Source organism: Gordonia sesuvii (genome assembly GCF_036350415.1).
GTDB classification, from domain to species: Bacteria; Actinomycetota; Actinomycetes; order Mycobacteriales; family Mycobacteriaceae; genus Gordonia; species Gordonia sesuvii.
Genome location: NZ_JAZDUF010000007.1, coordinates 1 through 57,121, shown reverse-complemented (window position 1 = coordinate 57,121; position 57,121 = coordinate 1). Strand labels below are relative to the sequence as shown.

At 67.5% G+C, this 57,121-nt stretch carries 54 protein-coding genes and 2 tRNA genes (1 of these 56 cut by a window edge); 36 read left to right on the top strand and 20 right to left on the bottom strand.

Translation table 11 applies throughout. The annotated features are described in order from the left end of the window. A protein-coding gene (locus VZC37_RS20165) for a hypothetical protein (protein ID WP_330435083.1) crosses the window boundary here: on the bottom strand, nt 1–626 show its 5' portion. 31 nt of this gene lie to the left of the window's left edge; only the first 626 of its 657 coding nucleotides appear in the window; its start codon is at nt 624–626; the stop codon falls past the left edge of the window. 178 nt (nt 627–804) lie between these two features. On the opposite strand from VZC37_RS20165, the gene VZC37_RS20160 reads away from it, so the two are divergent. The 3 genes from VZC37_RS20160 to VZC37_RS20150 all read left to right on the top strand — a co-directional run bounded on the left by VZC37_RS20160 (nt 805) and on the right by VZC37_RS20150 (nt 3,901). Continuing rightward, nucleotides 805–2,070 carry a sensor histidine kinase gene (locus VZC37_RS20160; RefSeq protein WP_330435082.1) on the top strand — a complete coding sequence of 422 codons (1,266 nt, stop codon included), beginning with the start codon at nt 805–807 and terminating at the stop codon, nt 2,068–2,070. A gap of 9 nt (nt 2,071–2,079) precedes the next feature. Continuing rightward, nucleotides 2,080–2,736, top strand: coding sequence for a response regulator transcription factor (locus tag VZC37_RS20155; RefSeq protein WP_330435080.1), 657 nt, complete (start codon nt 2,080–2,082; stop codon nt 2,734–2,736). 130 nt (nt 2,737–2,866) lie between these two features. Beyond that, entirely contained in the window at nt 2,867–3,901 is a 1,035-nt protein-coding gene (locus VZC37_RS20150) for a 6-phosphofructokinase (protein ID WP_330435078.1), read from the top strand. A gap of 9 nt (nt 3,902–3,910) precedes the next feature. Here VZC37_RS20150 and VZC37_RS20145 read toward each other — a convergent pair whose 3' ends face one another. Next, nucleotides 3,911–4,165 carry a PspC domain-containing protein gene (locus tag VZC37_RS20145; RefSeq protein ID WP_330435076.1) on the bottom strand — a complete coding sequence of 85 codons (255 nt, stop codon included), beginning with the start codon at nt 4,163–4,165 and terminating at the stop codon, nt 3,911–3,913. Nucleotides 4,166–4,311: 146 nt separating this feature from the next. Here VZC37_RS20145 and gatB point away from each other — a divergent pair, with 146 nt between their 5' ends. After that, nucleotides 4,312–5,814: an Asp-tRNA(Asn)/Glu-tRNA(Gln) amidotransferase subunit GatB gene (gatB, locus tag VZC37_RS20140; protein ID WP_330435074.1), complete on the top strand. Its 1,503-nt coding sequence runs from the start codon at nt 4,312–4,314 to the stop codon at nt 5,812–5,814. 17 nt (nt 5,815–5,831) lie between these two features. Here the strand turns inward: gatB and VZC37_RS20135 are convergent, their stop codons facing one another. After that, nucleotides 5,832–6,932: a PQQ-dependent sugar dehydrogenase gene (locus tag VZC37_RS20135; RefSeq protein WP_330435518.1), complete on the bottom strand. Its 1,101-nt coding sequence runs from the start codon at nt 6,930–6,932 to the stop codon at nt 5,832–5,834. A gap of 160 nt (nt 6,933–7,092) precedes the next feature. On the opposite strand from VZC37_RS20135, the gene VZC37_RS20130 reads away from it, so the two are divergent. Then, nucleotides 7,093–8,310 (top strand): DoxX family membrane protein, encoded by a 1,218-nt coding sequence (locus tag VZC37_RS20130; RefSeq protein WP_330435073.1) that lies wholly within the window; start codon nt 7,093–7,095, stop codon nt 8,308–8,310. A 24-nt stretch (nt 8,311–8,334) separates the two neighbouring features. Here VZC37_RS20130 and ilvD read toward each other — a convergent pair whose 3' ends face one another. From ilvD to VZC37_RS20115, 3 genes are all read right to left on the bottom strand, one after another. Then, nucleotides 8,335–10,179, bottom strand: a complete 1,845-nt coding sequence (gene ilvD / locus VZC37_RS20125; RefSeq protein ID WP_330435072.1) for a dihydroxy-acid dehydratase — start codon at nt 10,177–10,179, stop codon at nt 8,335–8,337. A 155-nt stretch (nt 10,180–10,334) separates the two neighbouring features. Next, nucleotides 10,335–11,672, bottom strand: coding sequence for a magnesium transporter (gene mgtE, locus VZC37_RS20120; protein WP_330435070.1), 1,338 nt, complete (start codon nt 11,670–11,672; stop codon nt 10,335–10,337). A 97-nt stretch (nt 11,673–11,769) separates the two neighbouring features. Then, nucleotides 11,770–12,288, bottom strand: coding sequence for a PH domain-containing protein (locus VZC37_RS20115; RefSeq protein ID WP_330435067.1), 519 nt, complete (start codon nt 12,286–12,288; stop codon nt 11,770–11,772). Between the two features lie 312 nt (nt 12,289–12,600). Between VZC37_RS20115 and VZC37_RS20110 the strand changes: the two genes are divergently transcribed. The 3 genes from VZC37_RS20110 to ilvC all read left to right on the top strand — a co-directional run bounded on the left by VZC37_RS20110 (nt 12,601) and on the right by ilvC (nt 16,130). Continuing rightward, on the top strand, nt 12,601–14,544 hold the full coding sequence (locus VZC37_RS20110; protein ID WP_330435065.1) for an acetolactate synthase large subunit: 1,944 nt from the start codon (nt 12,601–12,603) through the stop codon (nt 14,542–14,544). Then, nucleotides 14,541–15,044, top strand: a complete 504-nt coding sequence (gene ilvN / locus VZC37_RS20105; RefSeq protein ID WP_235722582.1) for an acetolactate synthase small subunit — start codon at nt 14,541–14,543, stop codon at nt 15,042–15,044. The genes VZC37_RS20110 and ilvN overlap by 4 nt, the downstream gene beginning before the upstream one ends. Before the next feature lie 72 nt (nt 15,045–15,116). Continuing rightward, nucleotides 15,117–16,130 (top strand): ketol-acid reductoisomerase, encoded by a 1,014-nt coding sequence (gene ilvC, locus VZC37_RS20100; RefSeq protein ID WP_330435060.1) that lies wholly within the window; start codon nt 15,117–15,119, stop codon nt 16,128–16,130. A gap of 33 nt (nt 16,131–16,163) precedes the next feature. Here ilvC and VZC37_RS20095 read toward each other — a convergent pair whose 3' ends face one another. Both VZC37_RS20095 and VZC37_RS20090 read right to left on the bottom strand, forming a co-directional pair. Further along, entirely contained in the window at nt 16,164–16,853 is a 690-nt protein-coding gene (locus tag VZC37_RS20095; RefSeq protein ID WP_330435058.1) for a Pr6Pr family membrane protein, read from the bottom strand. 92 nt (nt 16,854–16,945) lie between these two features. Then, nucleotides 16,946–17,611, bottom strand: a complete 666-nt coding sequence (locus VZC37_RS20090; RefSeq protein WP_330435517.1) for a chymotrypsin family serine protease — start codon at nt 17,609–17,611, stop codon at nt 16,946–16,948. Between the two features lie 308 nt (nt 17,612–17,919). Between VZC37_RS20090 and serA the strand changes: the two genes are divergently transcribed. The 4 genes from serA (at nt 17,920) to VZC37_RS20070 (ending at nt 22,016) form a co-directional block, all read left to right on the top strand. Further along, complete coding sequence (serA, locus tag VZC37_RS20085) at nt 17,920–19,515, top strand: phosphoglycerate dehydrogenase (RefSeq protein WP_330435056.1); 1,596 nt, start codon at nt 17,920–17,922, stop codon at nt 19,513–19,515. Beyond that, complete coding sequence (locus VZC37_RS20080; protein WP_330435054.1) at nt 19,512–20,522, top strand: 3-isopropylmalate dehydrogenase; 1,011 nt, start codon at nt 19,512–19,514, stop codon at nt 20,520–20,522. Before serA ends, VZC37_RS20080 begins: the two co-directional genes overlap by 4 nt. Before the next feature lie 118 nt (nt 20,523–20,640). Then, nucleotides 20,641–20,994 carry a GntR family transcriptional regulator gene (locus VZC37_RS20075; RefSeq protein WP_330435051.1) on the top strand — a complete coding sequence of 118 codons (354 nt, stop codon included), beginning with the start codon at nt 20,641–20,643 and terminating at the stop codon, nt 20,992–20,994. Beyond that, complete coding sequence (locus VZC37_RS20070) at nt 20,991–22,016, top strand: DUF1648 domain-containing protein (RefSeq protein WP_330435049.1); 1,026 nt, start codon at nt 20,991–20,993, stop codon at nt 22,014–22,016. Before VZC37_RS20075 ends, VZC37_RS20070 begins: the two co-directional genes overlap by 4 nt. Here VZC37_RS20070 and VZC37_RS20065 read toward each other — a convergent pair. Continuing rightward, on the bottom strand, nt 21,973–23,130 hold the full coding sequence (locus VZC37_RS20065; RefSeq protein ID WP_431309469.1) for an MFS transporter: 1,158 nt from the start codon (nt 23,128–23,130) through the stop codon (nt 21,973–21,975). The genes VZC37_RS20070 and VZC37_RS20065 overlap by 44 nt on opposite strands. 152 nt (nt 23,131–23,282) lie before the next feature. On the opposite strand from VZC37_RS20065, the gene VZC37_RS20060 reads away from it, so the two are divergent. From VZC37_RS20060 to VZC37_RS20040, 5 genes are all read left to right on the top strand, one after another. Further along, nucleotides 23,283–24,056, top strand: coding sequence for a fumarylacetoacetate hydrolase family protein (locus VZC37_RS20060; RefSeq protein WP_330435045.1), 774 nt, complete (start codon nt 23,283–23,285; stop codon nt 24,054–24,056). Then, nucleotides 24,053–24,874 carry an alpha/beta fold hydrolase gene (locus tag VZC37_RS20055; protein ID WP_330435044.1) on the top strand — a complete coding sequence of 274 codons (822 nt, stop codon included), beginning with the start codon at nt 24,053–24,055 and terminating at the stop codon, nt 24,872–24,874. The genes VZC37_RS20060 and VZC37_RS20055 overlap by 4 nt, the downstream gene beginning before the upstream one ends. A 48-nt stretch (nt 24,875–24,922) precedes the next feature. Beyond that, nucleotides 24,923–26,398, top strand: a complete 1,476-nt coding sequence (gene gltX, locus VZC37_RS20050; RefSeq protein ID WP_330435042.1) for a glutamate--tRNA ligase — start codon at nt 24,923–24,925, stop codon at nt 26,396–26,398. A 98-nt stretch (nt 26,399–26,496) separates the two neighbouring features. After that, nucleotides 26,497–26,568, top strand: a tRNA-Gln gene (locus tag VZC37_RS20045). A gap of 68 nt (nt 26,569–26,636) precedes the next feature. Next, nucleotides 26,637–26,709 (top strand) — tRNA-Glu (locus VZC37_RS20040). Nucleotides 26,710–26,772: 63 nt separating this feature from the next. Here the strand turns inward: VZC37_RS20040 and VZC37_RS20035 are convergent. Together VZC37_RS20035 and VZC37_RS20030 are read right to left on the bottom strand one after the other, a co-directional pair. After that, nucleotides 26,773–27,276, bottom strand: a complete 504-nt coding sequence (locus VZC37_RS20035) for a pyridoxamine 5'-phosphate oxidase family protein (protein WP_330435040.1) — start codon at nt 27,274–27,276, stop codon at nt 26,773–26,775. A 46-nt stretch (nt 27,277–27,322) separates the two neighbouring features. Further along, complete coding sequence (locus tag VZC37_RS20030; RefSeq protein WP_330435038.1) at nt 27,323–28,057, bottom strand: IclR family transcriptional regulator; 735 nt, start codon at nt 28,055–28,057, stop codon at nt 27,323–27,325. A gap of 74 nt (nt 28,058–28,131) precedes the next feature. Between VZC37_RS20030 and leuC the strand changes: the two genes are divergently transcribed. From leuC to VZC37_RS20015, 3 genes are all read left to right on the top strand, one after another. Next, the gene (gene leuC, locus VZC37_RS20025) at nt 28,132–29,568 is read left to right on the top strand and encodes a 3-isopropylmalate dehydratase large subunit (protein WP_330435036.1); all 1,437 of its coding nucleotides are present in this window, start codon (nt 28,132–28,134) and stop codon (nt 29,566–29,568) included. 43 nt (nt 29,569–29,611) lie between these two features. Then, nucleotides 29,612–30,205 (top strand): 3-isopropylmalate dehydratase small subunit, encoded by a 594-nt coding sequence (leuD, locus tag VZC37_RS20020; RefSeq protein WP_330435034.1) that lies wholly within the window; start codon nt 29,612–29,614, stop codon nt 30,203–30,205. 173 nt (nt 30,206–30,378) lie between these two features. Beyond that, nucleotides 30,379–30,990 carry an HU family DNA-binding protein gene (locus VZC37_RS20015; protein ID WP_330435033.1) on the top strand — a complete coding sequence of 204 codons (612 nt, stop codon included), beginning with the start codon at nt 30,379–30,381 and terminating at the stop codon, nt 30,988–30,990. A 94-nt stretch (nt 30,991–31,084) separates the two neighbouring features. On the opposite strand, the gene VZC37_RS20010 is transcribed toward VZC37_RS20015, so the two are convergent. The 3 genes from VZC37_RS20010 to cofC are packed head-to-tail and all read right to left on the bottom strand — an operon-like array spanning nt 31,085 to nt 35,007. Then, nucleotides 31,085–31,999, bottom strand: coding sequence for an NUDIX hydrolase (locus tag VZC37_RS20010; RefSeq protein ID WP_330435032.1), 915 nt, complete (start codon nt 31,997–31,999; stop codon nt 31,085–31,087). 37 nt (nt 32,000–32,036) lie between these two features. After that, complete coding sequence (locus tag VZC37_RS20005; RefSeq protein WP_330435031.1) at nt 32,037–34,220, bottom strand: RNA degradosome polyphosphate kinase; 2,184 nt, start codon at nt 34,218–34,220, stop codon at nt 32,037–32,039. A 7-nt stretch (nt 34,221–34,227) separates the two neighbouring features. Next, nucleotides 34,228–35,007 (bottom strand): 2-phospho-L-lactate guanylyltransferase, encoded by a 780-nt coding sequence (gene cofC, locus VZC37_RS20000; RefSeq protein WP_330435029.1) that lies wholly within the window; start codon nt 35,005–35,007, stop codon nt 34,228–34,230. Between the two features lie 116 nt (nt 35,008–35,123). On the opposite strand from cofC, the gene VZC37_RS19995 reads away from it, so the two are divergent. Then, nucleotides 35,124–36,128, top strand: a complete 1,005-nt coding sequence (locus VZC37_RS19995; protein WP_330435027.1) for an NAD(P)H-dependent glycerol-3-phosphate dehydrogenase — start codon at nt 35,124–35,126, stop codon at nt 36,126–36,128. Between the two features lie 24 nt (nt 36,129–36,152). Here VZC37_RS19995 and VZC37_RS19990 read toward each other — a convergent pair whose 3' ends face one another. Continuing rightward, nucleotides 36,153–36,695 carry a DUF3515 domain-containing protein gene (locus tag VZC37_RS19990; protein WP_431309468.1) on the bottom strand — a complete coding sequence of 181 codons (543 nt, stop codon included), beginning with the start codon at nt 36,693–36,695 and terminating at the stop codon, nt 36,153–36,155. A gap of 181 nt (nt 36,696–36,876) precedes the next feature. Continuing rightward, the gene (locus tag VZC37_RS19985; RefSeq protein WP_330435023.1) at nt 36,877–37,125 is read right to left on the bottom strand and encodes an Lrp/AsnC ligand binding domain-containing protein; all 249 of its coding nucleotides are present in this window, start codon (nt 37,123–37,125) and stop codon (nt 36,877–36,879) included. Nucleotides 37,126–37,223: 98 nt separating this feature from the next. On the opposite strand from VZC37_RS19985, the gene thiL reads away from it, so the two are divergent. The 3 genes from thiL to VZC37_RS19970 all read left to right on the top strand — a co-directional run bounded on the left by thiL (nt 37,224) and on the right by VZC37_RS19970 (nt 39,653). After that, nucleotides 37,224–38,240, top strand: coding sequence for a thiamine-phosphate kinase (gene thiL, locus VZC37_RS19980; protein WP_330435021.1), 1,017 nt, complete (start codon nt 37,224–37,226; stop codon nt 38,238–38,240). Nucleotides 38,241–38,421: 181 nt separating this feature from the next. Continuing rightward, nucleotides 38,422–38,943, top strand: a complete 522-nt coding sequence (locus tag VZC37_RS19975; protein WP_330435020.1) for a gamma carbonic anhydrase family protein — start codon at nt 38,422–38,424, stop codon at nt 38,941–38,943. Further along, entirely contained in the window at nt 38,940–39,653 is a 714-nt protein-coding gene (locus tag VZC37_RS19970) for a uracil-DNA glycosylase (protein WP_330435019.1), read from the top strand. Before VZC37_RS19975 ends, VZC37_RS19970 begins: the two co-directional genes overlap by 4 nt. 181 nt (nt 39,654–39,834) lie before the next feature. On the opposite strand, the gene VZC37_RS19965 is transcribed toward VZC37_RS19970, so the two are convergent. Beyond that, complete coding sequence (locus tag VZC37_RS19965; RefSeq protein ID WP_330435017.1) at nt 39,835–40,647, bottom strand: enoyl-CoA hydratase/isomerase family protein; 813 nt, start codon at nt 40,645–40,647, stop codon at nt 39,835–39,837. 124 nt (nt 40,648–40,771) lie between these two features. Continuing rightward, entirely contained in the window at nt 40,772–40,963 is a 192-nt protein-coding gene (gene rpmB / locus VZC37_RS19960) for a 50S ribosomal protein L28 (protein ID WP_124706538.1), read from the bottom strand. A 246-nt stretch (nt 40,964–41,209) separates the two neighbouring features. Here rpmB and VZC37_RS19955 point away from each other — a divergent pair, with 246 nt between their 5' ends. The 4 genes from VZC37_RS19955 to VZC37_RS19940 all read left to right on the top strand — a co-directional run bounded on the left by VZC37_RS19955 (nt 41,210) and on the right by VZC37_RS19940 (nt 47,008). Next, nucleotides 41,210–42,877 carry a DAK2 domain-containing protein gene (locus tag VZC37_RS19955; protein WP_330435012.1) on the top strand — a complete coding sequence of 556 codons (1,668 nt, stop codon included), beginning with the start codon at nt 41,210–41,212 and terminating at the stop codon, nt 42,875–42,877. Next, nucleotides 42,877–45,129, top strand: coding sequence for an ATP-dependent DNA helicase RecG (gene recG, locus VZC37_RS19950; protein ID WP_330435010.1), 2,253 nt, complete (start codon nt 42,877–42,879; stop codon nt 45,127–45,129). The genes VZC37_RS19955 and recG overlap by 1 nt, the downstream gene beginning before the upstream one ends. 67 nt (nt 45,130–45,196) lie before the next feature. Continuing rightward, nucleotides 45,197–45,886, top strand: a complete 690-nt coding sequence (locus tag VZC37_RS19945) for an HNH endonuclease family protein (protein ID WP_330435008.1) — start codon at nt 45,197–45,199, stop codon at nt 45,884–45,886. Nucleotides 45,887–45,994: 108 nt separating this feature from the next. Beyond that, nucleotides 45,995–47,008, top strand: coding sequence for a heme-binding protein (locus VZC37_RS19940; protein WP_330435006.1), 1,014 nt, complete (start codon nt 45,995–45,997; stop codon nt 47,006–47,008). Between the two features lie 22 nt (nt 47,009–47,030). Here VZC37_RS19940 and VZC37_RS19935 read toward each other — a convergent pair whose 3' ends face one another. Together VZC37_RS19935 and VZC37_RS19930 are read right to left on the bottom strand one after the other, a co-directional pair. Then, nucleotides 47,031–48,224: an MFS transporter gene (locus VZC37_RS19935; protein ID WP_330435004.1), complete on the bottom strand. Its 1,194-nt coding sequence runs from the start codon at nt 48,222–48,224 to the stop codon at nt 47,031–47,033. Between the two features lie 54 nt (nt 48,225–48,278). After that, nucleotides 48,279–49,538: an HNH endonuclease signature motif containing protein gene (locus tag VZC37_RS19930; protein ID WP_330435515.1), complete on the bottom strand. Its 1,260-nt coding sequence runs from the start codon at nt 49,536–49,538 to the stop codon at nt 48,279–48,281. A 243-nt stretch (nt 49,539–49,781) separates the two neighbouring features. On the opposite strand from VZC37_RS19930, the gene VZC37_RS19925 reads away from it, so the two are divergent. Genes VZC37_RS19925 through VZC37_RS19890 form a run of 8 tightly spaced genes read left to right on the top strand, consistent with a single transcriptional unit; the run spans nt 49,782 to nt 56,894 of the window. Further along, nucleotides 49,782–51,059, top strand: a complete 1,278-nt coding sequence (locus tag VZC37_RS19925; RefSeq protein WP_330435002.1) for a glutamate-5-semialdehyde dehydrogenase — start codon at nt 49,782–49,784, stop codon at nt 51,057–51,059. Further along, entirely contained in the window at nt 51,059–51,979 is a 921-nt protein-coding gene (locus tag VZC37_RS19920) for an AAA family ATPase (RefSeq protein WP_330435001.1), read from the top strand. Before VZC37_RS19925 ends, VZC37_RS19920 begins: the two co-directional genes overlap by 1 nt. Further along, nucleotides 51,979–53,415: a vWA domain-containing protein gene (locus VZC37_RS19915; protein ID WP_330434999.1), complete on the top strand. Its 1,437-nt coding sequence runs from the start codon at nt 51,979–51,981 to the stop codon at nt 53,413–53,415. Before VZC37_RS19920 ends, VZC37_RS19915 begins: the two co-directional genes overlap by 1 nt. A 52-nt stretch (nt 53,416–53,467) precedes the next feature. Further along, complete coding sequence (gene nadD / locus VZC37_RS19910; protein WP_330434998.1) at nt 53,468–54,172, top strand: nicotinate-nucleotide adenylyltransferase; 705 nt, start codon at nt 53,468–53,470, stop codon at nt 54,170–54,172. Between the two features lie 33 nt (nt 54,173–54,205). After that, entirely contained in the window at nt 54,206–54,568 is a 363-nt protein-coding gene (rsfS, locus tag VZC37_RS19905) for a ribosome silencing factor (RefSeq protein WP_330434996.1), read from the top strand. Further along, entirely contained in the window at nt 54,565–55,278 is a 714-nt protein-coding gene (locus VZC37_RS19900; RefSeq protein WP_330434994.1) for a histidine phosphatase family protein, read from the top strand. The genes rsfS and VZC37_RS19900 overlap by 4 nt, the downstream gene beginning before the upstream one ends. Further along, nucleotides 55,275–56,036 carry a diglucosylglycerate octanoyltransferase gene (octT, locus tag VZC37_RS19895; protein ID WP_330434992.1) on the top strand — a complete coding sequence of 254 codons (762 nt, stop codon included), beginning with the start codon at nt 55,275–55,277 and terminating at the stop codon, nt 56,034–56,036. The genes VZC37_RS19900 and octT overlap by 4 nt, the downstream gene beginning before the upstream one ends. Before the next feature lie 9 nt (nt 56,037–56,045). Beyond that, the gene (locus VZC37_RS19890) at nt 56,046–56,894 is read left to right on the top strand and encodes a DegV family protein (protein WP_330434991.1); all 849 of its coding nucleotides are present in this window, start codon (nt 56,046–56,048) and stop codon (nt 56,892–56,894) included. The last annotated feature ends 227 nt before the right edge of the window (nt 56,895–57,121 follow it).

The window sequence follows — 57,121 nt, the reverse complement described above, 5'->3', positions numbered from 1 at the left end:
AACGCGGCCCAGGAGCGGCCCATCCCGGACGACATGATCTCGGCGGCCGACTCCGGCGAGCCCGGCGGACCGTCGAATTGGCGCCACGTGTTGAGCCGGAGGCCGAGATCCGCGGCGGTTGCTGCGATGTGACAGATGGGAGACGTGCACGACGCGTGCATGCGCTCGACGAGCATCCGATCCAGCCTCAGTCGCGCCCACCCGCCTAGCCGCAGCCCTGACCGGTCGGCAAACCGCAGCACATCGTAGCCGAAGTCGTGTGTGCGGCAGAGGATCTCAAATCGATCGGGGAGAGGTACGGGTGACGAGCACCCGCCGTCGGGATCGATCGGGTAGCCCCGGTCCACTTCGGGTCGATAGCCGAACTCCGCCGCGAACCCGGCGGGCAAGAGCTCCGCCGCCCGGTCGTGTCGGTCGGTGGTGAGATCCCAGACGATCCGTCCCGCCGGCGTCGCGAGATCCGCTCGGACCGGGGCGAACTCGACCCGTCCATCGGGACCGGCGACTGCGGGCTGCGCCTGCGACGTCGCGACGGTCGCCCCGAGAAGTGTTGTGACCGAGAGCAGGAGAACGAGAGTCAGACGCAGGCGGCGGTATCGACGCCGGGGAATGCGGTGCTGTGTCATGGACTAGAAGGTGTCAATCGGGAGCGCCCGCCCACATCGGTCGGGGCAGTGAACCGGGAGGAGTCCGTTGGGTGCGGAGGACGCGGCCGATCTCACCCTGGGGGTGACGGCGGAATCCCCCGAAAGTATGAGGACGGGCGGTGGTCGGGCGACCTACGGTGTGGGCGAGGTGATGACGATGTTCCGACGTGTGCGATCCCTGGCGGCGACGGCAGGTGCGGCGACGATGCGTGGCGTCCGCGAGATGCCGGCGGCGCAGGATCCGGGTGTGCAGCGGTATGTGAGTTCGCCGGTCAACTGGTTCTTCCTGCTGGTCGCGCTGATCCTGTTCGCGGTTTCCTGGCCGACGCTGGTGATGACGCATTCGATGCCGGACTACGCCCTGCCGGTCGCGGCGGCGTTCGCGTCGCTACCGGTCGCGCTGGCCTGGGCGGCACCGGTCACCGGATGGGCCATCTCGGTGGTCTCCGCGCAGTTGATCGGGCTGCTGGTGCCGACGGTCAACGGGTGGCCGTGGTCGATCCAGGTGACCCACATCATCTCGTTGCTGGTCCTGACCTTCTTCGCCTACCTGCGCTGCTCGTTGCGATGGGTTCCGGTCGTGTGGGTCAGCACGGTCATCGTGTTCGTACTCGCCGCGCCGGCCGAAGCCCGCGCCGGGTGGGCGTTCGGTCTCACCGTTCTGGCGGTGGTGGTGGCGTTGCTGCGGATCCTGCTCAACTCTCGACGCCAACTCGCTGAGAGCGCGGAGCAGACTGAGTTGGTCGAATCGCAGAAAGCGATCCTGCAGGAGCGGGCGCGCATCGCCCGTGACCTGCATGACGTTGTCGCGCACCGGATGTCGGTCGTCGTCGTGATGGCGCAGACGGCCCGGTACCGACTCGGCGACGTCAGCGACGAGGCGGCCGCCGAGTTCGACGCGATCGCGGTCTCGGCGCGCGCATCACTCGACGAGGTGCGCCAGTTGCTCGGTGTCCTACGCACCGACGGCGAGGCGTCCGCCGCACCCAACCCCGGTCTCGACGACGTCCCGGCGCTGGTGACACAGACCCGGATGACCGGTGCCGCCGTCGACCTCTCCGATCTGGTCGATCACGAGAAGGTCGGCGCGGCAGCGGGTCTGGTGATCTATCGCATCGTGCAGGAGAGCCTCGCGAACGCCACGCGCCACGCGCCGGGCGCCCGGGTCGACATCACGATCAGTCCGACTGCCGATGGCGCGGTCGAAGTGTGCGCGCGCAATTCCGCGCCCACCGGCGAGCCGGTCCGGCTTCCCGGACCCGGCACGGGTATTCCGGGGATGGTCGAGCGCGCGGCCGCGGTCGGCGGAGTGCTGACCACCGAGCCGACCGCCGACGGCGGCTTCGTGGTCCGTGCCGTCATCCCACCCCACCACGTCGGCGCGCTGGGCGCCGTCGGGTCGGTGCCGACCGTCGGCGAATAGGCTGTCGGTGTGGCTGTGACGGTGGTGGTCGTCGACGATCAGGCAATGGTCCGGCAGGGATTCTCGGCATTGCTCGGGGCCCAACCCGACATCTCGGTGCTCGGCGATGCGGCCGACGGGGTCGACGCCGTCGACCTCTGCGCCCGGGTCCGGCCCGATGTGGTGCTGATGGATGTGCGCATGCCGCGCAAGGACGGACTGCGGGCGGCCGAGGAGATCCTGCGCTCGGCCTCGGGCCGATCCGACCCGACGCGCGTGCTGATGTTGACCACTTTCGACATCGACGACTACGTCTACGAGGCATTGCGCATCGGCGCGTCCGGGTTCATGTTGAAGGATGCCCCCGCGGACGAACTCGTCCGTGCCGTGCGCGTCGTCGCCGCCGGTGAAGCGTTGCTCGCGCCGTCGGTGACCCGGCGGTTGATCGCGGAGGTCACCTCGCGCCGATCCCGCACACCGCGCAGTCGGGCGGCCGAGCAACTCACCCCACGTGAACGCGAGGTGCTCGACCTGGTGTCCGACGGCCGGTCCAATGGCGAGATCGCCGAGCAGTTGTTCGTGTCCGAGCAGACCGTCAAGACCCACGTCAGCAGCGTGCTCGGGAAGCTCGGCCTGCGGGATCGAGCCCAGGCCGTCGTCTTCGCCTACGAGAACGGACTCAAGTGAGTGGCTCGCCGACACCGAACGTTCACCTGGCAAACGCGTCAGGTGATGGCGACACCCGGCGCGGCGACGCCCCGCCAACTAGATTGATTGGGAACGTTGCACAGGTGGTCGACAGGGAGGTTCCACGGCGATGGCCAAGAGGTTCGGCATTCTCACCAGCGGCGGTGATTGCCCTGGACTGAACGCGGTGATCCGCGGAGCGGTTCTCAAGGGTGGAACTGTCTACGGACATGAGTTCGTCGGCTTCAAGGACGGCTGGCACGGCCTGGTGTACGGCGACATCGTGGAACTCAATCGCGCATCCGTGCGCGGTCTGTCGCACGAGGGCGGAACCATCCTGGGTACCAGTCGATTCGGGCCCTACCAAGAGCCGGACGGCGGCCCGGACAACATCAAGAAGGTCCTGAAGAATCTCGGGATCGACGGGGTCATCGCTCTCGGCGGCGAGGGGACGGCCTCGGCGTCCAAGCGTCTGTTCGAGGACGGGATCAACATCGTCGGCGTCCCCAAGACGATCGACAACGACATCGATGCCACCGACTACACCTTCGGTTTCAACACCGCGGTGGAGATCGCCACCGAGGCCATCGACCGGTTGCGCACCACCGGCAACTCACACAAGCGGTGCATGGTGCTCGAGGTGATGGGCCGCCACGCCGGCTGGATCGCCCTGCATTCCGGGATCGCCGGCGGCGCCCACGCGATCCTGATTCCCGAGCAGCCCGAGAGCCTCGACCAGATCTGCGCGTGGGTGACCGGCGTTCGCTCCCGTGGCCGCTCCCCGATGGTGGTCGTGGCCGAGGGTTTCAAACTCCCCGACATGAAGGAGGAGTACTCGGTCAAGGGCCTCGACGGTTTCAACCGTCCGCGACTCGGCGGGATCGGCGAAGTGCTCGCCCCGCTCATCGAGGAGCGCACCGGTATCGAGACCCGCTCCACCGTGCTCGGCCACATCCAGCGCGGCGGCGTCCCGAGCGCCTATGACCGCGTGCTGGCCACCCGGTTCGGGATGGCGGTCGCCGACCTGGTCGCGGACCGGGCGTGGGGCAAGATGGTCGCGCTGCGCGGCACCGACATTGTCCGGATCACCTTCGACGAAGCACTCGCCAACCCCAAGCAGGTGCCCGCGGACCAGTATCAGGAGATCCGCGTCATCTTCGGATGACGGGACGGATCAGACGGTGTTCGGCGGGTACGCGGTCGGGTAGGTCGTCGGCAGGGTCGGCTTCGGCTCACGCGGAATGATCAGCCACAGCACCAGATAGAGCAGCACCTGGGGTCCCGGCAACAGGATCGACGCCACGAACAGGACCCGGATCACGGTCGCGTCCCACCCGAACCGCTTGGCGAGGCCGCCGCAGACACCGCCCAGCCAGGCGTCGTCGCGGGAGCGCATCAATCGTGTGGGTGCGGGAGCAGTGGTGGTCATGGTCGGTTCCTTTCTTCTGACCACGACGCTACGCATCGCCACGTGTGAGGGCATCGGGGATGACCCTGATCTCCTCCCCGGTTTCCGCCCGGGGGAGTCGGCGACCCGCGCCGCCACGCTCCCGGCGGCCCCATAAGATGGCAAGCATGACTGCCGCTGCCACCGAACTGCTCGATTACGACCAGGTCATCGCAGAATTCGATCCAGTCCTCGGTCTCGAGGTGCACGTCGAACTCGGCACCGCGACCAAGATGTTCTGCGGCTGCCCGACCGCGTTCGGCGCCGAGCCGAACACGCAGGTGTGTCCGGTGTGCATCGGACTGCCGGGTTCGCTGCCGGTCGCCAACGTGAAGGCGATCGAGTCCGCGATCCGGATCGGCCTGGCCCTCAACTGCTCGATCCGGCCGTCGAGCGTGTTCGCTCGCAAGAACTACTTCTATCCTGATCAGCCCAAGAACTATCAGATCTCCCAGTACGACGAACCGATCGCCTACGACGGGTACCTCGAGCTGCTACTACCCGACGGCACACCGTGGCGCGTGGAGATCGAGCGCGCACACATGGAGGAGGACACGGGCAAGTCGTTGCACATCGGCGGGTCCGGACGAATCCACGGTGCCAGCCACTCGCTGCTCGACTACAACCGCGCCGGCGTGCCGCTCGTGGAGATCGTCACCAAGCCCATCGTCGGGGCCGGTGAACGCGCGCCGGAGGTTGCCCGGGCCTACGTCACCGCCCTGCGGGATCTGTTGAAGGCACTCGACGTGTCCGACGTCCGGATGGATCAGGGCTCCCTGCGGTGTGACGCCAATGTCTCGTTGATGCCCAAGGGCGCCGCGGAGTTCGGCACACGCACGGAGACGAAGAACGTCAACTCCCTCAAGAGTGTCGAGGTCGCGGTGCGTTACGAGATGCGCCGACAGGCAGCGGTGCTCACCGCCGGTGGGGAGATCGTCCAGGAGACACGGCACTTTCACGAGGCCGACGGCACCACGTCGCCGGGTCGGCGCAAGGAGACCGCCGAGGACTACCGCTACTTCCCGGAGCCCGACCTGCCGCCGGTGCAGCCGGACAAGTCCTGGATCGACGAGCTGGGCACGACATTGCCGGAGATGCCCTGGGTGCGGCGCGCGCGTATCCAAGGCGACTGGGGCGTCTCCGACGAGGTGATGCGCGACCTGGTCAACGTCGGCGCGATCGACCTGGTCATCGCAACCGTCGACGCCGGTGCCGGTGTGGAGGCGGCCCGTGGCTGGTGGGTGTCGTTCCTCGCCCAGCAGGCCAACAGCCGCGAGACCGACCTCGCGGACCTGCCGATCACTCCCGCCCAGGTGGCGACGATCATCGGTCTCGTCGACGAGGGCAAGCTGACCACCAAGCTGGCCCAGCAGGTGGCCGTCGGTGTGCTCGACGGGGAGGGCGAACCGGAACAGGTCGTCGCCGACCGCGGTCTCGAGGTGGTCCGCGACGACTCGGCTCTGCAGACGGCCGTCGACGAGGCGCTCGCCAACAACCCCGACATCGCCGAGAAGATCCGCGGTGGCAAGGTGGCTGCGGCCGGCAAGATCGTCGGTGATGTGATGAAGGCGACGCGCGGGCAGGCCGACCCCGCCCGGGTCAAGGAACTGGTACTCGCCGCCTGTACCTGAGCGACGCCGTTCCTGAGCTAGGTGCGGTCCTCCGACGATGAGGGCGGCAGCCACCGGACCACCCGGTCGTCGGTGCTGACCGGCCGGCCGGAGGTGCGGTTGACCGTGGCGAACTGAAGGACGCCGTTCTCCAACGCGACCATGCGCCCCAGCGCGCCATAGCGTTTCTCCAGCACAACCGCCGGAGGCGTGATGGCGGGCTGCTCGCCGGTCGGTTCGCTGAGCGCCTCGATGCGCTGGGTGCGCGTCGTGGATACGAAGATGGCCCCGGAGGTGACCGCGCACCCGGCGATCTGCGGGCGGTCGGGCCAGGTCCAGAGAACCTTCGGTCCGGACTGTTCCAACACCTGCACCCGGTCCTCCGTGGCGGTCTGGTCGGCGACATACACGGTCCCGGTGGTGGCGCTCGGACAGAGCGACACGGTGGAGCCCAGACCGGACGCCAGCACGCGCGGCGGCGGGTTGGCGCCCGAGCGGAACGACGTCACCGCGAGGATTTTGCCCGCGAGTGACGACGGATCCGTGGCCGCGGCGGGACTGCCCGCGTTGCCCGTCGCCACGATCAGCTCGCCCGGAGTCCGGAAGTACATCGAACCCATGTTGCCGGTGGCGCCCTTCGGGATGCCGACGAGAATCGGCTTGGGGACGTCGTTGGGCGCCAGACGCACGATGCGGTTGTCCGCCGGAGTGGTGATCAGTGCGTAGATGAGGCGATCCTGGTCGTACGTGGGGGAGAAGGCGAAGTCGATCAACCCGCCGTCGCCGGATGCATCAACCGGTGCCGTCGCCAGAACTCGGTGCGGCCCATACCGTTTGGTGGTGATGATCTTGCCGGTGGTGCGTTCGGCGACCACCGTGACCTCGCCACGGTCGTCTCCGGGCATCACGGACCCCGTCGACTGCAGGCAGGTGGCGATCACGGCCGGGTCCGGGTCGACGCACGGACCCGGCGGGGGAGGTGCGGGCGGTTCGGTGGGCGACGGGCGGGGCTGCTCCTGGCGGGCCGGCGACTCGTTGTTGGCGCTCCACGCGCCCGCGTCCTGCGCCCGGTCCTGCTCGGTGAAATCCGCGCAACCGGAGGCGGTGATCACGAGCAGACCCAACGTCGCCCCGACCAGCGCGCGAGTCGCGCGGGTGCGCCGCGGCGCTGCCGACCGCTGACGGTCGCCCCCTGACCTCGGCCACCCCATGCGCATGCCACCCAGCGTAGGCGATCGTTTCCGACTCACCGCGCGCTGCTCGGCCCGCCCCACGGGCACTGCGCCTACAGTCGGAGGCGTGAGCGAACGTGACCCGGCCGCGGGCGGCGGCTCCAGTCCGTACGACGAACCCACGGGTGAGATCGACCTCGGTGAGGCCGGGGCGCAGCGACGGCGACGGATACCCACCGAGGAGCGCGACACCTTCTACGCCCGGCATGCGAACCCAGGGCCTGGGGGCGCCTCCCGGGTCGACGACCTCGACGACATAGAACCCGACGAGGTGGCGACCCGGTCGATGACGGCGGACCCGAACGGGCCGGCGACCCCGACTCCGCCGCAGAGCCCGCGCACTGCACCGCCCGAGGCGGACCCGACCCCGCCGACCGAGGCGATCGACCGGCGTCCGCCCGGTGCGGTCGAGGGGCGTGAACCGGCCGCCGACGATCCGACCGCACGATTCGCGGTACCTGCCGCGGATGCGGGAACGACACCGTTCGCCGCGGCCGACGACCGTGACCCGTTGCCGCCGACGCCGACCCCGACCGAGGCGTATCTGCCGCCGACCGAGGGCTATCGGGCGTCGTCCGAACCGTATCCGGCGACCGAGGCATACGCGGCCGTGCCGTCCGACGATCCCGTCGGCTACGAGCAGCGCGACGCCCCGGTCGGCGACGAGCGACTGCGATCGGTCGAGGAGGATCTCGCTGATGCCGAGCGCCGCGCCCGGCGCGGCACCATCGACCTGGGCCTGCTCCTGCTGCGATGTGCGGTCGGGGTGATCGCGATGGCCCACGGTGCGCAGAAGTTGTTCGGCTGGTGGAACGGGCCGCGACTCTCCGGCTTCGAGGACATGCTCGTCAACGACGCGAACCCGGCGATCGGGTTCGCGGCTGATGCGGCGCGGCCACTGGCGATCGTCGGCGCACTGTCGGAGACCCTGGGCGGACTGCTGCTGGTGATCGGGCTCTTCACGCCACTGGCCGCGTCCGCGGTGCTCGGCGTGATGTTGGTCGCGGCGGCCTACAAGGCGACGCTCGCCGGCGGCGTGTGGTTCTTCGCGACCGGCGGCGGTGGCCCGGGCATCGAATACGAGTTGCTGTTGGCGGTCTGCGCGGCGGCCATCATCCTGACCGGCCCCGGCCGGATCTCCATCGACGCCCCCCGCGGCTGGTCCCGGCGTCCGGCGTGGGGCTCGGTGGCGATGCTGGTGGTGGGTATCGGCGCCGCCGTCGCGGTGTGGTTGATCTTCAACGGGACCAACCCGTTCGAGTCGCCGGGCAACCCGACCGGCTGACCGCGGCGCGGGGAGAGTGTCGGGTCAGTCGACGGACCGGACCGCCCCGCGGTCTGCCGAGGTGGCCAGCTTCGCGTACGCCCGCAGCGCCGTGGTGACCGGACGCTGACGCTCCTTCGGTTGCCACGGGCGCTCCGAGGCCTCCATCTTGGCGCGCCGCTCGGCGAGAACGTCGTCGTCGATCAGCACCTCGAGCCGACGCGTCGCGACGTCGATCAGCACCGGGTCGCCGTCCTCGATCAGGCCGATCGCGCCGCCGGAGGCGGCCTCGGGCGACATGTGCCCCACCGAGAGACCCGACGAACCGCCCGAGAAGCGGCCGTCGGTGACGAGCGCACACTTGCGGCCCATCCCGGTGCCCTTCATGAAGGCGGTCGGATGCAACATCTCCTGCATCCCCGGACCGCCGGACGGGCCCTCGTACCGCACGACGAGGACCTCGCCGGCCTGGATGGTCTTCGACAGGATCACCTGGACCGCTTCCTCCTGGCTCTCGACGACACGCGCCGGACCCTCGAAGTGCCACAGGTCCTCATCGATGCCGGCCGTCTTGAGGACCGCGCCATCGGGTGCCAGGTTGCCGCGCAACACACACAGACCACCCTCGACCGTGTAGGCGTGCTCGAGGTCGCGGATACACCCGCCCGCCGCGTCGGTGTCCAGCGAGTTCCACCGGTTGGCGGTGGAGAACGGCGTGGTCGTGCGCACTCCGCCGGGTGCCGCGTGGAAGAGTTCGAACGCCTCGGGAACGGCCGAGCCGCCGCGGATGTCCCAGTCGTCGAGGAACTGTGCGATCGACGGACTGTGCACGGTGGAGGCGGTGTCGTCGATCAGTCCGGCACGACGCAGCTCGCCGAGGATCGCCGGGATGCCGCCCGCGCGGTGCACGTCCTCCATGTGATAGTCGGAGTTCGGCGACACCTTCGACAGACATGGCACGTTGCGGCTGATCTGGTCGATGACCGACAGGTCGAAATCGGCCACCTCACCCTCCTGTGCGGCGGCGAGGATGTGCAACACCGTGTTGGTGGAGCCGCCCATCGCGACGTCGAGCGCCATGGCGTTCCGAAACGCCGTGGCCGAGGCGATGTTTCGCGGCAGCACGGACTCGTCGTCGTCGCGGTACCAGCGGGTGGCCGCCTCGACGACGACGCGCCCCGCACGGTCGAACAGCGCGCGGCGTGCCTCGTGGGTGGCGAGGGTGGATCCGTTGCCCGGCAGCGCGAGTCCGAGCGCCTCGGTGAGGCAGTTCATCGAGTTCGCGGTGAACATGCCCGAACACGATCCGCAGGTGGGGCAGGCCGACCGCTCGACCTCGCTGAGCCCCTCGTCGTCGACGGCGCTGTTGGCCGATGCCGAGATGGTGGTGATGAGGTCCGATGACGGATGGGCGACGTCGCCGACGACGACGGCCTTCCCGGCCTCCATCGGACCACCCGACACGAAGACGGTGGGGACGTTGAGCCGCATCGCGGCGTTCAGCATCCCGGGAGTGATCTTGTCGCAGTTGGAGATACACACCAGCGCGTCTGCGGTGTGGGCGTTCACCATGTACTCGACCGAGTCGGCGATGATCTCGCGGCTCGGCAACGAGTACAGCATCCCGCCGTGACCCATGGCGATGCCGTCGTCGACCGCGATGGTGTGGAACTCCCGCGGCACACCGCCGGCCGCCCGGACCGCGTCGGCGACGATCTCCCCGACATCCTTGAGGTGTACATGGCCCGGCACGAACTGGGTGTAGGAGTTCGCGATCGCGATGATCGGCTTCCCGAAGTCGTCGTCGGTCATACCGGTGGCGCGCCACAGTGAGCGGGCGCCGGCGGCTTCGCGTCCGACGGTGGTGGTCCGGGACCTCAGAGCTGGCATCGCGATGTACCTCGATCGATTCGATCACCCCGCACGCGCGGGACGGTGGGACTGGGCGTGACGTCGACGACCACCTGCCGGTCCGTCGGCACCACGCCGACCGAGGCTACTCCGCTGTGACCTGCGTGAACAAACCGTATTCGGCGCGGCGTACCTCAGATCCCCAGTACCGCTTTGGCGATCGTGAAGTAGATGATCAGCCCGGTCGCGTCGCAGAACGTGGAGATGAACGGGGTCGAGAACACCGCCGGGTCGACCCCGATCGTCTTCGCGACCAGTGGCATGACGCCTCCCGCCGTCGCCGCCATCGTGCAGACCGACAGAATCGTCAAACCGATCACCGTTCCGATGTCGAGGTCGTAGGCGACCCAAGCGACGGCGAAACCGACGAGGCCGAGCCCGGCGCCGAGGGTGAACCCCACCCGCACCTCCTTGGCGGCGACCCGGGCCACGTCTCGGGGGATGACGTCGGACACTGCGAGCGCCCGGGTGACGGTGGTGGCCGCCTGCGATCCGGTGTTGCCACCGATTCCGGTGAGCAACGGGATGAACAGGGCCAACGCGACCATCTGTTCGAGAGTCCCCTCGAAGAACTCCAGGACGTTGACGGTGAGGATCGCCGACACCGCCAGCACGAACAGCCACACGATCCGCGCCCGGGTGATGGACCACACAGACGAGACCAGGTAGGGCTCGTCGAGCGGTTCGCGAGCGCCGGCCCGTGCTTCGTCGACGTCGCGCGCCTGCTCGATGACCTCCACGGCGTCGTCGAGGGTGAGGACACCGACGAGGCGGTTGTCGTGATCGATGACGGGCATGGCGAGGATGCCGCGGTCGATGCACCGCTGGGCGGTGGCCTCGGCGTCGTCATCTGCGGCGGCGAAGACGGGCCGCTTCATGATGGTGGTGATCGTGGTGTCCGGGGCGGTCAGCAGCAGGTCGCGCAGGCTCACCACCCCGCGCAGGTCGCGCGACCGGTCGATGACGGGAACGGTGTAGATCGTCTCCGCATCGTGGCCGCGGTCTCTGACCCGGACGAGGGTGTCGGCCACCGTCTCGTCGTCGTAGCCGTGAACGAACTCGGGGCTCATCCGCCGACCGACGGAGCGCTTGGGATATCCGAGGACGACGCCGGTCATCTCGCGCTCGGCGGGCGGCAGCTGTTGGATGAGACTCCGGGCGACCGAGGCCGGTAGCTCGTCGAGCAGTTCGGCCCGGTCATCGGGTTCGAGGTTGTCGAACGCCTCGGCGACCTCTGCGGTACCCAGGTCGGCGATCAGATGGCGCTGGGCATGCGGCGGGAGGTCGTCGAAGACGTCGACCGCCAGTTCCTTCCGCAGCACCCGGAAGGCGATGACCCGCCGACTGCGGGGGAGATGCTCCAGCACCTCGGCGATGTCGGCGTGGGGAAGTGTCGCCAGCGTGGCGGCGGTCGCCGCGAGATCGCCCGAACCGATGAGGGCGTCGACGGTGCTGATCTGGGAGGTCGGCATTCGCCACACGGTAGAAAGATCCGGTGAACGCCACGTGGCGTGAGTCGGAAGTGGGGGGTCTCTGGCGCAGATTTACTCGCGAGACGTCCCGTGTCGATCACTCGTCGGGGATGGCGAACGGGTCCGGGATTCGGCCTCGGCTGGCCACCGAGAGTTGTGGGAGGTCGTCGAATCCGATCGCGGGCAGCTTGACCCGCGCGCCCGACATGGTGACCGCTCGCACCGCGCTCCACCGCGGGAACTGCAGACCTTCGAGATCGGTCCAGGCCACATCGCGTGTCCCGAAGGTGTGGACCGCGTGCAGACCGTCCTCGGTCACCACGGTGCGCACATGGCGAATCCACCACGCCAGGATGAACGGGATCACGAGCGTCCAGCCGAGCCAGACCAGCGACGTACCCGAGAGGATGATCGTGACGACCGCCATCATCGGAACCGTGAAGTACGCGAGCCCGTTGATGCGGAAGACGACAGGAAGCGTGACAGCGGCTTCGTCGGATCCGGCATCCGACGGAGCCGCCTCGGACTTGGGTGCGTCGGACTTCCCGGTGTCGGAGTTCGCTGTCTCGGACTCGGAAGGATCGGCGTTGGCATCGTCGGCGGGGTCGGTTGGCACGCCGCCATTGTGCCAATGAGGCCTTCCGGCTCCGCCCACGGGGACATCATCGGGCTCCGCCCACAGGGCGACATCACCTGTGCTTTCCCACAATGTGGGACGCCAGGGTCCGGAGTTTGACTCTGCTCAGGGCGCAGTCTTACCGTGAGCACGTGATGCAGCACGAGATTCTCGTAGTACTCGGCCGGCGCGTCGTCGCCTGACCGGTCACTTCGTAGACCCTCAAGCATCGACGCGCCACCCTCGAACAGCCCAGCTGTCGGGGGTTTTTTCTTGTCAACTCAACGAAACACAGAACAAAAGGACCGTGCAGTGAGCGCACCAACAGCACGTACCGACGGCACGCGGACACCCGCGCACCAGGCGGGGCCGCGTCAACAATCGTCAACGGGTCAGAACCTGCGGGCGGTAGGGCAGCACACGGTGGCACCCGAGCGTGTCAGCGGAGCGCAGTCGGTGGTTCGTTCGCTCGAGGAGATCGGCGTCGAGATCGTCTTCGGCATCCCCGGTGGCGCGGTCCTACCGGTGTACGACCCGCTGCTCGACTCGCCGAAGGTCCGTCACGTGCTCGTCCGTCACGAGCAGGGCGCGGGCCATGCCGCCACCGGCTACGCGCAGGTGACCGGTCGCGCCGGCGTGATGATGGCGACGTCGGGACCGGGCGCCACCAACCTGGTGACCCCGCTCGCCGACGCCCAGATGGACTCCGTTCCGGTGGTTGCCATCACCGGCCAGGTCGGCCGCGCCCTGATCGGCACCGACGGGTTCCAGGAGGCCGACATCTCCGGCATCACGATGCCGATCACGAAGCACAACTTCCTGGTGAACAATGCCGCCGACATCCCGCGGGTGATCGCCGAGGCTTTCCACATCGCCGAGAGCGGCCGCCCCGGTGCGGTTCTCGTCGACATCCCGAAGGACATCCTGCAGAGCCAGACCACCTTCTCGTGGCCCCCGCAGATCGACCTGCCCGGCTACCGTCCGGTCACCAAGCCGCACGGCAAGCAGGTGCGTGAGGCCGCGCGACTGATCCAGTCGGCGAAGTCGCCGGTGCTGTACGTGGGCGGCGGCGTCATCAAGGCCAACGCGTCCGAGGAACTGCGTGAACTGGCCGAGCTGACCGGAATCCCGGTGGTCACCACGCTGATGGCGCGCGGGGCATTCCCGGACAGCCATCAGCAGCACCTGGGCATGCCCGGTATGCACGGCACCGTCGCCGCGGTCGCGGCTCTGCAGCGCAGCGATCTGCTGATCACGCTCGGTGCGCGGTTCGACGATCGTGTCACCGGTCAGCTGTCGTCGTTCGCGCCGGATGCCAAGGTCATCCACGCCGACATCGACCCGGCGGAGATCGGCAAGAACCGGCATGTGGACGTGCCGATCGTCGGTGACTGCCTCGCGGTCATCAGCGATCTCATCGAGACCATCCGCAACGAGCGGGCGACCACCACGGCGGCACCGGATCTCACCGCATGGTGGCGTTATCTCGACGGCATCCGCCGCACCTATCCGCTGAGCTATGACCGTCAGGCCGACGGCTCGATGTCGCCGGAGTTCGTCATCTCGGCCATCGGCAAGGCAGCCGGTCCCGATGCGGTCTACTGTGCCGGCGTCGGCCAGCACCAGATGTGGGCAGCGCAGTTCATCTCCTACGAGAAGCCCCGGACGTGGCTCAACTCCGGTGGTCTCGGCACGATGGGCTACGCGGTCCCGGCCGCGATGGGCGCCAAGATGGCCGCGCCCGACACCGAGGTGTGGGCGATCGACGGTGATGGCTGCTTCCAGATGACCAACCAGGAACTGGCCACCTGTGCGATCGAGGGCATCCCGATCAAGGTCGCCCTGATCAACAACGGCAACCTCGGCATGGTCCGTCAGTGGCAGACCCTCTTCTACGAGGAGCGCTACTCGAACACCGACCTGTCCACCCACTCCCGGCGCATCCCGGACTTCGTCAAGCTGGCCGAGGCGTTGGGGTGCGCGGCCTTCCGGGTCGAGCAGGAGTCCGACGTGGACGAGGTGATCGCCAAGGCCCGCGAGATCAACGACCGCCCGGTGGTGATCGATTTCATCGTCGGCGCCGACGCGCAGGTGTGGCCGATGGTGGCCGCCGGCACCGGCAACGACGAGATCATGGCCGCCCGCGACATCCGACCGCTGTTCGACGACGACGAATCCGCATCGGACACGCCCGACATCCACGACGCGATGGGCCGCACCGACGCGGCCGTGCTGGCAGAGAAGGACGAGAAGTGAGTACTACCCACACCCTCAGTGTCCTGGTCGAGGACCGCCCGGGCGTGCTCGCCCGAGTCTCGGGCCTGTTCTCCCGCCGCGGCTTCAACATCGAATCGCTCGCCGTGGGACCGACCGAGCTCAAAGGGATCTCGCGGATGACCATCATGGTGACCGTCGACGACTTCCCCCTCGAGCAGGTGACCAAGCAGCTGAACAAGCTGATCAACGTGATCAAGATCGTCGAGCAGGACCCGGAGAGCTCCGTCTCCCGAGAACTGATGATGATCAAGGTCCGGTCGGACTCCGCCGTGCGGTCCGAGGTCATCGAGGTGGTGAACCTGTTCCGCGCCAAGGTCATCGACGTCTCCCCGGAGTCGCTGACCATCGAGGCGACCGGAACGAGCGAGAAGCTCGAGGCGCTGCTGCGGATGCTCGACCCGTATGGCATCCGGGAGATCGCCCAGTCGGGCGCGGTGACACTCGGACGGGGACCCAAGAGCATGTCGGCGAACCGCTGACACGCTCGGAGAACACACATCCCTTGGGTGACAAGCGATCCCGAGGGCAACGAAAATCGAAGGGAAGCAACTGTGGCGATCGAACTGTTCTACGATGACGACGCCGATCTGTCGATCATCCAGGGTCGCAAGGTCGCGGTGATCGGCTACGGCAGCCAGGGCCATGCCCACTCACTGTCGCTGCGCGACTCCGGAGTCGAGGTCGCGGTCGGTCTGCGTGAGGGCAGCAAGTCGCGCGAGAAGGCTGCCGAGCAGGGCCTCAAGGTCCTGTCCGCCGCCGAGGCCGCCGAGTGGGCCGACGTCATCATGATCCTGGCGCCGGACACCTCGCAGGCCAAGATCTTCACCGAGGAGATCGAGCCGCATCTGAAGGACGGCGACGCCATCTTCTTCGGGCACGGTCTGAACATCCACTTCGACCTGATCAAGCCGGCTGAGAACATCACCGTCGGCATGGTCGCGCCGAAGGGCCCCGGCCACTTGGTGCGCCGGCAATTCGTCGACGGCAAGGGTGTGCCGTGCCTGATCGCGGTCGACCAGGACCCGAAGGGTGAGGGCCAGGCGCTCGCACTGAGCTACGCCAGCGCGATCGGTGGTGGCCGTGCCGGCATCATCAAGACCACCTTCAAGGAAGAGACCGAGACCGACCTGTTCGGTGAGCAGGCCGTGCTCTGCGGCGGCACCGAGGAACTGGTCAAGACCGGCTTCGAGGTCATGGTCGAGGCCGGATATGCCCCGGAGATGGCCTACTTCGAGGTGCTGCACGAGCTCAAGCTGATCGTCGACCTTATGTACGAGGGCGGCATCGCGCGGATGAACTACTCGGTGAGCGACACCGCGGAGTTCGGCGGCTACCTGTCCGGCCCGCGTGTCATCGACTCCGACACCAAGGAGCGGATGCGCGGCATCCTGCGTGACATCCAGGACGGCACCTTCGTCAAGCGCCTCGTCGCCAACGTCGAGGGCGGCAACAAGGAACTCGAAGACCTCCGCAAGCGCAACGCCGAGCACCCCATCGAGGTCACCGGCAAGAAGCTGCGCGACCTGATGAGCTGGGTGGATCGGCCGATCACCGAAACCGCCTGAGCCGGATAGCTCACCGAGGCCGTGGGCCCCACGTCACCGCGACGTGGGGCCCACGCTCGTCTGATCCAGCAGGGCCGGCGCACGCCGATCGACGAGCCGGAACAGCGCGGCCAGTACAGCGCCCAGGATCAGCACCACGACCGCGTTGAGAAGGGCTCGCGCGTAGCCGATCTCGGTCACGTCGAGGAACGGATACGGGTACCAGTCGACGAACGCGCCCCGGACGAACGTGTAGAGCAGCCAGGCGACCGGCCATGCGAACGCCCAGCCGATGACGGCCGGACCGAATTGTCGACGCGGACCGAACAGCAGCCAGGCGAGCAGGGTGGCCCACGGCGAGATGTAGTGGAATCCGATCGTCGCGACCAGGGCCGCGCCGGTCAGGTGGACCTGAGGCGCGAGCACGATCGCGAACACCAGGCCGGTCACGGTGATGCCGAGCAGGGCGTCGAACCGGCCGACGGCGAATCGGGTGCCGGTGCGAAGAGGGTTGATCGCCAACAGGATCGACACGGCCAGGACGATGAGGTTGCTCTGGATCGTGAAGTAGCTGAGTAGTCGGACAAGCCGGGTCGCCACGCCGACGTCGGCATCGGTGTCACCGGAATTGGCGTCGGCGCCACCGGTGAACAGCAGCGCCACTTGGATGATCAGGCTGCCGGCGACCACCGCGGCGATCATGGCGTGGATCGTCCGGAACGCGATCAACCGGTTCGATGTCATGTTCTCCTCGGGTGTCCCGGAGATGGGGACGGCCCCGAGGCGGACCTCGGGGCCGTCACCGATGTCTCATCGGTCGGTCGGATTCTTCTCGATCAGATCGGCCGGAAACCTCCATAGGCCGGAAGAGAACCGACGCGCCGCAGGATCGGAGCGATGTTGGTGCCGGTTTCGGGTCCCAGGCAGGCGAGGAAGTAGTAGGCGTTGACCATGCCGACCAGGCGGTCGCCGACCACGACCGGGCTTCCGGAGTCGCCTTCGACGACGCACATCTGGCTGAAGTGCACGTCACCATCGGAGAACCAGCTGATGCCGCAGGTGTTGCCGGTGGTCCGGCCCTGCTTGCACGCGATGGCAGGGAAGGCCAGCGGCCGGGGGTCGATGCTCCGGATGGTCAGGCCGCGCACCGAACGCAGCGGCACGACCTTGGCCGGGTTGAACTCGATCACCGCGATGTCGAGGTCGCTGGTGGAGTAGGTGATCGTGCCGGCCTGCCCGCGGTCCTGGAAGGTCTCCGAGTACACCTTCTGGCCGGGGGTGCCGCAGTGTCCGGCGGTGATGCCGATCAGCTTGCCGGTGTTCGACCGGCCGATGGTGGTCAGCGTGCAGGCGGCCGCCGAGCTCCCGCCCTTGAGCACCAGGATCCCCGACCCGCCACCGAGGTAGATCTTCGCCGGCGCGGCATCGACTGAGCCAGCCCCCAAGCCCACCAGCACCGTTGCAGCCAAAACAGCCAACAGTGCTGTCAGCTTCCTCATCATCACACTCCGCTCATTCGATGCGCACAAGAAAACGTCGGCCACGGGTCAGTCCGGGCCAAGCACACGGTACCGGGCGGTCACCGCGTCGTGCCCGTTGCGGAATCTTCCCGGGGTCGGTTTGCAACCTATCCGTAATGCCGATCACAATCTAGCGTTGATTTCGGGTCGGCTGACCAGACCGACGGATACCGGCTGCAAATCTGACATTCGGTCACGACTAAGCTGTCCGCGGAAGTCCCACGGTTTCGATCGCCCGTGGCGATCTCCACATCCTCAACAGACTTTGGCCCCAAACCATGGAGAATATCGTGACCTCAGCTGGCCGTCCGGTCGTTCTGATCGCCGACAAACTGGCTCCCTCGACCGTCGAAGCGCTGGGCGACGACGTCGAGGTCCGATGGGTGGACGGCCCTGACCGGCCGAAGCTGCTCGAAGCGGTCGCCGGGGCGGATGCGATCCTTGTGCGGTCGGCGACCACCGTCGACGCGGAGGTGCTCGACGCCGCACCCGGTCTGAAGATCATCGCGCGTGCCGGTGTCGGCCTCGACAACGTGGACGTCCCGGCCGCGACCAAGCGTGGCGTCATGGTCGTGAACGCGCCGACATCCAACATCCACACCGCCGCCGAGCACGCTGTCGCGCTGCTGATGTCGGCGGCGCGTCAGATCCCCGCCGCCGACGCGACGCTGCGCGAGCACACCTGGAAGCGTTCGGCGTTCAACGGTGTGGAGATCTTCGACAAGACCGTCGGCGTGGTGGGTCTGGGCCGGATCGGCCAATTGGTCGCCGCCCGTATGGCCGCGTTCGAGACCTCGATCATCGCCTTCGACCCGTACGTGTCCCCGGCGCGCGCCGCCCAGTTGGGCATCGAGCTCGTGAGTCTCGACGAGCTGCTCGAGCGCGCCGACTTCGTCACCGTGCACTTGCCGAAGACCCCCGAGACGCTCGGTCTGATCGGCAAGGATCAGCTGGCGCGCACCAAGAAGGGCGTCGTCATCGTCAACGCCGCCCGCGGCGGCCTCGTCGACGAGCAGGCACTCGCCGATGCGATCAACTCCGGCCACGTGCGTGCGGCCGGGCTCGACGTCTACGCCACCGAGCCGTGCACGGATTCGCCGCTGTTCGAATTGCCCCAGGTCGTGGTGACCCCGCACCTCGGCGCGTCCACCAGCGAGGCGCAGGACCGCGCCGGCACCGACGTCGCCAAGAGTGTCCGGCTGGCCCTGGCAGGGCACTTCGTGCCCGACGCCGTGAACATCACCGGCGGCGCCGTCGACGAAGAGGTCGCGCCGTGGCTCGAGGTCGCCCGCAAGCTCGGCGTGCTCGTCGGCGCGATCAGCGCCGAGCCGCCGACCTCGCTCGTCGTCGATGTGCGCGGCGAGTTGGCCGCCAACAGCGTCGAGGTGCTCGGGCTGTCCGCACTGCGTGGCCTGTTCTCGGCTGTGCTCGACGAACCGGTCACCTTCGTGAACGCCCCGGCGGTGGCCGCGGACCGCGGTGTCACCAGTGAGGTCACCACCGCCTCGGAGAGCCCGAACCATCGCAGTGTGGTGGACGTGAAGGCCGTGTTCGCCGACGGCTCGGTGCACAACGTGTCGGGCACCCTGACCGAGCCCCGGCTCGTCGAGAAGATCGTGAACATCAACGGCCGCAACTTCGATCTGCGGGCCGAGGGCCACAACCTGATCGTCAGCTACGCCGACCAGCCCGGTTCGCTCGGCCGGATCGGCACGCTCCTCGGGAACGCCGGCATCGACATCCAGGCCGCCGGTCTCTCGCAGGACGCCGACGGCCCCGGTGCCACCGTGGTGCTCCGGGTGAGCGGGCAGCTGGGCGACGACCTCGTCGCCGCCATCGGCGAATCCGTCGGCGCGACCCTCATCGAGCAGGTGGATCTGGCATGAAACTGGCCGTGATCGCCGGCGACGGCATCGGTCCCGAGGTCATCGGGGAGGCCGTCGGCGTACTGGAATCGGTTGTCGCCGATGTCTCGACGACCGAGTTCGACCTCGGTGCCCGTCGCTATCACCGCAACGGCGAACTGCTGACCGACGACGATCTCACGTCGTTGCGCGGCCACGACGCGATCCTGTTGGGCGCCATCGGCGACCCGTCGGTGCCGTCGGGCGTGTTGGAACGCGGTCTGCTGCTGAACATGCGGTTCGCGCTCGATCACCATGTGAATCTGCGTCCGGCGCGCAAACTCCCGGGGGTCGCGTCGCCCTTGGCCGGTGACCCCGACATCGATTTCGTGGTGGTCCGGGAGGGCACCGAGGGCCCGTACACGGGTAACGGTGGCGCCATCCGGGTCGGCACGCCGAACGAGGTCGCGACCGAGGTGAGCGTCAACACGCGGTTCGGTGTCGAGCGGGTGGTGCGCAACGCCTTCGAGCGGGCGCGGGCGCGGCGCAAGAAATTGACGCTGGTGCACAAGACGAATGTGCTGACGTTCGCCGGCTCGATGTGGAGCCGCGCGGTTGCCGAGATCGGCGCCGAGTACGCCGACGTGACGACCGACTACTGCCACGTGGATGCGGCGACGATCTACCTGGTCACCGATCCGGGGCGTTTCGACGTGATCGTCACCGACAATCTGTTCGGAGACATCATCACCGACATCGCCGCCGCGGTCACCGGCGGGATCGGGCTCGCGGCGTCCGGCAACATCGACGCCACCCGGACAAACCCGTCGATGTTCGAACCGGTGCACGGCAGCGCCCCCGACATCGCGGGGCAGGGCAAGGCGGATCCCACTGCGGCCATCTTGTCCGTCGCGCTTCTGCTGTCGCATCTCGGTGAGAACGATGCGGCCGAACGGGTCGAGAAGGCGGTTGCCGCAGACCTCGCCGACCGGGGTTCGGAGACCTTGAGCACCAGCGAGATCGGACGTCGGATCCGCGATCGCGTGTAGGTGACATCGCATGAGCCCCGCCCGGTTCGCCCGGGCGGGGCTCTTTGCGTACCGGGTCACTTCTCCAGTCGCCAGTGCAAAAGTTGTTCTATTTTGAATAGAACTATATGATCTTTCCGTGTTGATCCGCATCGATCCGAACTCGCGCATGCCGCTCTTCGAGCAGGTCGCGGCATCGGTGCGGGGAGCGATTGCACACGGCGAGGTCGCGCCCGGTGAACGGCTGCCGCCGGCACGCGAACTGTCGGCATCCCTCGACATCAATCTCCACACCGTGCTGCGTGCCTATCAACTCCTGCGTGATGAGGGAGCCGTCGAATTGCGGAGGGGTCGCGGAGCGATCGTGACGGGGTCCGCGCCGGATCGCGCCGAGCTCGTGGAGGCGATCGATCGGCTCGTGGCGCTCGCCCGCAGGCTCGACATCCCGCCGGCAGTACTGACAACCGAGATCGAGGAGAGGTGGACACGATGACGGATGGACCCGGAGGGCATCCGGCCACACCCGGCGGACCGACGGGCCGAACGCGAGCCGCGGTGCTTCTTCTCGCCACAGCCCCGTCGCTCGTGGCGGGGATCGTGGGAACGCTGCTGGTTGCCTCGTGGCGCCCCGAGTTGCCGAACCCGGTCGCCACCCATTGGTCCACCGACGGTGCCGACGGATTCTCCGGCCACGCCTTCGTGATCGCTGCACCCATCGTCGTCGGCGTGATCGGTGCCATGCTCGGCTGCTTCGTCTTCGCCGCCACACGTGAACGCAACCTCGTCCAGTCCGTCACGGGACTCATTGCCGGAGTGTCGATCTCGATCATCGGAGTCGTCGTGCTCACCACCGCCGACCAGCGTGGCGTCACGGACGCATCCGCGGTGCCGACGCCGCAGTGGCAGATCCTGTGTGCGCTCGGGCTCGGCATCGTGTGCGGCATCGGGGTCGCGGCCGCCACGCCGCGCTGGTCACAGGCTGTTGCCGACCGGGACATCGGTGAGCGTCCCGAACTGTTCCTGAACTCCGCGGAGCGGTTCGTCTGGACACGCGCCGTGTCGATGTCAGCCACCGCGTCGGTGATCCTGTCGGCCGCGCTGGTGGTGCTCGCGACGGTGTCGTTCGTGCTCGGATCGTGGATCGTCGTCGCGATCCTGGCGGTGGTGGTGATCCTGACGGCGCTGCTGTGGGGAGTGCGCGTCACAGTGAACCGGTCCGGGGTCACCACACGCGGGCTGTTCGGATGGCCGCGCACCACCGTCCCGATCGCCGATATCGACCATGCCGAGGTGGTGCCCGTCCGCGCGATGCGCGACTTCGGCGGCTACGGCTACCGAATCGCTGCCCACGGAGACCTGAAGGGCGCGAAAGGTTTCGTGCTCCGGTCCGGTTCGGCGCTACTCGTCGTCCGCCGTGACGGACGTCGCGACATCGTCGTGGTCGACGACGCCGCGACGGCCGCGGGACTGATCAATCACGTTGCGCGTCACGGGGGACCAGCGGCACCGCGATGAGCGGGGTGATCGCCGTCAAGGCAAACGCGAGTGGGAAGCCGACACCACCGATGATCGCACCCAACACCGGTGTGCTGGCCGCCGTAGCGAGGTACTGGGCGGTGTTCTGGATCGCCAGCCCGCGGCCACTCCACGTGGGTCCGGCGAACTCCGCGATCGCGGTGAACGCCAGTCCGTTGTCCGCCACCGACGCCACGGCCGCCGCGGCCATGACGATCGGCGCGACGGGACTGTCGAGCCAATCCGTCAGCGCCAGCACGGCGACGGAGACGGAGGCGGCGACCGCGATCACACGGATGGGCCGCATCCGCGAGCCCCATGCATCGGAGATCCGCCCGGCGACGATGCGGCCGATCGCGCCCACGACCTGCGTGACCGTGACCAGAATGCCCGCCGCGGCCGGTGCCCACTCGTGTGCCACGATCAACCACGTGGGGACAAAGGTCCACAGCATGGACTGCGGAATCACCAGCAGCGCACTGACGCCGTGCACGCGAGCGAGGAAACCACCTGTGCGGTAGGGGTTGTCCGCGCCTGCCGCCCGGGAGCTGCTCGACGGTGCCATCGGCGGATCGATGATTCCCACAACGGCCACCAGCAGCCCGAGTCCGGTCACCGCCGCGGGGATGACCAGGGCTGCCGTCACCCCGAGGGATTCGGCGGTCAGCGGCATGGTGAGTGCGCAGACCGCTATCCCCAGTGGCTGGGCCATCTGCCGCACTCCCATTGCGGTGCCTCGTTGATTCGCCGGGAACCAACCGACCACGATCCGGCCGCTGGCACCATTGGCGGCGCCCGAGCCGAGGCCGCCGATGAACAGTGCGATTGCGAGCGCCCAGTACGGCGCATCGGTCGCCGACATTACGACGGCTCCGACGGTGCCGACCGACGTCACGCACAGGGAGATGATCAGGACGTGGCGTTCGCCATAGCGGTCGAGCAGTACGCCCCACGGAATGATCAGGATCATCAGCCCGACTGTCGGGACGGTGGCCAGGATCGATGCGGCGGACAGCGGCACGCCGTGCTCGGTGTGCAGGGCCGGGATGAGATATGCGACACCGCTGACCGCGCAGGTCGTCGTCATAGCGGCGATCAGGGCGCAGCCGAGCATCGCCCATTTCCGCCGCGCCGACAACGTCAACGACTCCACGATATCTCCGATCTCACATTCTGGTACGAACTGTCCATATCTTAGAATCGATCGTGTTCGTGCCCAAGTCGAGTCCCGCAGGTTGGGAATCGGTGGTGCGATAGTGTCGTGCCATGCGATTAGGACGAGTTGCCAGCCCCGACGGAGTCGCGTTCGTCGCCATCGAGGACGCCGAAGACGGTCAGCGGGCACGCGAGATCGCCGAACATCCCTTCGGTACCCCGTCCTTCACCGGCCGGTCCTGGGCGCTCGCCGACGTGCGACTGCTGGCGCCGATCCTGGCGTCGAAGGTGATCTGCATCGGCAAGAACTACGCCGCCCATGCCGCGGAGATGGGCGGGGAGGCGCCGCCGGAGCCGGTGATCTTCATCAAGCCGAACACCTCGATCATAGGCCCCGAGGTGCCGATCGTGCGTCCGCCGAGTTCCGAGCAGGTCGACTACGAGGGTGAGCTGGCCGTGGTGATCGGTCAGCCCTGCAAGGACGTCGCGGCTGCCAAGGCAGCCGACGTCATCCTCGGGTACACCGTGGCCAACGACGTGACTGCCCGTGATCAGCAGAAAGCCGATGGCCAGTGGACGCGCGGCAAGAGCTACGACAGCTTCTGCCCGCTCGGGCCGTGGATCGAGACCCAGTTCGATCCGGCCGACGCCGAAGTGGTCACCGAGCTCGACGGTGAGGTCAAGCAGCGCTCCCGGACGTCGCTGATGCTCCATGACGTCGGCGCGATCGTGGAGTGGATCTCGCGGATCATGACCCTCCTGCCGGGCGATGTCATCCTTACCGGTACACCCGAGGGTGTCGGCCCGATGGTGGCGGGCCAACGTGTCGCCGTCACCGTGGAGGGCATCGGGACGCTCGCCAACCCCGTGGTGGACAAACCGTGAAGGGTCCGAAGACGGTCCGGGTCAACGGAATCGACATCTCCTACGACGACGCGGGCACCGGTCCGCTGGTCGTGATGGTGATGGGCACCGGCAGCCCCGGCCGGGTGTGGCAGGCCCACCAGCAGCCGGCGTTGGTCAAGGCCGGCTACCGGGTGGTCACCTTCGACAACCGCGGTATCGCCCCGTCCTCGGAATGTGCCGAGGGCTTCACGCACGACGACATGGTCGCCGACACGGCGGGATTGATCGAGCATCTCGGTGCTGGGCCGGCTTTCGTAGTGGGGACGTCGTTGGGCGCACGGATCACCCAGGAGCTGGCGCTGGCCCGCCCCGACGTGGTCAAGGCGGCCGTGATGATCGCCACCTACGGACGCAACAGTCCTCTGCAACAGGCGATCTCGGCAGGAGAGCGCGCCCTCTACGACAACAAGATCACGTTGCCGCCGGACTACGCCGCGGCGATCACCGCGCACCTGAACCTGTCGCCGCACACCCTCGACGACGACCGTGCGGCCAAGGACTGGCTCGACGTGATCGGGTTCTCGCCTCAGACCGTCACCGCCGGGGTTCGGGCACAGTTGGGGTTGCACGATCGGGAGGCCGACCGGCTCGGGGCCTACCGGGGCATCTCCCGGCCCGCACTGGTGATCGGGTTCGCCGACGACCGCACGCTTCCGCCGAAACTGGCCCGCGAGGTCGCCGACGCGATTCCCGGCGCGCGGTACGAGGAGATCTCCAAGGCCGGCCACTTCGGCTACCTCGAGCAGCCCGGCGAGGTGAACAGGCTGCTGATCGAGTTCCTCGACGCGCATCGCTGACCACCGGCGGCAGCCGGACCGTGCCGACGATTCGATACGCTGACCACCATGAGTGGCTCCGATGTGCGCGTTCGTTTCTGTCCGTCTCCGACCGGTACTCCGCACGTCGGGCTGGCGCGGACGGCGCTGTTCAACTTCGCGCAGGCGCGCCACGACAAGGGCACGTTCGTATTCCGGATCGAGGACACCGATGCGGCGCGCGACACCCAGGAGTCCTACGACGCGATCCTCGACGCCCTGCGCTGGCTCGGCCTGGACTGGGACGAGGGTCCCGAGGTCGGCGGACCGTACGGCCCCTACCGGCAGTCGGAGCGCCGCGACATCCACCTCGACGTCGTCGCGCGGTTGGTCGAGGCGGGGGAGGCCTACGAGGCGTTCTCGACCCCCGAGGAGGTCGAGGCCCGTCATCGCGCAGCCGGCCGCGACCCGAAACTCGGCTACGACAACTTCGACCGGCACCTCAGCGAGCAGCAGCGCGCCGACTATCGTGCCGAGGGTCGTAATCCTGTTGTCCGCCTTCGCATGCCGGACCACGACATCTCCTGGGACGACCTCGTGCGCGGCACTACCACCATCAAAGCCGGCACGGTCCCCGATTTCGCGCTCACCCGAGCGTCCGGAGATCCGCTCTACACCCTGGTGAACCCGGTCGACGACGCACTGATGAAGATCACCCATGTGCTGCGCGGCGAAGATCTCTTCTCCTCGACGCCCCGACAGATCGCGCTCTACGACGCACTGATCCGGCTGGGGATCGCCGAACGGGTGCCCGAGTTCGGCCATCTGCCGTTCGTGATGGGTGAGGGCAACAAGAAGCTGTCCAAGCGGGACCCGCAGTCGAATCTGTTCCATCACCGCGATCGTGGCTTCATCCCCGAGGGGCTGCTGAACTACCTCGCGTTGCTCGGATGGGGTTTCTCGGGTGACAACGATGTGTTCACGCTCGATGAGATGATCGGTGCCTTCGATGTGCGGCAGGTGAATTCGAATCCGGCTCGGTTCGATCAGAAGAAGGCGGACGCGATCAACGCCGAGCACATCCGGCGACTCGAGGTCGGCGACTTCGCCTCCCGTCTCAAGAGCTACCTGATCGATCGGGGACACCTCACCGACGCGGTCGACGACGCGTCCTTCACCGCCCTCGCCGAGCTGGTGCAGACCCGTATTCAGGTGCTCGAGGATGCCTGGCCGCTGATGTCCTTCCTCTACGTTTCCGATGCTGACTTCGTCATCGACGAGAAGTCCGCGGCGAAGAACCTGGGTGCGGACGCGGGTGAGGTGCTCGATGCCGCGACGGCAGCGCTGTCGCCGCTGCCGGGGTGGACCGGACCCGACATCGAGGAGGCGCTGAAGGGTGCCCTCGTCGACGGCCTGGGGCTCAAACCGCGCAAGGCGTTCGGTCCGGTCCGCGTGGCCGTCACCGGATCGCAGATCAGCCCGCCCCTGTACGAGTCGATGGAATTGCTCGGTCGCGAGAAGAGTCTGGCCCGACTGGCCGCAGCACGCGAACAAATCCCGAACTAGCGGTGTGACCTGCCGATTTGTGGTCTTGGGGGTACCCTTTGGTACTCTTCTCCTCGGTCCTTTTCCGAGCGGGACGCCGATCGGATGAGGGAAAACCTTGGGGTATGGTGTAATTGGCAACACAGCGGTTTCTGGTACCGCCATTCTAGGTTCGAGTCCTGGTACCCCAGCGGACAGCCGGTGACGGGTCTCCAACCGAGACGCCCACCCGGTCGTTCCAACTGAATAGCGTGTCCATGGCCCCGTCGTCTAGCGGCCTAGGACGCCGCCCTCTCAAGGCGGTAGCGCGGGTTCGAATCCCGTCGGGGCTACAGAAGGAATGCCTCCTCCGAGCGATCGGAGGAGGCATTTCTCGTAGGTGCGATCGCCGGTGGTCAGCCCTCGGCCGACGGTGCGGTGCTGCCCGCCTTCGGCATCGGGTCGAGCCCGAGCTTGCGGTGGTCCCAGGACCGCACGCGCTCGGTGACGAGGCGCACGGCCACACGCTTGTGCATCATCTGGTCGACGAACGGCCGCATCTCGTCGGTGTAGGGGCCGGTGTAGCGTTCCCACACGCTCACGCCGATCTTGAGGCAGGCGTCGGGATCGTCGAGGATCTCTGCGGTGCCCTCGAAGGCGACCCCACGCAGGGTGTCGTAGGTGTCGCCGTCCTCGATGAGCACCGAGCAGCGACTGTTGCGCCGCAGGTTCACCGCCTTCTGTGACTTCGCCTTCGTCTCGAACCAGATCTCCCCGTCGACGATGCCGTACCACATGGCGACGAGGTGGATGCTGCCGTCGGCACCCGTGGTCGCCAGTGTCGCGGTGCGGCTGGTGGCGACGAAGTCGTCGATCTCGGCCTCGGACATCACGATCTGACTGCGTTGTTTGACTCCCATGGGACTGACGCTAGCCGACCGGCTCGGCGCCGGGGCGGCAGTCCGGTCAGCCGCGGGTGGGGTGGAGACGCTTGTGGATGGCATCGGCGGCGGCCAGCAGGTCGGCGGCCCACCGGGAACCCGGCCGGCGGCCCATCCGGTCGATCGGCCCCGAGACCGAGATGGCGGCGACGACGTCTCCGGAGCCGTCCCGAACCGGTGCCGACACACTCGCCACGCCTGCGGCCCGCTCACCGGCGCTCTGCGCCCAGCCGCGCCGTCGTATCTCGTACAGCGCACGTTCGCTGAAGACGCTGTCGTGCAGCAGGGCGCGCTGGGTGCTCGGGTCCGTCCAGGCGAGCAGAACCTTCGCCGCAGAACCGGCGCTCATCGGAAACCGGGTTCCGACGGGCACCGTGTCGCGCAACCCGGTGGGCGGTTCCATGGCCGCGATACACACCCGCTCGGCGCCCTCACGTCGATAGACCTGAACGGACTCACCGGTGATCTCGCGCAGTCGGGGCAGGACCATCAGTGCGGCTTCCCGGATCGGATCGTGGGCGGAAGCGGCGAGTTCGCCGAGCGCCGGGCCAGGGCACCATCGCCCCGATGCGTTGCGCGCCAACAGCCGGTGGGTTTCCAGTCCGACCGCCAGACGATGTGCGGTGGCGCGAGGCAGTCCGGTGCGATCACAGAGTTCGGTGAGGTTGCACGGTGAGTCGGCGATGGCCTGGAGTACGACGACGGATTTGTCGAGCACGCCGATTCCGCTCGTGGTCGGCGATGCGCTATCCTTTCCCATAGGACGATATTAGCGTCCCAGATAATGAGATGCCACCATTGGTGGATGCCAGCCAACGAGATGCGAGAAGTGCCATGAGTTCCAGCCCCGCAGCACCGCGTACTCTTGCCGAGAAGGTGTGGGACGACCATGTCGTCGCACGCGGCGATGAGGATGCCGCCGGAAACCGCAATCCCGACCTGATCTACATCGACCTCCACCTCGTCCATGAGGTGACCAGCCCCCAGGCCTTCGACGGACTGCGCATGGCCGGCCGACCGGTTCGACGGCCCGACCTGACGATCGCCACCGAGGATCACAACGTGCCCACGGTGGACATCTTCAAACCGATCGCCGACGAGGTCTCGCGGACCCAGGTCGACACGCTGCGCCGCAACTGTGCCGAGTTCGGAATCCGTCTGCACCCCATGGGGGATGCCGAACAGGGCATCGTCCATGTCGTCGGGCCGCAGTTGGGACTCACCCAGCCCGGGATGACCGTGGTCTGCGGTGACAGCCATACCTCGACGCACGGCGCCTTCGGCTCGATCGCGATGGGGATCGGCACGTCGGAGGTGGAGCACGTCCTGGCGACACAGACGCTGTCGTTGCGCCCCTTCAAGACGATGGCCATCACGGTCGACGGTGAACTGCCTCCCGGTGTCACGAGCAAGGACCTCATCCTCGCCGTCATCGCCAAGATCGGCACCGGCGGGGGACAGGGCCACATCCTCGAATACCGCGGCGCCGCCATCGAAAAGCTGTCCATGGAAGCCCGCATGACCATCTGCAACATGTCGATCGAGGCGGGTGCCCGCGCCGGCATGATCGCCCCGGATCAGGTCACCTACGACTTCTTGAAAGGTCGCCCGCACGCTCCGACCGGTGCGGACTGGGATGCCGCGGTGGCCTATTGGGACAGTCTGCGAACCGATCCCGGAGCTGAGTTCGATGCGGAGGTCCACATCGACGCCTCCGCGCTGACGCCGTTCGTCACGTGGGGAACGAATCCCGGACAGGGGCTCCCGCTCGGAGCCCGTGTGCCCGACCCCGCGGAGATCGCCGACGAGACGGCGGCGACCGCGGCCCGTCGAGCACTGGAGTACATGGACCTCGAACCGGGAACCCCGCTGCGCGACGTGAAGGTGGACACCGTGTTCGTCGGCTCGTGCACCAACGGGCGCATCGAGGATCTGCGAGCGGTCGCCGACATCCTCAAGGGCCGCACCGTCGCCGACGGAATGCGGATGCTGATCGTGCCGGGGTCGATGCGTGTACGCGCGCAGGCGGAGGAAGAAGGCCTGGGCACGATCTTCGAGGCGGCCGGTGCGGAATGGCGCCAGGCCGGCTGCTCGATGTGTCTCGGGATGAATCCCGACCAGCTGTCGCCGGGTGAGCGCTGCGCGTCGACGTCGAACCGCAACTTCGAAGGGCGGCAGGGCAAGGGAGGCCGAACCCACCTCGTATCCCCGGGTGTGGCGGCGGCCACCGCCATCCGCGGCACCCTCTCGGCTCCCGCGGATCTCAGCTGACGCGAGATCCCACTGACAATCTCCAGACGATCGGATCGAGGCCATGGAACCCTTCATCACCCACACCGGAATCGGCGTGCCGCTGCGCCGCAGCAATGTCGACACCGACCAGATCATCCCCGCGGTCTACCTGAAGCGCGTGACCCGCACCGGTTTTGAGGACGGGCTGTTCGCCGGTTGGCGCAGCGACCCGGACTTCATCCTGAACAACGAACCCTGGAGCCGAGGCTCGGTTCTCGTCGCGGGACCCGACTTCGGAACGGGGTCGTCTCGCGAGCACGCCGTCTGGGCGCTGTCGGACTTCGGCTTTCGGGTGGTCATCTCGTCCCGTTTCGCCGACATCTTCCGCGGCAACGCCGGCAAAGCCGGTCTGGTTGCCGCCGAGGTCGAGCAGTCCGACGTCGAATTGCTCTGGAAGCGCCTCGAGGAGCAGCCAGGTCTGGAACTGACGGTCAGTCTTGCCGATCGAACGGTCACTGCCGGAGACCTCGTGGTGCCGTTGGCAATTGATGACTACACGCGGTGGCGTCTGATGGAGGGTCTCGACGACATCGGGCTGACATTACGGCAGGTAGAAGCGATTTCTGAGTTCGAGCGCAGCCGTCCGGCCTTCAAGCCGGCGACCCTTCAGGGCTGATCTGCGAGCACCTTCGCGGACCGTTACCCGCCGTCTCCGGAAGCCGATTCCTGCTTTCGATTTCGCAACATGCCTGGTTAATTGGCGTGGAAGATGGACGTTTTCGAATTCGGCGTTTACCGTGTGGAGTTAGCTGACCTACCGATGGGTCAGAACAGCTTGCGGAGGTTTCGATGAACAAAGCAGAGCTCATTGATGAGCTGACCAAAAAGCTCGATGCGGATCGCAAGACTGCGACAGCCGCCGTCGAGCTCGTCGTGGACACGATCGTCCGGGCAGTCAACAAGGGCGAGAGTGTGACCATCACCGGGTTCGGTGTCTTCGAGAAGCGCAAGCGCGCTCCTCGTGTGGCCCGCAACCCGCGCACCGGTGAGACCGTGAAGGTGCGCGCCACTTCGGTTCCCGCGTTCCGTCCGGGTGCCCAGTTCAAGGCTGTCGTCGCGGGCAAGCAGAAGCTGTCCGCCAGCGGCCCGGCGGTGAAGCGCGGAAGCAGCACCACCGCGGCCCCGGCGAAGAAGACGGCTGCCAAGAAGGCTCCGGCCAAGAAGACCACGGCAGCCAAGAAGACGACCGCGGCCAAGAAGACCACGGCAGCCAAGAAGACCACGGCGGCCAAGAAGACGACCGCGGCCAAGAAGGCCCCGGCAGCCAAGAAGACGACCGCGGCCAAGAAGGCCCCGGCGAAGAAGACGGCTGCCAAGAAGGCTCCGGCCAAGAAGACGACAGCGGCCAAGAAGGCTCCGGCCAAGAAGACCGCTGCGAAGAAGGCAACCGGTCGTCGCTGAGACACCGCACCGCTTTTCGCACCCGATCACCACTTCGGCCCCCGACGGTCTTCCCCCGTCGGGGGCCGAAGTGTGTGCGGACTCGATCCTGCCGTCAGTCCTCGCGGTCGGTGTGCGGCAGCGGACTGTCGATGTGGTCGGCGGCCAGCAACCGTCCTTCGAATGTCGACAACACCCACACGCTGGCCTTGCGATTGCGCTTGGCGGGCAGCGAGAGTTTGTCCTCGTCGGCCCACCACCGCATCAGTGGCGGGATGACCTTGCCCTGACTGCACACCGCATGGATCGCGGACGTGTCGGTCGCGATCTCGCGGATTCGACGGTGGGCGGCATCGGGATCCTCCCGATAGGCCTCTTCCGCCAGCGCCGGTTCGGAGACGATCGCCACGCCAAGCCGGTCGGCGGTGGGAGCCAATGTCTGTTCGCACCGCACCCGGTCGGCGGCGTGTAAGCGCTCCGCGCCGAAGCTGCCGAGGAGCGAGGCGAGTTCGCGTGCCTGTGCCCGCCCGAGCCGGTCGAGCGGCCGGAGTCGGTCGTCGCCCTTGAACCGGGAGCGAGAGCCGGCGCGGGCATGCCGCACCAGCAGCAGGGTGTGCAGGTCGGCCGGGAGCCGCTCGAACTCCTTGAGAACCTTCCGATCCAACGGATAACTCAGCACGGACGCCGCCGCCGACGGTTCGAGCCACCGGAGATCGTCGACCTCGTGGTTGGGCCAGAAGTCGCCTCCGAGTGCGCGCGCCGACCAATAGCGCACCCGCTTCCGGCCGCTCGGAACGTCATAGGCGACGTCGAGGAGATGGCGGCCGAGCTTGCTGAGTTGCCCGGTCTCCTCCCGCAGTTCACGGACCGCGGTGGTGATCAACGTCTCCCCGTCGTCGATCTTGCCCTTGGGCAACGTCCAGTCGTCATAGTCGGGCCGGTGGACGAGACAGATCTCGACGCCGCCGCCGCGGGTCGGCCGCCACAGCACGCCACCCGCGGCCCACACCGTCTTCGTTGTCTTGGACATCGAAGCGAATCCTAGGGGTTCGAGGTTGCGGACAGGTTCACGAGTTCGGGTCGGGCCGGCGGCGATTGCGCCGAATCATCTGCCGCTGGTGATCGCGGACCTCCTCGCCGGCCGCCGGTGAGGCCACCCAACTGCCGTCCGACTGCAGAACCCAGCATCGCGTCCGCGGATCGAGTGCCGAGGCGAACACGTCGTTCAACTCGCTGGTCAGGCGATGATCGCGCACCTGCACCATCACCTCGACCCGGCGGTCGAGATTGCGGTGCATCATGTCGGCACTGCCGATCCAGTATTCGTCCTGTGCCCCGAAGTACAGGACCCGCGAATGTTCCAGGAACTGGCCGAGAATGGATCGCACCACGATGTTCTCGCTCACACCGGGCATGCCCGGGCGCAGGGCACAGATTCCACGCACCACGATGTCGACCGGTACGCCGCTCTGCGACGCGCGATAGAGGGCGTCGATGACCTGCTCGTCGACGAGCGCGTTGGCCTTGAGCTGCACCCGCGCCCGGGTGTCCCCCTGGAGGTGCCGATCGATCTCGCCGTTGATCCGCTCGATGATGCCCGACCGGATCCCGTGGGGTGCCACGAGAATGTTGCGGTACTCCTTCTTTCGTGAGTACCCGGTCAACGTGTTGAACAGGTCGGTGAGGTCGGCGCCGATGTCGGGCGCGGCGGTGAACAGGCCGACGTCCTCGTAGAGCCGCGCGGTCTTCGGGTTGTAGTTGCCGGTTCCGATATGGCAGTAGCGCCGGATGGACGAGCCCTCGCGTCGCACCACGAGGCACGTCTTGCAGTGCGTCTTCAGTCCGACGAGGCCGTAGACGACGTGCACACCCGCTTGCTCGAGTTGCCTGGCCCACTTGATGTTCGCCTGCTCATCGAACCTCGCCTTGATCTCCACCAGTGCGACGACCTGCTTGCCCGCGGCGGCTGCGTCGATGAGCGCGTTGACGATCGGGGAGTCGCCCGAGGTGCGGTAGAGCGTCTGCTTGATGGCGAGTACCTGCGGATCCGCGGCCGCCTGCTCGATGAAACGCTGCACGCTGGTCGAGAAGGAGTCGTACGGATGATGGACGAGCACATCACCCTCGCGCAGGGTCGAGAACACACTCTTGGGAGTCTCGCGCTCGCCGAAGGCGGGATGGGTCGCGGGGACGAACGGCCGGTCCTTGAGCTGTGGACGGTCGAGTCCGTGAACCTCGAAAAGGCAGGAGAGGTCGAGCAGGCCGGGAACCTGGATGACGTCGTCGGGGTTCACGTCGAGTTCGCGCAACAGGAGTTCGAGCATGTGCTCACTCATGTCGTCGGCGACCTCGAGGCGGACCGGAGAGCCGAACCGCCGGCGGGCGAGCTCACGCTCGAGCGCCTGCAGCAGATCCTCGTCGCGGTCCTCCTCGACCTCGAAATCGGCATTCCGGGTGATCCGGAATGCGTGATGCTCAACGATTTCCATGCCCGGGAACAAATGCTCGAGATTCGCCGCGATCAGTGTCTCGAGCGGAAGAAGGATCGTCTGCTGGTCGTCCTTCTTCGACGGGTCGGAGCGGCGCATCAGGCTGTCGACCCGGATCAGTCGGCTGACGTTGTCGGGAACCTTGATGCGTGCGAAATGTTCGCCGCCCTCGTTGGCATCTTTCACCGTCACAGCCAGATTCAAGGACAGACCGCTGATGTACGGGAACGGGTGCGCCGGGTCCACCGCCAACGGGGTGAGGACGGGGAAGACATCCTCGTGGAAGTAGTCGACCAGTCGCGCTTGCTGTTCCTGCGACAGCTCGGCCCATGTGACCACATGGATGTCGTTGTCGGCCAAGGCAGGGTCGACCGAATCGAGGAACACTCGTGCGTGCCGGTCGGCGATGGTCTGGGTGCGGGCGGCGATTCGCCGCAACTGTTCGCGTGGGGACAGGCCGTCGGCCGAGCGCACTGACAGGCCCGTCTCGTCGCGTCGTTTCAGACCCGCCACCCGGACCATGAAGAACTCGTCGAGGTTGGACGCGAAGATGGCCAGGAACTTCGCGCGTTCCAGCAACGCGATGGAGGTGTCCTCGGCCAGCGCGAGAACACGAGAATTGAAGTCCAGCCAGCTCAGTTCGCGATTGAGGTAGCGATCGTCGGGCAGGTCGGCGGACTCGTCCGGGACGAGTGTCGCCGCGGGCGGCGCCCCGGGAATCGAGGTGACCGGCTGGGTGGCGATGTCGTCGGCAGGGCTCACCGTTCAATCATGACGCATCCCGCGCGGGCCTGAAGCGTTTGGTCACCGACATCGGTTCCGATGCCATCGCGGGCCCATGGTCCGGCGCAGGGTGCCGCTTCCCCAACGCGGCCGCGGTGTGATGACCCACACCCAACGACAGGGCGGCGTCGAGATCGTCGGCGGTGTCGACATCGGTGCGCAGGTCGGCCCACCGCAGGTGCTCGGGATCGAGTTCCACGGCGCCGGCCTCACGATGGGCGGCAGCCGAATCCGGGCCGAAGTGCGGCGGCTCCGAGATGTCGGACCGGCGTACCAGCAGGGTCGTGCCGGTGCCGTCCCGATCGGCGAGTACCGCCTCACGCATCCCGCGGGCCTGGGTCACCACCGACCGGAAGCTATCAGCGGTCGCGGCGGGCAGATCTGCCTGCACGAGCATCACGGTCCGCACCGTCGGCCAACGCCGCCGGGCGTCGGCGGCCGCGTCGGCGAACGCCTGGTTGAGTCGGTCGACGCCGACACCGTGTCCCGCCGACTCACGCACACTCGCTGCCCCGAAACCGTGCGCGGCAGCGAGGACCCCGTCGTCGGGGCTGATTACGACGGTGTGGTCGATGCCGGAGCGGCGCAGCGCGTCCATGGTGTCCAGCATCATCGCCAACACCAGTTCGCGGTGCAGTCCGTCGGATGCGGACGACCTGCTCGCCGCCAGTCGTGTCTTCGCCTCACCGAGGCGCTTCACCGCCAGGACCGCGACGACGTCACCGAGGCGGGGCACGCCCGGGTCGGTTGGTGAGGTCGACGTCATGGTGACCATGATGCCGACCCGCAGCAGGCGCGGTCACGCACACCCGTCGATCGGCACTTGCGCCGCGGGACCACGCACTAGGGTGAGGTGCGAGGTCGGTCGGCGAAGGAGTGGTCGTGCGTGCGGTGGTGATGGGTGCGGGATCGTGGGGAACCGCGATCGCGAAGGTCCTCGTGGACGCGGGTACGGACACCACCTTGTGGGCGCGTCGACCTGAGCTGGCGGAGCGCATCACCCGCGACCACACGAACGCCGACTACCTACCGGGTATCACCCTTCCGGACGGCCTCTCGGCGACGAGTTCGGTCGGTGAGGCGATGTCGGGGGCCGATGTGGTGGTGTGTGCCGTCCCGTCGCAGTCGTTGCGCGCGAATCTCACCGAATGGATGCCCCATCTGGGCGCCGACACGACCTTCGTGTCTCTCGCCAAGGGCGTGGAGACGAGCACGCTGCTGCGGATGACAGAGGTCATCTCGGAGGTGTCCGGGGCACCCGGGGATCGGATCGCGGCGCTGTCGGGACCCAACCTCGCGCGGGAGATCGCGGAGGGGCAGCCGGCGGCGACGGTCATCGCCTGCGCGGACGAGGACCGCGCGCGTGATCTGCAGGACGCCTTCAAGACCCGTTACTTCCGGCCGTACACCAACACCGATGTGATCGGATGTGAGATCGGCGGCGCGGTCAAGAACGTCATCGCCCTCGCATGCGGGATGGCCAGCGGTGTCGGGTTCGGCCAGAACACTCTGGCGACCATCATCACCCGCGGACTCGCGGAGACGATCCGGCTCGGTGTCGCGGTCGGTGCCCAGATCGAGACGATGGCCGGGTTGGCCGGAGTCGGCGACCTGGTCGCCACGTGCTCGTCGCCGCTGTCCCGCAACCGGACATTCGGCGCACACCTCGGTGAGGGCGCGACGATGCAGGAGGCGCAGGATGCCACCCATGGTCAGGTCGCCGAAGGAGTCAAGTCCTGCACGTCGGTCCGTGCACTCGCCGACAAGTACGACGTCGAGATGCCGCTGACCGACGCCGTGCATCAGGTGTGCCACTCCGGCCTGACCGTGGCGGATGCGGTGAGTTCGCTCCTGGGTCGTCGTGCCAAACCGGAGATCTACGACTGACCTTCCCGACCCTGCAGGCCTTCGTCACCCGAAGTCGAGCGGGCCGCGCGGCAGGGTCTCGTCGATCACCGCGGAGACATCGGTGATCGGCCCGTTGCCGGCGTTCTCGGGAATCCACATCGCCACATACGGACGATGGTCGACACACACATAGGCCTGACCCGAGCCCTCGACGGTGTCGGTGATGAACCACTGCACGGGATGGATCACCTGCAGATTGCTCGTCGGCGACAACTCGTCGGGGCGGGAGATACCGCACCGCAGCGTCACCGGATCACCGTCGGACTCCGACGGCCACGTCACCGTGGTCCCGGCGACCTGCTTGTCGCCGAACCCGTCGAAGGTCTGGGGCACGGCGTCGATGAGCTCCGCGCACTCGGCCGGAGCCGCCTCACCGGACACGTACGACTCGATCGGTGTGGTCGGGTCGGGTCGTAACGCGGCGAACGTGATGAACCCGACGATCACCATCACCGGTATCGCCACGAGGGTCGCGATCAGCGCCGGGCTCAGTCGCGGACCGCTGCCGTAGCGAGATTGCTGGTCGTCCTCGGTCACGACGAACAGGGTAGGGCATCTCTCCCAATTCCCTTTGCGGGTCTAGGCGGCTCGTTGGCCCTCTGGCGGCGTTGTCGTCGGTCACGATAGCTGCCGCTATCGCTCCCTCCTCCGCCTTGCCAGAGAACCAACGACTCCGCCAATACCTCGCAGAAGAATTGGGAGACACGCCCTAATGCTCCGGGATTTGTCAGTGCTGGGGGCTCTGCACCACGGGGCAGGTCAGGGTACGGGTGATCCCGTCCACCTTCTGGATCTGTGGGACGACATTCTCGGTGAGGTGTGTCGCGTCTGCGGCATCGACCCGGACTATGACGTCGTAGGGCCCGCTGACCTCTTCGGATGTGGCGACACCGGAGATCTCCGCGATCGTCGCCGCTGCCAGCGCGGCCCGTCCGACCTCGGTCTGGATCAGTATGTATGCCTGAACCACGCCCATCCTCTCGTCTGCGCCCGGGGTCCGGCTGTCGACCCGGTTTCAGTATTGTCGCTGACAACCCCATCCATGCGCGACTGGAACAGGATCGAGGAGATGTCGTGTCCGTCGGAGACACCGGGGAAGCGGTTGACCGGTCGCGTTCGGTCGGGGAGGTCGGGGAGCGCCGCCTCATCGCCGAACTGACCAGGGCCGCCGTCGCTCTCGACTCGGCCGGCAGTCCGTCCGACATCGTTATCGGCTCCGGCGACGACGCTGCCGTGATCGACACCGCGGGTCCCGCGGTCATCAGCACCGACACCGCGGTCCAGGATCGTCATTTCCGCTTCGACTGGTCCGATGCGCGCACGATCGGTGCGCGCGCCGTGGTGCAGAGTGCGGCCGACATCGCCGCGATGGGCGGACGGGTGACCGGCACGGTCGTGTCGATCGGCTGCCCGCCGTCCACGACCGTCGGGACGGTGCTCGACCTCAATGCCGGAATCGTCGAGGCCACTCACCGGCTCGGCGGACGCGTGCTGGGTGGCGACCTGGTGGCTGCCGAACAGGTGGTGCTGACGGTGACGACAATCGGCGCGCTCGACGGTGCGGAGCCGATCGTCGTGGGCGGGGCCCGGCCGGGTGACGTGCTCGCGGTCACCGGTGGTGCGTTGGGTGCCAGTGCCGCCGGGCTCGCGCTCCTGCTCGATGCACAGGCTCGGGGCGCCGACGATCTCCTCGCCGAGTATCCCGACCTGGTCCGGGCACATCGTCTGCCGGACCCCGACCTCACACAGGGTGCAGCCGCGGCCAGAGCCGGTGCCCACGCGATGACCGATATCTCCGACGGACTCGTCGAGGAGCTGATCACGATGGCGGCGGCGTCGGGTGCGCAATTGGCAGTGATCAGCGATCTCATCCCCGCTGGACCGGATATGCGTGCGGCCGCCGACCGACTCGGGGCCGACGACCGGGAGTGGGCGATCGCCGGCGGCGAAGACCACGAGTTGCTCGCCGCTTTTCCCGAAGGTGCGGTACCGACGGGCTGGACACGGATCGGCGAGGTCTGCGAGGGGATCGGTGTGCTGGTGGACGGTCGGCCCGTCGAGGTACAGGGCTGGCAGTCGTTCGATTCCTGACGCGTTGGACGAGGATGCCGGCAGCGCGATGGCCCGGACGTGTCCGTCTGGATCACGGGGGAGTGGCGTCGGCTGGATTATCCAGTCCGCACCCGTCTGCGGTGACGTCCGTGGACGCGGGACACCAGGCATGACCGATGCCCGTCATCGTCGGTCGGCCGGGGGTGTCTAGATTCGGTGCATGGCAATCTACGCACTCGGTGACCGTGAACCGACCATCGCCGACGACGTCTACATCCATCCGGACGCCGTCGTGATCGGCGATGTGATCCTGGCCGAAGGGGTGTCGGTGTGGCCGACTGCGGTCCTGCGGGGCGATGCCGGAACCATCACCGTCGGACGTCGGACAAACATCCAGGACGGCACCATCATCCACTGCACGCCGATGGACGCGACGGTCATCGGAGAGGAGTGCGTGGTCGGACACAACGCTCACATCGAGGGTGCGACGATCGGTGACCATTGCCTCATCGCCTCCGGGTCGGTGGTGCTCAACGGGTCGACGATCGGGCGCGGTGCCATCGTCGGTGCCGGTGCGGTGGTGCCGTTCAAGTTCGACGTGCCCGAACGGACGATGGCGCTCGGGGTACCGGCCAAGATCCGCGAGGGCTACCAGGTGCCGGAGGGACACATCGACCTCAATGTCGAGGTGTATCACCAGAACGCGAAGTACTTCCGCGAGTCCTTGCGGAGGATCGGATGACCGAACCGATCTCGGATTCGGGACCCTCGGCGCCCAAGCCCCTCGCCGAGCTGATCGACGCGGGATGGGCCGAGGCGCTCGAGCCGGTCGCACCGGTCATCACCACGATGGGCCGGTTCCTGCGTGAGGAGAACACGGCCGGACGGGGCTACCTGCCGGCCGGCCAGAACGTATTGCGCGCGTTCACCAATCCGTTCGACGAGGTCCGGGTGCTCATCGTGGGACAGGATCCTTACCCGACACCCGGCCACGCGGTGGGCCTGAGTTTCTCGGTGGCACCGGAGGTTTCACCGATTCCGCGATCGCTGGCCAACATCTACCGCGAGTACTGCGAGGATCTCGGGTACCCGATGCCGGCGAACGGCGACCTCACCCCGTGGGCGAGATCTGGTGTCCTGCTGTTGAACAGAGTTCTCACGGTGTCGCCCGGAGCGCCGGCGTCCCATCGCGGCAAAGGCTGGGAACAGGTCACCGAGTGCGCGATCAAGGCACTCGTCGCCCGCAACGCCGAACCGCTGGTGGCGATCCTGTGGGGACGCGACGCAGCCGGCCTCAAACAGTGGCTGCCCGACGTGCCGGTGATCGAGTCGGCCCATCCGTCACCACTGTCCGCGAGCCGCGGGTTCTTCGGATCTCGGCCCTTCAGCCGGGCCAACGACGCCCTCGAGGATCTGGGCGCAGAGCCCGTGGACTGGCGGCTGCCCTCCTGAGAGTTTTCCCGACCCACGCTCCCTGAGGAGCGATCGTCTCCCGATCCCTGAGGAGCGAGCTTGCGAGCGTCCTACTGGTCCCTGAGGAGCGAGCTTGCGAGCGTCACGAAGGGCGGCCCTTCGTGACGCACGCTCACTCCGTTCGCGGGCTCCTCAGGGACCGGGAGGGCGTTTCGGTCGCTCAGCCCTTGCGGGCTTTCGCGAAATCAGGTTTGCGTTTGGCGACGAACGCGTCGACGCCCTCGATGCCCTCCGCGGACGCCGACAGCGCCGAGATGGACTGGGCTTCGACGGCGAGCTGGTCGCCGAGGGTGGATGTCGCGGATCGGGTCAGCAGCTCGCGCGCGGCGCTGTCGGCGCGCCACGGACCAGCGGCGATCTTCTCCGCGGCCGACCGGGCCGCGGTTTCGACGTCGTCGTCGTCCGCCACATCGGACAACAGTCCCCACGCGAGCGCCTTCTCGGCGTCGATGACGGGGTCGGTCAGGATGATGTGGCGTGCACGCGCGGCGCCGACGACGCGAGGAAGCGTCCATGTCATACCGCCGTCGGGCGACAGCCCGATCCCGCGGTAGGCGGGCCGCATCTTGGTGGCGGACCCGCCGATCGCGACGTCGGCGTGAGTGACGATGCTCATCCCGGCGCCCGCAGCCCAACCCTTGACCGCGGCAACGACCGGCCGGTCGGCCTCGTGGAGGGCGTTGATGAACGCGTGGAAGCAGTCGGCGATCTCGCGGAGGAAGGTCGGCCGGTGCTGCGCGGCGGCGAAGTCGCGGACGTTGCCACCTGCGCAGAAGTTGGCACCGGGTCCTCGCAGGAGGATCGCACCGACCTCCCGCTCGCCGCGGGCGACTTCCCGTAGCGCGGCGGCGCCGGCCAGCATGGCCGGGTCGGACAGCGGGTTTCCGGGGCCGGCCGTGGAGACGTTGATGGTCAGCACGGCGTCATCCTGGGTGACGAGTTCGGCGGGGGCGGTGACAGGATCGGCGGTCATGGTCTGCACATTAGCCGCAACGCACAAAGACCCGACTCCCAGGGCCGAGCGATTGCTTGCTCGGGGGAGTCGGGTTCGGTGTGGTGTCGGGTTCGACGGAGGTGCGGCCGATCACCGCACCGCGTCAGACGCGAGCGGTCTTGCCGGCCTTCAGGCAGGAGGTGCACACGTTCTTGCGCTTGCGGTTCCCCGGCGCGACCTCGACGCGCACCGACTGAATGTTCGGGTTCCACCGGCGGTTCGTGCGCCGGTGCGAGTGCGAAACCGACTTGCCGAAGCCCGGTCCCTTGCCGCAGATGTCGCAGACGGCAGCCATCGTCGAACTCCCTTGTGTTGATGAAAAGTGGTCGTTGTTCTGCCTGCGAGTTCCGCGTTCGACGGCGGACGCCGACGGGTACCGTCGCAAGGCAACCCTGCAAGGATAGCCGTCCGATGGCGACCCGGCCAAATCCGGGCCGTCGGTGGTGACCCCGTGGCTGTCGTCGCGCCCGAGTAACCTCTAGCACAGCGGGCGAAGGGCCGTCGCCCCTGCCAGTCACCACTGCCAACGGTAAGGGGTTTCATGGAGTCGGTGTTCGACGGTGGTCTCATCCGCACGATGAACCCGGACCTCCTGCGGGATTGGGCGCACACCGCGGTCGACGGACTCGCGACATTGCGCGGCGAGATCAACGACCTGAACGTCTTCCCGATCCCCGATTCCGACACCGGCAGCAACATGCTGTTCACCATGCAGGCGGCCGCCGACGCTCTCGCATCGTTGCCAGAGGATGCCTCGACGGCGGTGGTCGCCCGCGCCATGGCGGACGCGGCGGTAGCGCAGGCGCGCGGCAACTCCGGCATCATCCTGTCGCAGGTGCTGATGGGCCTGGCCGACGCGGCAGAGCTGATGTCGGACGAGTCGCAACTCACCTTCAACCATCTGTGGTCGGCCGGTCTTCGCCTCGGATCGCTCGCCGCGGTCCGCGCGGTGAGCGACCCGCGCGAGGGAACCGTCCTTACCCTCATCCGGACGGCCGCCGAAACCGCGGGCGCCCATGTGTCCGAATCTGCCGGTGATCTTGCCCGGGCCGTCGCCGACGACTGCGCCGACGCGCTGGAGCACACACCCGAGCAGCTGCCGGAGCTCGCCGAAGCCGGTGTCGTCGACGCCGGCGGTCGCGGCTTCCTCGCGCTGGCCGACGCGATGGTCGCGGTGTTGACCGGAGTCGCGCAGCGGCGCCGTCGGTATCGCGGAATCCTCATCGGCGGCGGCGAGCCAGGCCATCAGGACAACGACACGTGCAGCGGCGGCAGCGACATGGATTTCGAGGTCATGTATGTCCTCGACGGCGCCGCGGGCGACGAGGTCGGTTCGCTGCGCAAAACCCTGAACGACATCGGCGACTCGGTGGTGATCGTGGGTGACAGCTCATCAGGTGGTGAGCGGTTCTCCGTCCACGTGCACACCAGCGACCCGGGCAAGGCGGTTGAGGCGGGCGTGATCCGCGGCCCGATCTCCGAGGTCCGGATCAGTTGCTTCGCACTCGATGCGCTGCGGGCGCAGGCCGACTCCGCCGAGCCGCCGCCGCGACACAAGCGCGCCGTGATCGCCGCGGTGACCGGCGAGGGCGCCGACGAGCTGTTCACCGAGGCGGGTGCCGCCGTGGTGCGGGCCGACGACGGACTGACCCCGGATGTGCTCACCGACGCCATCCGGGCCGCCGACAGCGGGCACGTCGTCGTGATGGCCAACGGCAAACTCAGCTCCCAGGACCTCGTGTCGGTGACTGCCGCGACCCGTTCGGCACAGCGATCGGTCGTCTTCCTGCCGACGTCGTCGATGGTGCAGTGCCTGTCGGCGCTCGCCGTCCACGACGCCACCGAGGCGCCCGACCCCGACACCTATGCGATGGCCGAGGCGGCGGCGGGCACCCGATGGGGTTCGCTGGTGCGTGCCGACAGCCGCATCATGACCCTGGCCGGGACCAGTGAGGTGGGCGACGTCCTCGGCATGATCGGCTCCGACGTCCTGGTGATCGCCCCCGATCAGACGGGCGCGGCCACCGCGCTGGTCGACCTGATGCTCGCCACCGGCGGCGAGATGGTCACCGTGATGGCCGGGGCCGGCGTCGACGACTCGGCGCTCGACGCGCTGACCGAACAGATGCGGCGCAGCTACGCCGGAGTGGAACTCGCGATCTACCGGACCGGCCAGGCCGACCAGCTGATGCAGGTTGGTGTCGAGTAATGGTCGCGATGGCCGACGGGCTCGATGCGGTCCTCGAGGCGAAGGTCGTCTCGAAGATCGAGACGCTCGGGATATCCACGGTCGGCGAGTTGCTGCGGTACGCCCCGCGCCGCTACGTCCGGCAAGGCCAGCTGTCCAACGAAAACGACCTCCCGGTGGAAGAGGATTGGCTCACGGTCGTGGGTCGGGTCACCGGCTCGAAGATGGTCCCGATGCGGAAACGCTCGGGGACCTTCCTGAAGGTCACCGTCACCGACGACAGCTACACGTACCAGGCCAACTTCTTCAATGCGCGGTTCATCCAACACCGGATCAAACCCGGAGCGCGGGTGATGATGGCGGGCAAGGTGAAGATCTTCCGAGGGCAGATCCAGCTATCCCACCCCCAGTGGGCGGTGCTGCCCGACGGCGAGCAGGAAATCGATCGTGTGGTCGGGTCGGCGATGCTCGCGGAGATGCTGGGCGCCGAGGCCGAGGAGTTTGCGAACTCGGGTGGTGTCGAGCTGATGGACCGACCCATCATCCCGATCTACCCGGCCACCAAGGACATCCAGACGTGGACGATCGGAACCGCGATCGCGCGCACCTTGGTTGCCGTCGAAACCGGTGGAGAGGTACCGCCGGACGCGCTCACGCGGGAGCAGCGCGACACCCGCGGGCTCGTGAGCACCGAAGCGGCGCTACGCGGAATCCACCTCCCCGACACCGACGACGACATCGAGTCGGCCCGCGCCCGCCTGAAGTTCGACGAAGCGATGGCCATCCAGACCGTGCTGGCGCAGCGACGGATCGCCGGCCGCACGGAGAACGGGCCGTCCTGCCCGCACGTCGAGAACGGGCTCGAGGACCGCCTGCTCGCGCGTCTCCCGTTCACCCTGACCGACGGACAGCAGGCTGTGGTGGCCGAGATCGCCGACGACCTGGGCCGTGACACCCCGATGAGTCGTCTGCTGCAGGGCGAGGTCGGTTCGGGTAAGACACTCATCTCGCTGTTGGCGATGCTGCGTGTTGTCGACAACGGACATCAGTGCGCGATGCTGGCGCCCACCGAAGTCCTCGCCGCACAGCACTTCCGCACGATGACCACCATGCTGGGCGATCTCGCCCAGGCGGGCGAGTTGACGGCGGCCGACCGCGCGACCAAGATCGCCCTGCTCACCGGGTCGATGAAGACTGCAGGCCGACGGCAGACGTTGCTCGACGTGGTGACCGGTGAAGCCGGCATCGTGGTGGGCACCCACGCGCTGCTCGAGGAGAACGTCGACTTCTTCGATCTCGGCATGGTGGTGGTCGACGAACAACACCGGTTCGGGGTGGAGCAGCGGGACACGTTGCGCACCAAGCGAAAAGATTCGGGCATGCCGCACTTTCTGGTGATGACCGCGACCCCCATCCCGCGGACCGTGGCGATGACGGTGTTCGGTGACCTCGACACCTCGGTGCTCACGGAGCTGCCCCGCGGGCGGCAACCGATCAAGACGTCGGTGGTCCCGATGCGCAACGCGTCGTGGGTGGATCGCGCGTGGGTGCGGGCCGCCGAAGAGATCGCGCAGGGCCGACAGGTCTATGTGGTCTGTTCACGGATCGGAGATGACCCCGGCGGCAAGAAGTCCAAGCGGGCCGCCGACGGCCCGGAACAGACGAGCGTGTCGGTGCTCGACCAGTACCAGGAGTTGCTGACCGGACCCCTCGGTGGACATCGCATCGAGATGCTGCACGGCCGATTGCCTGCCGACGAGAAGAATGCAGTCATGGACGCGTTCGGTCGCGGCGAGATCGATGTCCTGGTGTCCACCACCGTCATCGAGGTGGGCGTCGACGTGCCGAATGCCACGATGATGGTCATCGTCGACGCCGATCGCTTCGGGGTCAGCCAGCTGCACCAGCTGCGTGGGCGTGTCGGCCGTGGCGGTCATCCCGGTCTCTGCCTGCTGATGTCCACCGCGCCGCCGGTCTCGCAGGCGATGCAACGGCTGAAGGCTGTCGAGGGATCCACCGATGGGTTCGAACTCGCCCGCATCGACCTCGAACAGCGTCGAGAAGGTGACGTGCTCGGTTCGATTCAGTCCGGCGGGGTCTCGTCGCTGCACTTTCTGTCCTTGCTGTCGGACGCCGACGTCATCGCCGACGCCCGAGAACTCGCCGACGAGATCGTCGGTGTGGATCTGCCGCTGGCCGATCACCGACCTCTGGCCGATCTCGTCGACGCGGTGCTCGTGCCCACCAAGGTCAAATACCTGGACAAGTCGTAGCCGGACAACGGAACGCCGAGCGGCCCTGCGACGTCCAAGAGGTATGGGGTCGACAGCAGGGTGGCCGGTGCGCTGGTGGTTGGTGCTCATTCCGAGCGTGGCGACGACGGTGATCGTCGCGGCCGGCGTGCTCGTCGCGGACCGCGACGGTCCGAGTGATCCGGCGGTGGCGTCGCAGGCGCGTCAGGCGATGTCCGCGTTGGCCCGGGTGGCTGTGGTCGGGGAGCGCGCCCCGCGGTCGGACTACCAGCGTGAGGCGTTCGGCACCGCATGGACCGACGCCGTGACGGTGGCCGGTGGCGCCAACGGGTGTGACACCCGAAACGATGTCCTGACAAGAGATCTCATCGACGTGCAGCTCTCGGTCATCGATTCGTGCCCGCGGGCGGTGATGTCCGGCGAGTTCCGTAGCCCCTATACGGGTGAGTTCGTCGTCTTCCGCCGCGACCGACGTGCCGGCTCGGTTCAGATCGATCACATCGTTCCGCTCGCCTACGCGTGGGACATGGGTGCGTGGGCCTGGCCGTGGGCGGCGCGAGCCAATTTCGCGAATGACCCGGCGAATCTGGTTGCGGTGGATGCGGCGTCGAACATGGCCAAGTCCGATCAGGAACCGGCGCGCTGGCTGCCGCCGAACCGGACTTTCCACTGCCAGTATGCGATTCAGTTCATCGCGGTGACCGTGTCGTATCGGCTGCAGGTCGATTCGCGGTCGGCCGACACCCTGGGAGCCGTCCTCCGGCGGTGCGGCGGGTAGTGATACGCCGTGAGCACAGGAGAATGAGGTAGTGCGCTACGCGTGTGGCCGGCGGGCAATGTGGCGATGGTCGGTAGACCACAGCCACTACTCGCCGGAAGGCTCCCCATGTCCATCATCGAAGAACCCACCACAGTGTCCTCCATCGCCGACATCGACAAGCGCACTGTCGAGATCGCCCGGCCCGGTGACCCCGACCTCGGGCAGCTCGCCGAGCTACCCGGAACGTGGGCGAACGAGCCCAACCTCGTGGGACGAGGCTGGAACCTGATCGCGCTGCCGTTCGCGACCCCGCCGGGGGAGGGCTTCAACTACCGCGTGCTCATGAACCAGTACAACGAGGTACTGAAATTCAGCCTCGTCGACAAGAACGTCCCGAATCGGGGGATCTCCCGCAACGGGACAACAGTCGAAGCCGATCAGGAAGTCGGTGCCCTCGATTACGAGCAGGCGATCAAACAGATTGCGGCGGCGGACTTCCCGGTGAGCGGGCTCGCAGGCAACCCCAACGCCGGTATCCACCACGAGCCGGGTCTGTTCCTGTTCATGCAGGATCAGACGAACGGTGGACCCACCATCGGTCGCCTGGCGACCGTGCCGCACGGTGATTCGGTGCTGGCGCTGGGCAACGCCGAGACCACGCCCGGGCCGCCGCGGATCGACCCGGTGAACGCCCTGCCGATCGGGGTGGACGACGACCTGGACTCGCCCTATCTCGCGCCGTACAAACACTTCGTCGACAGCCACTTCCAAGGCATCTTCGATCCGCTCGACTCCTCGGGGCTGCTGGCCGACGCGAACAACGGAGTGAACATCATCGAGACGACCACCATCGAACTCGACACCACAACGGCCACCGGCGGGATCTCCAACATCCCCTTCATCGTCGCCCAGGCGAACGCGACCGAGATGAAGTCGACGTTCTGGATTCAGAAGGTCGACGACAACGGCACGATCAAGTGGCGTCTCCAATACATGCAGGTGGTCATGCTCGACTTCTTCGAACGTCGCGACGGCGGACCGGGACTCATCAAGTGGCCGCACATCAGTTTCAACACCATGGAGAAGATCAGCGACGACACCTCGTCGAGCTCGCCGGCCGTGGAGTTCATGCGGCACTGAGAAAGCCTGCCGAGATCCACGGTCAGGTATCGCCCTCGGCAGGAGGACGACGGCGTTGGGCGGAGACGAATCGCGCACAGAGGAGGGCCACCGCGACGATCGCCGAGCACATGGCGATGAACGCACCGGCGTATCCCAACGTGCCGACAAACCAACCGAATCCGACTGCGCCGAGTCCGAGGCCCCCGTCGTAGGCGATGTTCCAGATGATGCTCGCCGTCCCGCTGCGGCCGGTACCGAGCCGCTGCATGGTCAGGACGAACGAGTCGTTCTGGCTGGAGCCGAAACCGAGACCGAGGAGGCCTGCGCCGAGGACGAGTAGCCAGGTCGGCCCGTCCAGCGATACGGAGATGAGAAGGCAGCCGAGCGCACCGATGAGGGCCGACGGCACCAGCAGTCGCCCGGCGCCGCGCCGGTCACCGACGAAGCCGGCGAGCAGTCGACCGGCAACCAATGCCGCCGAGGCGGCGAGGAGTGCGAACGCGACCGTCGCTGCCGGCGGTCCGGCGAGGGGAAGGAACGTCGTCGCGGCCCCGAATGCGCCGGCGATCATCAGGAACACGATGATGGGGATCGCGATCGGGCGCACATCTCCGGAGGAGGGTACTGCGAATCGTCCGTGTAACCGCCCGGGCAGCCAACAGGCCACGACCGCGCCGCAGAGGCTTGCTGCGCCGGAGACGGCGAAGACCGCGGTGTAGCCGAAGACGTCTGCGGCCCACACACCCCCGGCCAGCGCACCGACATTCGGCAGCGCTGCGGCCGCGCCGTAGTAGGCGGAATACGAGGACAGTTTGCCGGGGCCGGCGATCTCGGCGGCAACGATTGCGCCCGCGATCACGACGAATGCGAACCCGACACCACGAACCACGGTGATGGCCAGGATCGCGGACGTCTCCGCCGACAACGCGTACAGCGGGGTGGGCGCACCGAGAAGTGCCGAACCGGCCACCACCATCGTGCGCAGTGAAAGATGGCGGAACAGCCACGGCATCGACAGTTGGGTGAGGACGGTGGCCGTCATCATCGCGCCGGTCACCGATCCCACCACGACGCTGCCGGCACCACCGTCGGCCGCCCACATCGGTACCACCGGTAGGAGCGCGGCGTAGTTGACGAAGGCCAGGAACGTCGCGATCAACAGGGCCGCCAGCGTTGGCGGTCGGGACTGTCGGGCAGCACCGTCGCCGGCATTCTCGGTGCTGCGCGTTGTCATGTGGACCAGCGTCGGTGCCGGGCGGCTGTCGCGTCAAATACGGCCGGCGGCTGTTCAGGCCGCGTTGAGCATCGCGCGTAGCCGGGTTTCTACGACGCTGACAGTGTCCGGCACATGGCCGATCGCGGGTGGTGCGACCGATTCGTGCACGGCACCGGTGGGTGTCTGGATCTCGATGCGATGCCCACCTGGCGCATCGATCACCGCATACCGCCAACCGTCGGCATCTTTCGCCCTGTTGTGCGTCCGGCAGGCTCCGTCACCGTTGACCCCGGTGGTCGCACCGCCGTCGCGATGCGGATGCGCGTGATCGATCTCGGCGATCGGAGCGCCGCAATACGGTGTGCGGCAACATCGGTCACGCATCGCGACGAAATGCGCCAGGGACTTCGGGAACGTCCGTGAGCGAGCGTCCATGGACACCAGTGTCCCGTCGGCGGGCCTCGCGAAGAGTCGTCGGATCGTTGACAGGGTCTCGTTGTCGTCGGCGGTGCCGTCGGCGATCATCTGCCGCGCAAGATGGCCCGGGATGGGGCCGAATCCGGGGATCTCGGCGGCCTCGTCGCTGTCGGTGAGCAGTGTGCGTTCCGACATCACGACGTTGACCGCGACCGGCACCTTCTCCGCCGACGACTGGCCTGTCACGCGCTCGACGAGGGTGTCGGCCATGATCTGCGGGTGGGTGCGGTCATCGGCACCGACGATCGAATCAGCGTGCTGCTTGAGCGAGGCATAGACTGCGACCCCCTGTTTCATCGGAAGCAGCGCCGACAGCGTTGTCATCAGGTCCGGTGCCGGCCGGACACCGACCCGACGGTCCTTCTCTGCGCGCGCCGATCGTGCGACCACCGCGTGGGGGTCGAGTTCATAGGCGTGCTTCTTGGCCAATGCGTCGAGTGCGCGATCGCTGACCCCGTCGAGAGTGGAGCTGTCAGCACAGATTCGCCGGTCCATCTCCTCGCGGGTCTCCCGGGTGAGATATGCGGTCTCGCGGACCAGGATGGTCGCGCGCCATTCGGTCAGCTCACCGGACGTCAGTGCCCGCATCGTGTGCGGCATCTCGTCGGCGAGGGCACGGGCGAATCCGAGGAACTGCGCGCCTTTGCGGGGTGAGGCCTTGCGCGCCAAGCCGATCTCCGCGGACAGACCACGGCCTCGGCGCTTCATCGGGACGTTCCGGAGGTCCTCGTCGGCTGCCCGGAGTTCGATGACCCGCGCGGTCTCCCGCACCTGGGCCGCAGCGCAGGCCGATTTCAGTTCCTCCAGAACGGTCAGACGAGACATCGCATCGGCTTCGGATTCGCCGACAGTCATCGCGGCCAGCGCGTCGACGAACAATCGCAGGTCGTCGGTGGACATGTCCGAATGCAGGTCGGCGGCAGCAGGCCGTGCGGGCAGAGTTGCCGTCATGCTGATCCCCCCGAACCATCGTGCATCGAACGTATGTTCTAATGTACGCGGTCTGGCCGGCGCCCGCAACCGTCGGGATTGGGTGGCGTCCGGACGCACCGCTACTCTGGTGGACGACATGATTCCGCAGGCGAAGTCGAGGATTCCATGAGTGCACCCACCGCCGATTCCGGCGTGGTCGCGACCGATGTCGAGCAGGTTGTCACCGACCTGGCGAAGGCCGCGCGGACGGCGTCGCGCGTTCTGGGCGGGATGACGACAGCGGCGAAGAACGAGGTCCTGCTCGCCGCGGCCGATGCCATCGAGGCCGCCGAGGACAGCATCCTCGCCGCCAACGCGACCGACGTGACCCGCGCCGACAACGACGACACCGAGGCGAGTCTGATCGATCGCCTGCGCCTGACGCCCGAGCGCATCACCGGTATCGCCGAAGGCCTGCGGCAGGTGGCGGTGCTGCCCGATCCGATCGGCACCGTGGTGTCCGGCAAGACCCTGCCGAACGGCATGGAACTGCGACAGGTGCGGGTACCACTCGGAGTTGTCGGGATGGTGTACGAGGCCCGACCCAACGTCACCGTCGACGCCTTCGGCATCGCGTTCAAGTCGGGTAACGCCGTCCTGTTGCGTGGGTCGTCGTCGGCTGCCGACTCGAACGCGGAACTCGTAAGGATTCTGCGTGAGGTGTTGCGCGACAAGGGCGTCAATGCCGACGCGGTGGCGCTGCTGCCGAGTGCGGATCGCTCGAGCGTCACCGCCCTGATCCGGGCCAGAGGCCTCGTCGATGTCGTGATCCCGCGCGGCGGTGCGGGCCTGATCAACGCCGTCGTCGCGGGCGCCACGGTCCCGACCATCGAGACGGGCACCGGAAACTGCCACGTCTACGTCCACGCGCTCGCCGACCTGGATGTCGCGACGCGGATCATCCTGAACTCCAAGACTCGTCGGCCGAGTGTGTGCAACACGGCGGAGACGGTCCTCGTCGACAAGGCCGTCGCCGCCGACGCGTTGCCGAAGATCTCGCAGGCGTTGCAGGCCCAGGGTGTGGTCATCCACGGTGATGAGCCCGGCATGGAACCGGCCACCGAGCAGGACTGGGCCGAGGAGTACCTCTCGATGGACATCGCGATGAAGATCGTCGACGATCTCGACGCCGCGGTATCGCACATCGACACCTACGGCACCGGACACACCGAGGCGATCGTCACGACCGATCTCGCGGCCGCACGTGAGTTCACCTCCCGGGTCGACGCGGCCGCGGTGATGGTCAATGCCTCCACCGCGTTCACCGACGGCGAGCAGTTCGGTTTCGGAGCCGAGATCGGCATCTCCACTCAGAAACTCCATGCCCGTGGACCGATGGGACTGCCCGAACTGACCTCGACGAAGTGGACCGTCTGGGGCGACGGACACATCCGGCCCGCGTGATGGGGGAAGCCAGCATCGTGGCCGGGGGTCCCAGTACCGTTCCTTCCTTCGTCGACGTCCCCGACGTCACGGCGCGCTTGCGTGAGACGGGTTATCTCGCCGACGACGCCACCGCCACCTCCACCTACCTGGCCGACCGTCTCGGCAAGCCGTTGCTCGTCGAAGGTCCGGCCGGTGTCGGCAAAACCGAACTGGCACGCGCGATCTCGCAGGCGACCGACGCCGAGTTCATCCGCCTGCAGTGCTACGAGGGGATCGACGAGGCGCGGGCACTCTACGAGTGGAATCACGCCAAGCAGATCCTGCACATCCAGGCCACCGGCACCCGCGACTGGGATGAGGCGAAGAGTGACATCTTCTCCGACGAGTTCCTGCTGCCCCGTCCGCTCCTGCGTGCGATCTCCCGCTCCGAACCCACGGTGCTGCTCATCGACGAGGTCGACAAGGCCGACGTGGACGTCGAAGGTCTGCTGCTGGAGGTGCTCAGCGACTTCGCGGTGACCATCCCCGAGATGGGCACGGTCTCCGCCACCCGGCGCCCGGTGGTCATTCTCACCTCGAATGCGACCCGGGACCTCTCCGAGGCGCTCAAGCGTCGCTGCCTGTATCTCTACATCGACTTCCCCGACGCCCCGCGTGAACGGGAGATCCTCGCGTCCAGAGTGCCGGGCCTGCCCGACGCGCTCGCCGCCGAACTGGTACGGGTCGTCGGGGTGCTACGGACCCTCGACATCCGCAAGAAGCCGTCGGTGGCCGAGACGATCGACTGGGGCAACACGCTGCTGGCCCTCGGCGTCGGAGAATCCGGCGGCGGGACCACCGGCACACTCGACGACGGCCTGATCGCCCGCACCCTGGGAGTGGTGCTCAAGCACCGACCCGATCTCAAGACGGCGTTCAAAGAACTCAAGTTGGGCTGATGGCGGGTTCGTCGGAATCCCTTGCTGGTCAAGAGGTTCCACTCATCGGGCACCTCACCGGGTTCATTGACGAACTGCGGGCGCGGGGCATCGTCGTGGGTCCGTCGTCGCTGATCGACGCCGCGCAGGCGCTGGAGGTGCTCGACCTTCTCGACCGCCGCTCGCTCCGGGAGGGCCTCGCGGCCACGCTGATCAGCGACCAGATGCACCGCAGGGTGTTCGACACCGTCTTCGATCTCTGGTTTCCACTGGGAACCGGCGCGCGGACCGCCGTCACCGACCTCCCGCGTACCTCCGACGGCGAGGTCGACGTCGAGGCGATGCGCGAGATGGTGGCCGATCTGCTTGCCGATGACTCCGCGGACGGCGAGGCGCGCCTCGCGCAGATGGTCGCACTGATCGTCGATCAACTCGGGCGTTACGAATCGACCCGGGGCGAGGCATACTCCGCGTATCAGGCGCTGTCCCAGGTCAATCCGCAGACCCTCATCGCACGGATCGCCGCCGCCATGGCCGGCGGCGATGACGATGGTGGCCTCGGAGACCGGCCGGGCACCGAACCGCGGTATCGGCGGGCCGCGCGCGCCCGGTCGATGGAGCTGCGCGCCGCCATCGAGGCGGAGACCCAGCGGCGGATGGCAGGGGCCAAGGGGCGCGATCGGGTCGCCGACTACGCGGTGCCCCAACTGCCGGAGAACATCAACTTCCTGTCCGCCGGCGCCAACGACCTCGCCGAGATCCGCCGCACGATCGAACCGCTCGCCCGGCTGCTCGCGGCGAAACTGGAGACCCGGCGTCGCCGTTCGCATCGGGGGAGTGTCGACGTCCGCAAGACACTGCGGGCGTCGATGTCCACCGGGGGCGTGCCCATCGAACTGTCCCACCGCAAGCCGCGGCCCGGACGCCCGGAACTGACGATCATCTGCGACGTGTCCGGCTCCGTCGCCGGATTCTCGCAATTCACCCTGCGCCTCGTGTACGCGCTGCGTCAGCAGTTCTCCAAGGTCCGGGTGTTCGCCTTCGTCGACACCGTCGACGAGGTCACCGACTTCTTCGACCGGGGCAACGACGACGAGGATTTCGGCGCCAACATGCACCGGATGATCACCACGGCCCGGATCAGCACCCGGGACGGCCATTCCGACTACGGCAACATGCTCAAGGGATTCGTCGACGAGTACGGCGACTCGCTGACCCACCGCGGAGCACTGCTGATCCTCGGCGACGGACGCACGAACTACCACGACCCCCGCCTCGATGCACTGCGCGACCTGGTCGACCGCGCCCGCCACGCATACTGGCTCAACCCGGAGGCTCGCCGGAACTGGGGCGTCGGCGACTCCGCCGCCACCGAATACGCCGAGGTCATCGAGATGTTCGAATGCCGCAACGCCACGCAGTTGGGACGGGCCATCGCAGACCTGCTGCCGGTGTGATGCGGTGCGGGTCACCCGGTGGCGTGTCGCCGACCGCGTAAACTCACACGTCATGGCCACCGACCGGGAGTCGTCCACCCAACCGCGCGCTCGCCGCATCGGCATCATGGGTGGCACCTTCGACCCGATCCACAACGGCCATCTCGTCGCTGCGAGCGAGGTCGCGCACCGGTTCTCGCTCGACGAGGTCATCTTTGTCCCGACCGGACGGCCGTGGCAGAAGCTGGGCGAGGACGAGAGCGGTCGGGTGATCGACGCGACCCGCGCGGTCAGTCCGGCCGAGGACCGTTATCTGATGACGGTCATCGCGACCGCATCCAACCCGCGATTCAGTGTCAGCCGCGTGGACATCGAACGCGAAGGGGACACCTACACCGTCGACACGCTCCGTGACCTGCGCGCGCACCATCCCGAAGCGGAGCTCTACTTCATCACCGGCGCCGATGCGCTGGAATCGATCCTGTCCTGGCAGGACTGGGAGGGCCTGTTCGACCTGGCACACTTCATCGGTGTCAGCCGACCCGGTTATGAGCTGCACGCGAAGCATCTCGCGCAACACCTCGAGGCCTTGCCACCGAATACCCTGCAGATGCTGGAGATCCCCGCCCTCGCCATCTCCTCGACCGAATGCCGCGCCCGTGCGGCACGCGGACGTCCCGTCTGGTACCTGGTTCCCGACGGTGTTGTTCAGTACATCGCCAAACGGAAGCTGTACCGTGCGCCCAAGGCGTCCTCGCCCGGCGTTTCCGCCCCCTGACCACCACCCACATTCCACGACGGAAGGACCCCAGTGACTGCCTCGGCCGAAGCGCTGCAGATGGCCACCGTGGCGGCACTCGCCGCCGCCGACAAACTAGCCCACGACGTCACCGTCATCGACGTGTCCGAACAACTCGTCATCACCGACCTGTTCGTGATCGCCTCGGCCGACAACGAACGCCAGGTCACCGCCATCGTCGACGAAGTCGAGGACAAACTCCGCGAGGCGGGATACAAACCAGTCCGCCGGGAGGGAACGCGCGAGGGCCGGTGGGCCCTGATCGACTACGCCGACATCGTCGTGCACATCCAGCACACCGACGAACGGCAGTTCTACGCACTGGAACGACTCTGGAAAGACTGCCCCGTGGTCGACGTGGAAGGCCTGCAATGAGCGGTGGACCGGACAGCCACGACACGTCCGTGGAACGCCTCACACCGGTGGTCCGGCGTCTGATCCTGTTGCGGCACGGGCAGACCGGGTACAACGCGACCAGTCGGATGCAGGGCCAGCTCGACACCGAGCTGTCCGAACTCGGCCGCCGGCAGGCCGAAGACGCCGCCGGTGCGCTCGCCGGGCGGATGCCGATGGTCATCATGTCCTCCGACCTCATGCGGGCTCGCGACACCGCCGAGGCCCTGGCACGCAAGACGGGACTGACCGTCACCGACGACGTCCGCCTGCGCGAGACGCACCTGGGTGACTGGCAGGGGATGACCCACCTCGAGGTGGACGCTGCGATGCCCGGCGCACGCCGCATCTGGCGGGACGACGCAACCTGGTCGCCGCCGCGCGGTGAGAGCCGGGTCGATGTCGCCCGCCGCGCCGTTCCGGTCGTCGAGGAACTGGTCGACAAGCTCGATGACTGGGGTAGCGGCGAGCGCCCGGAAGCGCCGGTCGTGCTGGTGGCGCATGGCGGCGTGATCGCTGCGATGACCGCGGCCCTGCTCGATCTGGACCAGGGGTCGTGGCCGGTCTTCGGCGGACTGGCCAACACCAGTTGGGTGCAGTTGTCCGGTCACGGCGTCCCTGGCAGCCCACCGCGCTGGCGGCTCGACGTGTGGAACGCGTCCGCCGAGGTCGCCGACGCAGGCGTGCAGTGACGATCCTCGTCCTGTCGGACTCGTTGGCCTACTACGGTCCGAACGGGGGACTGCCCGCCGACGATCCCCACATCTGGCCGAACCTGGTCGGAGCCGGATGCGACCGTGAGGTTCGACTGTTCGGGCGGATCGGCTGGACCAGCCGCGACGTATGGTGGGCGCTGACCCAGGACCCGAACATCTGGGCGGCGGTGCCCACCGCCGAGGTGGTGGTGCTGGCATTCGGCGGGATGGACAGCCTGCCGTCGCCGCTGCCGACCGCGCTGCGCGAGCAGATCCGCTACGTCCGCCCCGCACGGCTGCGTCAGGTGGTGCGCGACGGTTACCAATGGCTGCAGCCGCGGCTGTCGCGAACCGGGTGGCCGGTGGCCTTGCCACCCAAGGTGACCGTGGAGTACCTGGACAAGATCGGCTCGGCACTCACCGAGTTACGGCCGGACCTGCCCATTGTGCTGTGTCTGCCGCCTACCCATCGCAGCCCCTACTACGGATATGTACACAGTGGCCGCATCCCGACCACCGCGGCGATGGATCAGTGGGCACGGCGACGCGGCCTGCCCGTCGCGGACTTCTATCCCGCCACCCGTGAGGCGTTCACGTCGACCCCCGGATCGATGAACCCGGATGGCATCCACTGGGGTTTCGACTGCCACCGCGAGATCGCCGACGAGGTGATCCCGATCGTCCGGCACGCGCTCGGCGAGCCGCTCCTGCGCCGGCCGGACGGGCGTCGGGCCGCCGTGGAACCGACCAGCTAACGTAGACGCGTGCCTGTCGTCGTCGTCACCGATTCATCGTCGCGGTTACCGGCCGAGGTCGCCGATCACTACGGCATCCGTCAGGTGCCGCTGCACCTGACGTTGGACGACAACGACTACCGCGAGGGTGTCGACGACATCCCGGCCGACATCGTGTCGCGCCCGGGCGTCACCACCTCCGGGGCGAATCCGCACGAACTGGGCGCGGTCTACGAGCAGGCCCTCGCCGACAGTGACGGAGACGGGGTCGTCGCCGTCCACATGTCGCGACGACTGTCGGGGACGTGGGGCGCCGGGCGCGTGGCGGCAGAGAAGTTCTCCGGCCAGGTCCGCATCGTCGACTCCCGATCCGTCGGTCTCGCGGTCGGTTTCACCGCCGTCGGCGCGGCGCAGGCCGCCAACGCCGGAGCCGACCGCGACCGGGTGTACGAATCGGCGATCCGGCAGGCCGCGACCATCGACTCGTTGCTGTGTGTCCACCAGTTGGAGAACCTGCGTCAGAGCGGCCGGATCAGCGCCGCCAGCAAGATGCTGGGTTCGGCCTTGTCCATCAAGCCGATCCTGCACATGGTCGACGGCGTGCTGAGCCTCAAGGAGCGGCACCGAACCTTCTCCAAGGCACTGGCCAAGATGGCCGACGCAGCCGTCGAGTCCGCCGACGGACGGCCGGTCGTCCTCGGTATCCAGCACTGTGACTCAGCTGATCTGGCAACGGAATTCGCCGACGATCTGGCGGGGCGGCTGAGGGATGTGAAGTCTCGGATGATCGTCGACCTCGGGCCGGTGCTCGGGTGCCATGTCGGGCCGGGCGCCATCGGGGTCACCCTGGCCACCCACCTCGAGCCGATCGAATCCTGACGCCACGTCCCTGCAGAGGACGTCACCGCCGTTCCCTGCGGGGACGTCACCACCGCTTCCTGCGGGGACGTCACCACCGTTCCCTGAGGAGGTCCGGAGCGCTAGGAGACTGCTGAATAATCGGCGTTGGTTTTCGGCGTGTGGTGGGCGGGTTGTGGCTGTTGGGCTGGGATCCTGGTGGGTATGCAGGGTGAGGTTGATCGCCAGGGTGAGTTTTTGGATGTGAA

Coding starts and splice junctions, on each gene's coding strand:
- VZC37_RS20160 (WP_330435082.1), top strand. CDS start 805: ATGTTCCGACGTGTGCGATCCCTGGCGGCGACGGCAGGTGCGGCGACG.
- VZC37_RS20150 (WP_330435078.1), top strand. CDS start 2,867: ATGGCCAAGAGGTTCGGCATTCTCACCAGCGGCGGTGATTGCCCTGGA.
- VZC37_RS20145 (WP_330435076.1), bottom strand. CDS start 4,165: ATGACCACCACTGCTCCCGCACCCACACGATTGATGCGCTCCCGCGAC.
- gatB (WP_330435074.1), top strand. CDS start 4,312: ATGACTGCCGCTGCCACCGAACTGCTCGATTACGACCAGGTCATCGCA.
- ilvD (WP_330435072.1), bottom strand. CDS start 10,179: ATGCCAGCTCTGAGGTCCCGGACCACCACCGTCGGACGCGAAGCCGCC.
- mgtE (WP_330435070.1), bottom strand. CDS start 11,672: ATGCCGACCTCCCAGATCAGCACCGTCGACGCCCTCATCGGTTCGGGC.
- VZC37_RS20095 (WP_330435058.1), bottom strand. CDS start 16,853: ATGACATCGAACCGGTTGATCGCGTTCCGGACGATCCACGCCATGATC.
- VZC37_RS20090 (WP_330435517.1), bottom strand. CDS start 17,611: ATGATGAGGAAGCTGACAGCACTGTTGGCTGTTTTGGCTGCAACGGTG.
- VZC37_RS20080 (WP_330435054.1), top strand. CDS start 19,512: ATGAAACTGGCCGTGATCGCCGGCGACGGCATCGGTCCCGAGGTCATC.
- VZC37_RS20070 (WP_330435049.1), top strand. CDS start 20,991: ATGACGGATGGACCCGGAGGGCATCCGGCCACACCCGGCGGACCGACG.
- VZC37_RS20065 (WP_431309469.1), bottom strand. CDS start 23,130: ATGCTCGGCTGCGCCCTGATCGCCGCTATGACGACGACCTGCGCGGTC.
- VZC37_RS20060 (WP_330435045.1), top strand. CDS start 23,283: ATGCGATTAGGACGAGTTGCCAGCCCCGACGGAGTCGCGTTCGTCGCC.
- gltX (WP_330435042.1), top strand. CDS start 24,923: ATGAGTGGCTCCGATGTGCGCGTTCGTTTCTGTCCGTCTCCGACCGGT.
- VZC37_RS20035 (WP_330435040.1), bottom strand. CDS start 27,276: ATGGGAGTCAAACAACGCAGTCAGATCGTGATGTCCGAGGCCGAGATC.
- VZC37_RS20030 (WP_330435038.1), bottom strand. CDS start 28,057: ATGGGAAAGGATAGCGCATCGCCGACCACGAGCGGAATCGGCGTGCTC.
- leuC (WP_330435036.1), top strand. CDS start 28,132: ATGAGTTCCAGCCCCGCAGCACCGCGTACTCTTGCCGAGAAGGTGTGG.
- leuD (WP_330435034.1), top strand. CDS start 29,612: ATGGAACCCTTCATCACCCACACCGGAATCGGCGTGCCGCTGCGCCGC.
- VZC37_RS20015 (WP_330435033.1), top strand. CDS start 30,379: ATGAACAAAGCAGAGCTCATTGATGAGCTGACCAAAAAGCTCGATGCG.
- VZC37_RS20010 (WP_330435032.1), bottom strand. CDS start 31,999: ATGTCCAAGACAACGAAGACGGTGTGGGCCGCGGGTGGCGTGCTGTGG.
- cofC (WP_330435029.1), bottom strand. CDS start 35,007: ATGACGTCGACCTCACCAACCGACCCGGGCGTGCCCCGCCTCGGTGAC.
- VZC37_RS19985 (WP_330435023.1), bottom strand. CDS start 37,125: ATGGGCGTGGTTCAGGCATACATACTGATCCAGACCGAGGTCGGACGG.
- VZC37_RS19975 (WP_330435020.1), top strand. CDS start 38,422: ATGGCAATCTACGCACTCGGTGACCGTGAACCGACCATCGCCGACGAC.
- VZC37_RS19970 (WP_330435019.1), top strand. CDS start 38,940: ATGACCGAACCGATCTCGGATTCGGGACCCTCGGCGCCCAAGCCCCTC.
- VZC37_RS19965 (WP_330435017.1), bottom strand. CDS start 40,647: ATGACCGCCGATCCTGTCACCGCCCCCGCCGAACTCGTCACCCAGGAT.
- rpmB (WP_124706538.1), bottom strand. CDS start 40,963: ATGGCTGCCGTCTGCGACATCTGCGGCAAGGGACCGGGCTTCGGCAAG.
- VZC37_RS19955 (WP_330435012.1), top strand. CDS start 41,210: ATGGAGTCGGTGTTCGACGGTGGTCTCATCCGCACGATGAACCCGGAC.
- recG (WP_330435010.1), top strand. CDS start 42,877: ATGGTCGCGATGGCCGACGGGCTCGATGCGGTCCTCGAGGCGAAGGTC.
- VZC37_RS19940 (WP_330435006.1), top strand. CDS start 45,995: ATGTCCATCATCGAAGAACCCACCACAGTGTCCTCCATCGCCGACATC.
- VZC37_RS19935 (WP_330435004.1), bottom strand. CDS start 48,224: ATGACAACGCGCAGCACCGAGAATGCCGGCGACGGTGCTGCCCGACAG.
- VZC37_RS19930 (WP_330435515.1), bottom strand. CDS start 49,538: ATGACTGTCGGCGAATCCGAAGCCGATGCGATGTCTCGTCTGACCGTT.
- VZC37_RS19925 (WP_330435002.1), top strand. CDS start 49,782: ATGAGTGCACCCACCGCCGATTCCGGCGTGGTCGCGACCGATGTCGAG.
- VZC37_RS19920 (WP_330435001.1), top strand. CDS start 51,059: ATGGGGGAAGCCAGCATCGTGGCCGGGGGTCCCAGTACCGTTCCTTCC.
- VZC37_RS19915 (WP_330434999.1), top strand. CDS start 51,979: ATGGCGGGTTCGTCGGAATCCCTTGCTGGTCAAGAGGTTCCACTCATC.
- nadD (WP_330434998.1), top strand. CDS start 53,468: ATGGCCACCGACCGGGAGTCGTCCACCCAACCGCGCGCTCGCCGCATC.
- VZC37_RS19900 (WP_330434994.1), top strand. CDS start 54,565: ATGAGCGGTGGACCGGACAGCCACGACACGTCCGTGGAACGCCTCACA.